Raw genomic sequence first — 57,671 nt, forward strand, 5'->3', positions numbered from 1 at the left:
GGTTCCTGTACATCAGCCGCGATGTGGATGGTGAATTGCTGAACCTTCTGGATGAAACCCAGCAGACCGCGAACCTCTATCAACAGCTTGAGAAAGAGCGCGGTCGGGTGTTGTTCGAATTCGGCCTTTTGTACATCGGGTTTGCATTGATCCTGATCCTGGCGGCCATGTGGCTGGGCATGTGGTTTGCGGAACGTTTGTCCGGTCCTGTCGGTCGCCTGACCGTGGCCGCGCGCCGGGTCGGTGGCGGTGATCTTGACGTGCAGGTGCCCGAAGAGAACGGCGGTGACGAGATTTCCCAACTTGGCCAGTATTTCAACAGGATGACGCGGGAACTGAAACAACAGCGCAAGACCTTGCTGGAAAACACCGACCAGATTGAGCGCCGTCGGAGGCTGTTCGATTCGGTTCTCTCCTCAGTCACCTCCGGTGTCGTTGGGTTGGATGCCGAAGGACGGGTCGCCTTTGTGAACCGGTCCGGGGAACGTCTGCTGGATTGGCACGGGGACCGGCAATCGCTGGCGCTCGCCGTGGCCGTGCCGGAATTCGGCCCGCTGTTCGAAACCCTGACCAAGGATGGCGCGGAAACCGCGCAGGATGAGATCAAGGTGACGCGGCATGGCCGGTTGGAAAACCTGCTGGTGCGGATGTCGCAGCGCCGGTCCGATGATGGCAACCTCGAAGGCTATGTGGTGGCTTTTGACGACGTTACCGATCTTGTCAGCGCCCAGAGGATGGCCGCCTGGGGCGATGTGGCCCGGCGGATTGCCCATGAGATCAAGAACCCGCTGACCCCGATCCAGCTGAGTGCGGAGCGGATCAAGCGTAAGTTCGCGCCCAAGCTGGGCGAGGAAAACAGCGATCAACTGCAAGCCATGACCGATGTGATCGTGCGCCAGACCAACGATCTGCGCCGGATTGTCGATGAGTTTTCAAAATTCGCGCGCATGCCGGAACCTGAACGCCATGAAGAAGATCTGGTCAAGCTGGTGCAGGACGCGGTGGTGCTGCAGCGCACCGGCCAGCCGGATGTGACGATTACGGCGGATCTGCCCAATACCGTGTGCTGTGCAGATCTGGATGCGACCATGATCGGGCAGGCGTTGACCAACCTGATCAAAAATGCCGGTGAAGCGATTGAAAGCCTGAAGAAAAAAGGCGCGCCCGAGGATCTGGATCCGCAAATTCGCGTGGTGCTGCGCCGGGCCGATAAAGGGGGATATGAGGTGACGATTGCCGATAATGGCATCGGCTTGCCAGAGGACCGCGCGCGGTTGTTTGAACCCTATGTAACCACCCGGAACGAAGGCACCGGGCTGGGATTGCCGATTGTGAAGAAGATTATCGAAGAACACGGCGGCACCCTGACGCTTGAGGATGCGCCGGTGTTCGAAGGACAGAACCATTTTGGAGCCATGGCGGTGATCCGCCTGCCAGACGCCGTACGTACGGCTGAGGCTAACAGAAATACAGTGAAGGTAGGTCTGACATGAGTGACATTCTGATCGTTGACGATGAGCGCGACATTCGCGAATTGATTTCCGATATCCTGGAAGATGAGGGGTTTGCCACGCGCAAGGCGGCGAACTCCGAGGAATGCATGGCCGAGATCGGGCAGGAGCCTCCGGCGCTGCTGATCCTCGATATCTGGCTCAAGGACAGCCAGATGGACGGCATCGACATCCTGAAAACCGTGAAGCGGGACAATCCCGAGGTACCGGTGGTGATCATCTCAGGCCACGGGAATATCGAGATTGCGGTCGCGGCGATCAAACAGGGCGCCTATGACTTCATCGAAAAGCCCTTCAATATCGATCAGCTGATGGTGGTGATCCGGCGGGCGATGGAGACTTCGCGCTTGCGCCGTGAGAACACCGATCTGCGCCGCAAGGAAACCGGAGCTGCCGAGATGATCGGAAATTCCGCAGCCTTCCGGGCGCTGGTGGCGCAGCTCGACAAGGTCACCAAATCCAATGGCCGTGTGATGCTGACGGGACCTGCCGGCGTGGGCAAGGATATCGCCGCGCGCTATATCCACTCCAATTCGGCCCGTGCCTCGGCTCCCTTCGTGACGGTGAACTGCGCCAGCATCGAGCCGGAGCGGATGGAAGAGGTGCTGTTTGGCCGTGAAACCACGGACCGCGGGGTTGAGCCGGGATTGCTGGAACAGGCGCATGGAGGCGTGGTGTTCTTTGACGAGGTCGCGGACATGCCGCTCGGGACCCAGTCAAAGATCCTGCGGGTGCTGGTTGATCAGCAGTTCCAGCGGGTTGGTGGATCCGAGAACGTGCGGGTCGATCTGCGGGTGATATCTTCCACAAACAAGGCCTTGGAGGCAGAAATTGAAGCGGATCGTTTCCGGCAGGAGCTCTATCATCGGCTGAACGTGGTGCCGATTGCGGTGCCGACGCTCGCAGATCGGCGCGAGGATATTCCTGTTCTGGCCGAACACTTCATCCGCAGCTTTAATGAGGCGCAAGGCCTGCCACTGCGTGAACTGACGGATGAGGCGGTTGCACTGATGCAGACCATGATGTGGCCCGGAAACGTCCGCCAGCTGAAAAACCTGGTGGAGCGGATCCTGATCCTTGGCGATGGCAATGGCCCGATCGAGGCGCGCGACCTGCCGCGTGAAGAGGAAAAGGTCGAAGACGAGGGCCGCGTCGTCCTGTCCGGGGCCTTGGCGACGCTGCCGCTCCGTGAGGCTCGCGAGGCCTTTGAACGCGAATACCTGCTGACCCAGATCAACCGGTTCGGTGGCAATATCAGCCGCACGGCTTCGTTTGTGGGCATGGAACGCTCGGCCTTGCACCGCAAGCTGAAATCGCTTGGCGTTGTCACCTCGAACAAGGCTGGCGCGCGCGTTGCTCATGTGGAGCAGGAAGAAGATATGGTCTGACCGCCGCGTGCGGATAACGGGGCGCGTAGGCACGGTCTGCGCGCCTGCTACCATTGTGTTTGCGAAACCTAGAGAGAACCCGGTGTCCGGGGCGGCAGTGTAGCCGACTACGGCGTCAGGACATGCAGGGTGTTGTCAGGGCCTTTCCAGACGCAGGCATCGCCAGTCAGCGGCGGCAGGCGGCTCGATTGTCCGGCCAGACGCTGCCCGACTTCGGCGGTGGTGCAGCGCCTCAGGGGTACCTCTTGATACCCTTTCTTGGCCATACAGCTTTGCTCTAACCGCCTGCGCAAACCTTGGTTCACATCAACCGTATAGATGCCACCATCAACCCGGTATCCGGGGCGGCTCCAGCAGTTGCCGTCCCTGCAATATTGCCCGCCGGGATAATAGACGGGCGGGCGCTGACGAATTTCATTGGCCACGGGCGCCTTTTCCAGCGCGCTGACCTGACAGGAAAGCGTGTCTGCCTGAAGCCTCTGCACATCGGCGCCTTCGCGGTAATAGACCGGCACTGGGCCACATCCGGCAAGGACGGCGCCCAAAACGGGCACGGCGAACAGGGAACAGAAGCGGCGGTAAGCACGGGTCATGGTGTCAGAATGCCCCGCGATGACGGTCAGTACAATTGATTTGACCCCTCTGGCGGCTTCTGTCATTCAAAACTGGCAAGATCGCGCCCAAGGGAAAAGATCATGAAGGTTATCATCTGTGGCGCCGGCCAGGTTGGCTGGCAGATCGCGCGGCATCTGTCCGGCGAGCACAACGATGTGACAGTTGTCGACAACAACCCGGATCTGGTGCGCCGCGCGACAGATACTCTGGATGTTCAGGGGATTGCGGGCTTTGCCTCATACCCGGATGTTCTGGAGCGGGCAGGGGCGCGGGATGCGGATATGATCATCGCCGCAACCCACTCGGATGAGGTCAACATGGTGACCTGTCAGGTTGCCCATTCGGTATTCTCGATCCAGCGCAAGATTGCCCGGCTGCGGGCGCGCAGCTACCTGAATGCGATCTACTCCGACCTGTACCGGCGGGACCATCTGCCCATCGATGTGGTGATCAGCCCCGAACGCGAGGTCGCCGCCGCCGCTATTCAGCGGCTTCTGGCACCGGCCGCGTTTGACACGGAAACCTTTATGGGCGGGAAGGCGCAGCTCCTCGGCATTCAGATCGACGAGGATTGCCCGGTGGTCAACACGCCGCTGCGGCAGCTGACGGATCTGTTTTCCACCCTGCGGGCTATCGTTGTGGGTGTGCGGCGCGATGGCAGCCTGTTTGCACCGGAACCGGGCGATCAGCTGTTCGTCGGCGACAGCGCCTATGTGTTTTGCCACACGGACGACGTGAGCAGAACCATCGAAGTCTTTGGCAAGAAAGAAAAACGCCAGGATCGGGTGGTGATCGTGGGCGGCGGTAATGTGGGCCTTGAAGTGGCAAAGGCGCTTGAGAACCGTACCGGACGGATCCGCGCTAAGATCATTGAGAAAAGCCGCAAATGCGCCGAGCGGGCGGCCGAAACACTCGAGAGGACCATCGTTCTGAACGGTGACGGGCTGGACCGTACTCTGATGATTGAAGGCGGTATTGATCGCGCCGATGCCATGCTTGCTGTCACCGACGATGATAAGACCAACATGCTGGCGGCCGTGCGCGCCAAATCCGAAGGCTGCCCTTTCGTGGTGGCCCTGATCAATGATCCGACCTTGCTGCCGCTGATGGCGCCTCTCGGGATCGACGCCTTTATCAACCCGCGCTCCACCACGGTGAGTTCGATTCTGCAACACATCCGCTATGGCCGCGTTCGGCAGGTCTATTCCATTGGCGATGCCGAAGCCGAGGTGATCGAGGCTGAGGTTCTGGGAACCTCTCCGATGGCGGGGCAAGCAGTCCGCGACATTCCCTTCCCCGAAGGCGTACTGATCGGCGCCGTGCGCAAGGGAGGCGAGGTCCTGCGACCCAGCGGCGAAATGCGCATCGAAGAGGGGGATGTCATCGCGATCTTTGCGATGGCCGCCGATGTTCCAGAGGTCGAGCGCCTGATGCAGGTTTCGATCGACTACTTCTAGCATGGCGGCACGCAATCATACCGCGGGCGGGCTGTTGCGTCTGCCCTTGTTCCTGCTGATCTGGGGTGTGGCTTGCCTGGCCATGTGGGTGCCGGCCACCCATGCGGTGATCCTGAACGACCACCCGACATCGCAAAGTTTCTTTTTCTCCGGCCTCTTGGGGCTTTTTGTGATCGCTGTGATTGCCTTGTCGCTGGGCAATAAGGTGCCCCGCTATGGCATGCCGGGGCAGCTGCTGTCGCTGCTGGCAACCTTTGCAGTATTGCCGCTGTTCCTCGCGCTTCCCGTGCAGGATGCGTTGAAAAACACAAGCTTCCTCAACGCATATTTCGACATGGTCAGCGCCGTCACCACAACGGGCGCCGATATCTTTGCCGATCCGGGGCGGCTGCCGCCCAGCGTGCATCTGTGGCGGGCGATTGTTGGCTGGCTTGGCGGCCTTTTGATGTGGATCGCCGCATCGGCGGTTCTGGCACCGATGTTCCTGGGCGGCTTCGAAGTCACCGCCAAGGGGGAACCGGGCGGCGGTGGCGCGACACCTGTTCTGATGCAAAAGGCGGATCCACGGCGCCAATTGATCACGGTCGCGCGCACCCTGACGCCGGTCTATTTCGCCCTGACGTTGGTTCTCTGGACGCTTTTGATGATGACTGGCAGCAAATCGTTGGCCGGGCTGACCCATGCGATGTCGGTGATGGCGACTTCGGGGATTTCATCGGTCGGGGGCACCGAGGCGGCAAACAGCGGCATGGCCGGGGAAATGGTCATGTTCCTGTTCATGTTCTTTGCCCTGTCGCGGCTGACATTTTCCTCCGATACGGTCAGCACCGGCGACGGGCGGCTGGATCGTGACCCGGAGTTCCGTTCCGGCCTGCTGATTGTGCTGGGGGTTCCGACGCTTTTGTTCCTGCGCCACTGGCTGGCAACGTTTGAGGTCAACAGCGCCGAGGATGGCATGCAGGCGCTGCGCGCCTTCTGGGGGGCGCTGTTCACGGTGATGTCCTTCCTGTCCACCACCGGATTTGAAAGCGCCGACTGGGAGGCCGCCGGGCAATGGTCGGGGTTGGAAACCCCGGGGATGATTCTTCTGGGCTTGTCGTTGATTGGCGGCGGGGTGGCCACCACAGCGGGCGGCGTCAAATTGCTGCGGGTCTATGCGCTTTATCTCAACGGGCTTGGCGAAATGGAACGGCTGGTGCATCCGTCATCGGTCAGCGGTGAGGGGGCTGGCAATCGGCGGCTGCAAAAGAACGGCGCCTTTGTGGCCTGGATCTTTTTCATGCTCTTTGCCTTGTCTCTGGCGCTGATCAGCACGGTGCTTGCCGCCCTTGGTACGGATTTTGAAACCTCGCTGATCCTGGCGGTATCGGCTCTGTCGACCACTGGCCCGTTGACCGAAGTCGCGGCGAGCGAGCCGATCATGCTGTGGCAGCTGGTGCCCTCGGCCAAACTGGTGCTGTGCTTTGCGATGGTGCTCGGGCGGCTCGAAACTCTGGCGATCATCGCGCTTTTGTCGCCTAATCTCTGGCGCAGTTAAGAAAACCTCGTTACGCTGCTCTGGCATTTGATGTTTTTCGGGTGGAAACCCAATCGGTCTCCGTCCATAGTTGGTTGTAACGAGGCGCGTTGGTCCGCAGCGCGTAGCAAGAAAAAAGGCGAGATAATAATAATGGCTTCGGACAGACAGAATCTTCAGGATGCCTTCCTGAATCACGTTCGCAAAACCAAGGTTCCCGTTACAATTTTTCTGATCAACGGGGTCAAATTGCAGGGGGTTATTACCTGGTTTGATAATTTCTGTGTCCTGCTGCGCCGCGACGGACAGTCGCAGTTGGTCTACAAACACGCAATTTCCACGATCATGCCCGCACAGCCGATCAGCCTTTATGAAGGTGAAGACGCCTCTTGATGGAGCATGACCGGAAGCGCACCCGGGCCTGGGTGCTGCATCCCGAGATCAAGTCGGATCAACACCGGCGCGATCCTGAACCCGCCCTTGCAGAGGCTGTGGCGCTGGCGCAGGCGCTGCCCGATCTCGACGTTGTCGGATCGGATGTGGTGCGTTTGCCCAAGGCTCATGCGGGGATGTTGTTCGGCTCGGGTAAGATCGAAGAACTGGCACAGAAGCTGAAATCCGAAGAGGTGGAACTGGTCCTCATTGACGGACCGGTGTCCCCTGTACAGCAGCGAAATCTGGAAAAGGCCTGGAAGGTCAAGATCCTCGACCGGACCGGGCTGATCCTCGAGATCTTCTCGGATCGGGCGCGCACCCGAGAGGGTGTGCTGCAGGTGGAGATGGCCGCGCTCAGCTATCAGCGGACCCGGCTGGTGCGGGCCTGGACCCACCTGGAACGGCAGCGGGGCGGATTGGGTTTCGTTGGTGGTCCCGGTGAAACCCAGATCGAGGCGGACCGTCGTGCAATTGACGATCAGCTGGTGCGCCTACGCCGCCAGCTCGACAAGGTGGTGAAAACCCGCACGCTGCATCGCGCCGCGCGGGCCAAGGTGCCTTATCCGATTGTCGCGCTGGTCGGCTATACCAACGCCGGTAAATCGACCCTGTTCAATCGCCTGACCGGGGCTGAGGTGATGGCGGAGGATATGCTGTTCGCCACTCTGGATCCGACCATGCGCCGGGTGCTGTTGCCTGATGGTCCGGAGGTGATCCTGTCGGACACGGTGGGCTTTATCTCGGATCTGCCGACCGAGTTGGTCGCGGCCTTCCGTGCGACGCTGGAAGAGGTGCTGGCCGCCGATGTGATCTTGCACGTGCGCGACATCAGCCACGATGAAACCGAGCATCAGGCCCGCGATGTGGCCGCGATCCTGACGTCGCTTGGGGTGGATGAAAACCGCACCCAGATCGAGGTCTGGAACAAGCTCGACAATCTCAGCGAGGAAGAAGCCGACGCCCGCCGTCAGCGCGCCGCCCGCGAGGAAGGGATCCACGCGATTTCAGCCCTGACCGGCGAAGGCATCGACGGGCTCTTGGCGGATATCGCGGAAAAATTGCAAGGCACAAAGCATCAAGAGGTGCTCAGCCTTGATTTTTCGCAAGGCAAACAACGGGCCTGGCTGTTTGCGCAGGATGTTGTCGTCTCCGAAGAGCAGACCGAGAGCGGTTTTGATATCACCGTGCTTTGGACTGCGAAACAACGGGCGCAGTACGACGGGCTATGATCCGTCGTGCTGTACGTCCTTGAAACTCCGAAGTAGCTGCTAGTGAGAATCCGGCGGCGTTGCACCGCTGCGCGGTCGTGATTGCAGTGTGAGCGTGGCTGCAGCGACGATCGGTCCGATCAGCTCAAACCCCACCGTGGTTCCAATTGCCAGCGCCATGATCGACGGGGCGAATTCGGGGAACCGCTCGGCTGCGACCAGCGCCATGCCGATTGCCACCCCGGCTTGCGGCAGCATTGCGGCGCCGTAATAGGGCCGTTCGGTCGCCGGGGCGTGGGCTAGCATACCGCCGATCCAACCCCCAAAGATGCGCCCCAACACCCGGAGAACCGAATAGCCAAGGCCCGCCATACCCAGCGTCGCCAGCGCCTCGGGGTCCAGCGTTGCACCGGCGAGTACGAAAAAGATGATCATGAAGGGCCATTCGAAATTGTGGATCTCGTGAAAGGCCCGAGTGTGGTGGCGGGCAAGATTTACGATCACTGCGCCGGTCGTCATGCCTGCAATCAGATAGGACAGCTCCAGCATCAGCGACAGTCCGGCGGTCAGGAAGATCAGGCCAAGCGCCTCGATCCGCAGCGGCTCCCCATCTGACAGCCGTCCGGTCAGCAGCGCACCAGGAATGCCGATGGCGATCCCCAGTCCTATCGATCCGACAACCTCCTGCGTGGCGATGATCAGCGTATCAACACCGTCACCAATACCGCTGATGAGATCAATCATCAGCAATGCGAGGCTGAAGGCGAACAGCCCCCAAGCATCATCAATGGCGACCAAGCCTTTGAGAGTTTGGGTAAATCCGGTATCCAGCCCGGATTGATCGATCACGTCATAGGTGGCTGCGGGATCGGTCGCCGTGGCCAGCGCGCCCAGCAGGATGGCCAGCGTCAGTGGCAGGCCCATGGCCCAAAGCCCGGTTGTGACGGCGACCTGACTGACGATAACGATGGACAGTGACACGACGACAACCACGCGGCCATGCTGGCGCAGGTTGGACATGGACAAGGCGCTACCCAAGAGAACCGCAACCGCGCTGAGCGCCACCACAGCAATCACCGGGTACAGTTCCGTGATGCTGTCCGGCAGCAAACCAAACCCGGAATGACCGATCAGCAAGCCGCAGCCCAGAAGCAGGGTTACACGGGGCAGGCGCAACCGTCGTCCGATCCGGTCGGCCGCCAACCCGGCAAAGAACAGAAGGCCAAAGATGATCAGAGTGACGGCTTGATCTTCCATCCGGGGGCTCTCTGTCTAGTTCCGGGGCAGGATACGGGTCACCCCGATTGCCGCCGCGCGGGCAAGATCCTCGTCCAGAGACATCGGAATATATTCACCCCGGCGCCACAACTGGGCCATGTCGTCATAGTGGCGCGAGAGGAAGTGTCCAGACTGGCCGGTCGAGGTAATAAAGACCGAACTGTCCGGATCGGCGAAATCATAGACGCCGCGGAACCCGGCGGCGTGGACATTCTGAAACGGCATCGGGCCTTCGCCAGAGGTGCGCCCGCGCTGCAGGGTGTTGTCGCCGCCACTGGTGGACTGGCGGATGTTCACAAAGAACCGCAGCACCGGCACCTCGCCCAGAACCTCGTGATCGTGGGTGGCTTGGTGGGCATCGCCCCAACGCAGCGATTCCAGCGCGGTGCCATAGCGTTCCTCGATCCAGATCAGCGCATCGTCCAGCGCCAGCCGTGCCATGTCGGTACAGGTTTCCCGCGGCGCGCTTTGCCGGACATCGCACCAGGCGGCAGCACCATCGATGTCGCGGTAGACCCGTTCGATGAACAGCGGGTCCACGTGTTTGTACTCTTCCGTCAGCGGTCCCAGATCATCGGTGATCAGCCGCGCTTGCAGCGCCCGGAGCCAGGCCGCATAGATCAACGGCTCCGGCAGGTGCTCATTCATTTCGCCGTTCCATTCAGACAGCAGGGTCAGCGCGGTGTGACGCTGGCGTTCGCGGCTGCCTTCGGGGGCGGCCTCGCCCGTGAACCACAGGTCTGCCCCTATCAGCGGCAGCAGGGCCCGGGCAGAGTAGGATACCGTATCAAGCTGCGCCTCAATGAAGCTGTCGCGCGTATGCACTTCGCGGTTCTGCATCAAGCGGCGCCAGCGGTTGATCCGCTGGGTGTCGCCCCAGTCGAAGGAGACATGGTTGGGAAAGGGGCGGTCCAGCAGCTTGTTATTGGTATTGCCCAGGATCCCGCCACGGGGACTGATGAATTCCGGGTTGGCAGCATAGGGAGCGCGGCCTTTCCAAATGTTTTCCCGGCGCCAGCCCTGGCTTGGCAGGCGGCCCTTGCTTTGATGGCGTGCATCGCGCTGGGGAATGGCGCCGATGGTCTTGAGGGCAATCGTTTCCTTATCCGCCAGCGTCAGGTTCTGCGAAGGTGCAATATAATCTTCGGCGACACGGATCGCTTCCCGGGCCGAGGCGCTGCGCATCAAAGCGATGGCGGCGCTGACCGAGGTATCTTCGCCCGACAAAGCCGTCCAGCCAAGGCTGACCACGTGACCCGGCGGGGTGATGGTGGCCAGAGAGAACATGGACCCCGGAAGAACCGGCCCGTTTTCGGTCCAGCGCAGGGTCAGGGTGACTGGCGGCGCGTCCTTGATGTTGATGATGGACCGGCGGGTAACGAAAGGCGTGTAACCCGTTGGACTTAAATATTCTTCGGGATTTTCGGCATTGATCTTTTCGATGAAGAGATCCTGATCATCCATGTAGGAAGAGGTGATCCCCCAGCCCAAGTCGTTTGAGCGTCCGGTGAGCACGGCAGGCAGCCCTGGTATGGTTCCGCCAATCACGCCGCCGGTCGCCAACTCCATCCGCGCCAGATACCAGATCCCGGGCGCGCTGAGGCCCAGATGTGGATCATTGGCCAGTAGGGTGCCGCCCGTAGCGGATCGACTGGGATCGGCAGCCCAGGCATTGGATGCCCCGCCAAGGCCGCGCGGCGCGAGCGGAAACAGGCGACTTTCCGGTTCGGGCGAAGAGGCGGCGATGCGCGGTACATCTGGGAACAGGCTCGCATATTCCGGCAGCGCGGCCGTGCCGGATCCCGGCGCATCGGGCAGGATATCAAACAGGCGTTCCGGATCGGCGAGCGCCAGAGAGGTGCGTGCACGCAGGATTTCCTCGCGCATATGGCCTGACAGTTTCAGCGCCATCAGTTTCATGATCGCGATACTGTCGGCAGGCTGCCATGGGGCCAGCGGCATATTAAACAGGAACATCTCCGGCGCGCCGCGTCCCAGCGCCTCTTCGTTGATCTCCTGCAGGCGGGCATTCACACCAGCGGAATAGGCGGTCAACGCGGCCATGGCTTCGGGTGTCTGAACCGCGACCGATTGTTGTGCCAGCCGGTAAAGATCAAGCCGCCGCACGAAAGTATCGACCTCAATGGTGCGGGTACCAAAGATCTCGGACAGACGTCCCTGCGCGGTGCGCCGCATTACAGCCATCTGCCACAAGCGGTCCTGCGCATGGGCATAGCCGAGGCCGAAAAACACGTCCTCGTCACTGGCACCGATGCTGCTGAAGATATGCGGCACATTGGCGTTGTCGCGGACTATCTCGACCGGGGCCGTGGGGCCGGGCAGGGCAATCGTCTTGTCATAATCGGGCAGAGACTGGGAGGCGAAATAGTAGGCCAGGACAACCGCAGCGAGCGACAGCAGAATCAAGGTGGCGGTCAGTCGCATCAGCCAGCGGAACAGGAGTGCCATATAAAGGTTATTCCCTTTGTTTTCTGTGTACAGCGGCCTGGCACGATTGCACCCCGCGCCGCCAGTGCTAGGGTAGCGTCAACATATGCCAAGAAAGCACAGGGGAAAAGCACATGGCAAAAGCTGCATTTCTGGGGTTGGGAGTTATGGGCTATCCGATGGCCGGACACCTGCAATCGGCGGGTCACGAGGTGACGGTCTATAACCGCACCGCCGCCAAGGCCGAGGCCTGGGTCAAGGAGCACGGCGGTGCCAGCGCGCCAACTCCGCGCGAGGCGGCTGCGGGCGCGGAATTCGTGATGTCCTGCGTTGGCAACGATGATGACCTGCGCTCGGTCTGCCTGGGGCCGGATGGCGCGTTTGCCGGGATGGCCAAGGGCGGCGTTTTTGTCGATCACACCACGGTCTCTGCCAGCGTCACGCGGGAGCTTTTCGAGGCGGCTGCCGAGCTGGGCATTTCCTTTGTAGATGCGCCGATTTCTGGCGGTCAGGCGGGCGCCGAGAATGGGGTTCTATCGGTGATGTGCGGTGGTGAAGCGGAGGCCTATGCCCGCGCGGAGCCCATCATCGACGCCTATGCCCGTATCTGCCGCCGGATTGGCGACAGCGGCGCCGGCCAGATGACCAAGATGTGCAACCAGATCGCAATCGCCGGGTTGGTGCAGGGGCTCGCGGAATCGCTGCATTTTGCAGAAAAGGCGGGGCTGGATGGCCGCGCCGTGGTCGAGGTAATCAGCCAGGGGGCGGCAGGCAGCTGGCAGATGGCAAACCGTTATGAGACCATGCTGGACGATCATTTCGAACATGGCTTTGCGGTGGACTGGATGCGCAAGGATCTGGGGATCTGTCTGGATGCCGCAGACGAAACCGGAGCCAGCCTGCCGGTGACCGCGCTGGTCGATCAGTTCTACAAGGACGTGCAGAAGATGGGCGGCGGGCGCTGGGATACCTCGTCCCTGTTCAAACGCCTGAAGTCAGCTGGTTAAGAGGAGCCCGTAACCACTTGAAATAAAAGGCGCGCCCGGAATGTGGCGCGCCTTTTTTATCTGCGGCTTCAGCGGAGAAATCAGCTGAGCCGTGTCCGATCAGGGAATGATGCGGGTGTATTTGGTGCCTTCCAGGGTGGCGCCAACACGCAGACCGGCCTGCGCGAAAACGGCCGCCAGGATCGGAGAGGTCAGGGTATTGGTGTCCGCCGCGACAGAGTTGCCATCGTCTTTGATCACATATTCAAGATCAGCGCCGGCTGCCCAACCCGAAGAGCGTCGGAACCCGGCCAGGGCATCGTCGGTCATGAAGAACAGCACATGGGCGTATTGCTGGGCGCCGATCTGCAACCCGGCGTTGCCCTTGACCGTGGAATAGTAATCGACCGTTACGCCATTGATGCGCAGCGCGCCGCGCCCATAGGCGCCGCCAATCAGGAAACCAGCCTCGGTAACCAACGGCATCACCAGCATGCCGGTCGATTTCTCGGCCAGCGTGATGGTGTTGGGGTATCGGCTGTACATCTGGTTGAGGGTGGCATCGACGCGGGCGTCGATAGTGGCGGCATTGTTGTTGCCAACGCCATTGCCACAGGCCGCAACCGCTCCGGTCCCGGCAAGAATGCCAAGAGTGAAGCCGCGGCGCGTCAAGCGGGGGGAAATATGTCTGCTCATGTGAAGTGTTGCCTGTCACGTTGTGGATAAAGGCCGGTTGTTCGGCTCTGGGCAGGATCATAGGCGGAAAAAAGCCCGCTGTCATCTACGACAACAGCGCCGCAGCCCGCCTGAGCGGCTTCCCGCAGGGCGTTCGTGTGGGGCTGGCAGTGTCCGTCGCCGGAAGTGATCCCGGACAGCGGTGGATCAGCCGTTCAGGATCCGTGCGGTTTCAGGCGCGAAATAGGTCAGAATACCGTCACAGCCTGCGCGTTTGAACGCGAGAAGGCTTTCCAGCATGACCTGTTCGCCATTGATCCAGCCATTCTGGGCGGCAGCCTGGATCATCGCGTATTCGCCAGAAACCTGATAGGCGAAGGTGGGCGTGCCAAAGGTGGTTTTGACCCGGTGGCAGATGTCCAGGTAGGCAATGCCGGGTTTGACCATGACCATATCTGCGCCTTCCTGCAGGTCGCGTTCGACCAGCCGCAGCGCCTCGTCCGAGTTGCCGGGGTCCATCTGATAGGTCTTCTTGTCGCCTTTGAGTGCGCCAGAGGCACCGACCGCGTCGCGGAACGGGCCGTAAAAGCCAGAGGCGTATTTGGCCGAATAGGACAGGATCGATACGTTGCGGTGGCCGCCCTGTTCCAGGCCGCTGCGCATGGCGGCGATCCGACCGTCCATCATGTCCGACGGACCGATGATGTCCGCACCGGCCTCGGCCTGCGCGAGGGTCATCTTCACCAGTGCCTCGACAGTTTCATCGTTGAGGATCTCACCATCGACGACAAAACCATCGTGACCGTTGATGTTATAGGGATCGAGCGCCACGTCGGTCATCACTGCGATCTCCGGCGCGACCGCCTTGATCGCGCGGATAGCACGGTTGCACAGGTTGTCGGGGTTCCAGGCCTCAGCGCAGTCTTCGGTCTTGAGCGCCGGATCGGTATAGGGAAAGAGGCAGATCGCCGGAATGCCAAGGGCCTGCGCCTCGACTGCCGCTTCGGCGATCTTGTCGACCGAACGGCGCACCACGCCGGGCATGGAGACCACCGGCTCCACGATTCCTTCACCATCGCGCACGAAAACCGGCCAGATCAGATCATCCGTGGTCAGGGTGTTCTCGCGGACCAACCCGCGGATCGCAGGGCTAACACGGGTACGGCGCAGGCGGGCGGCGGGAAAGGGGGCGACGGTCGGCTTCATCGTGGTCTCTCATCTCTCTGTGGCACGCCTGTGGGTCGCATGGAACCGCGCCGTCATGCAAGTGGCACAATCGCCGCGCTTGTGCGCCCCTTGTCTGCGGGGCTTGTGCCGGGGGCTTTGGCGGTGGATATAAGGCGGCGAATGCGAACAGACGGAAGAGGGCACGGGATTGGATCTGTTTCAGACACTGACCGAAATGATCGACCTGCGGTCCTTTTCCAACCTTTGGTACTGGATTGCCCTTGCGGTGATGTGGTCCACGGCCAGTCACTGGATCCTGGGGGTGCCCTTTGACATGGTGCACCGGGCGCGCAAGAACGGCGGCCAGAGCGCCGAGGATCTGGAGGATCTGGTGCGGATCAACGTAAACCGCATGCTCTATGTGGTTCAAATGGCGGGACTTTGGATCCTTGCGATCGCTTGCTTCGTGCTGTCGTCCCTGGCAACCTTGGGCTTTGGTCTTGGCGTGGAATTCGCACAGGCAGTGTTCCTGCTGCTGTTCCCGATGGCTGCGGTGGGGCTGGTCAATCTGGCGACGGCGCGGTCGATCCGGATGAATGAGCCGCAGGGCGATGCGCTCTACCGCAGACTTGCCACCTGCCGCTTTGCGATCCAGATCATCGGCATGATCTCCATTTTTGTCACGGCGATGTGGGGCATGTACCAGAATCTGCGGTTGGGCGTCTTTGGCTGAGCATCACCAGGGACCCAGAGCTGAAGAAACACAATGAAGAGGGAGACGCGCAGCATGGCGCAGCCTGCGATAACCATGGGCGGCGCGCCGGAAGGGTTCGATGCCCGGCTGGTGCTGAAAGAGGTCGAGACGTCCGGCGGTCCGGTTCTTCATGTGGCCCGCGATGACAAGCGGATGGAGGCGATGCGCGCCGCGCTGGCCTTTTTTGCACCGGACATGCCGGTCTTTGTCTTTCCCGGCTGGGATTGTCTGCCCTATGACCGCGTCTCGCCCAACGCCGATATCTCCGCCGCGCGGATGGCGACGCTGGCGGCGCTGGTCCACCAGATGCCTTCGCAGTTCATCCTGCTGACCACGCTCAACGCCGCCAGTCAGCGGGTGCCTGCGCGCGAGGTCCTGCGCGAAGCAGCCTTCAGCGCCCGGGTCGACCACCGGATCGATGAAACGGCGCTGCGTCAGTTCCTGGTCCGCATGGGGTTCACGCATAGTCCAACAGTGATGGAGCCGGGCGACTACGCAATCCGGGGCGGGATCATCGATATCTTCCCGCCGGGCGACACCGGGCCGGTGCGGCTGGATCTGTTTGGTGACGTGCTGGATGGCGCGCGCCGGTTTGATCCGGTGACCCAGCGGACCACGGAAAAACTGGACCTCATCGAACTGGCGCCGGTCTCCGAAGTGATCCTGGACGACGCCGCCGTGACCCGGTTCCGGCAGAACTACCGCATCGAATTCGGCGCTGCGGGCACTGACGATCCGCTGTACGAGGCGGTCAGCGCGGGCCGAAAGCATCAAGGGATCGAACACTGGCTACCGTTCTTCCATGAGAAGCTGGAAACCCTGTTTGACTACCTGCCGCAGGCCTCGGTCACGCTGGACGATCAGGTTACCGCATCCCGGCTGGCGCGCTGGGACAGTATCGTGGACCAGTATGAGACCCGCAAACTGGCGATGGCCCAAAAGGGGCGGATGGACACGGTATACAAACCAACGCCGCCGGGGCTGCTGTATCTTGACGACAGCGCCTGGGAGGACGCAACCAGTGCACATCGTACCATCCAGCTGCATCCACTGGCGCAGGCCTCTGGCCCCGGTGTGGTGGATGCAGGCGGGCGGATCGGGCGGGATTTCGCGCCCGAGCGTCAATTGGAAAACGTCAGTCTTTTTGGTGCCTTGGCGGCCCATATTCAGGAGCGGATGCAAAAGGGTCCGGTCGTGGTTGCCTCATACTCCGAAGGTGCGCGGGAACGTCTGACCGGGTTGATCGAAGACGAAGGTCTGGCCGAGGCGATCCCGGTCATGGACGGCACCCGGATTGGAAAATCCGGGCTGCATCTGGCGGTCTGGGCGCTGGAACACGGGTTCGAAGCGCCGGACATGACGGTGATCTCCGAGCAGGACGTGCTGGGCGACAGGCTGATCCGCTCGCCCAAGAAACGCCGCAAGGCCGAGAATTTCCTGACCGAGGCGCAATCGCTGTCGCCGGGGGATCTAGTGGTGCATGTCGACCACGGCATCGGTCGCTATCAGGGGATGGAGGTTATCACCGCCGCCGGGGCGGCCCATGAATGCCTGCTGCTGGAATATGCCGAAGCGGCCAAGCTGTACCTGCCGGTCGAGAATATCGAACTCCTCAGCAAATACGGCCACGATGAAGGGCTTCTGGACCGGCTGGGCGGCGGTGCTTGGCAGGCGAAGAAGGCCAAGCTGAAAGAGCGCATTCGGGAGATGGCCGACCGGCTGATCCGGATTGCGGCCGAACGGGCGCTGCGCAAGGCACCGATCATGGATCCGCCGCCGCACGCTTGGGAGGAATTCTCGGCACGTTTTCCCTATCAGGAAACCGACGATCAGCTGCGCGCCATCGAGGACGTGATGGCGGATATGACCTCGGGCCAGCCGATGGACCGGTTGATTTGCGGCGATGTCGGCTTTGGCAAGACCGAGGTCGCGATGCGCGCGGCCTTTGTCGCGGCGATGTCCGGCGTGCAGGTGGCTGTCATCGCGCCGACAACCCTGCTGGCGCGTCAGCACGCGGCCTCGTTCGCAGAACGGTTCCGGGGTTTCCCGTTGGAAGTCAGGCAGTTGTCGCGCTTTGTTACGGCAAAGGACGCTGCCAAAACGCGCGAAGGTATGGCCAAGGGAACGGTCGATATCGTGATTGGCACCCACGCATTGTTGGCCAAGGGGATCAAGTTTCAAAACCTTGGCCTGCTGATCATCGACGAAGAGCAGCATTTCGGTGTCGGCCACAAGGAACGCCTGAAGCAGCTGCGCAGCGACATTCACGTGCTGACCCTGACCGCAACGCCGATCCCGCGGACCCTGCAGCTGAGCCTGACGGGCGTGCGGGATCTATCGATTATCGGCACGCCGCCGGTGGACCGGCTTGCGATCCGCACCTATGTCAGCGAATTCGACGCTGTCACCATCCGCGAAGGGTTGCTGCGGGAACATTATCGCGGCGGACAAAGCTTTTACGTGGTACCGCGGATTTCAGACCTCGCCGAGGTCGAGGAATTCCTCAAGGAGCAACTGCCCGAGCTGACCTATGTGGTTGCGCATGGTCAGATGGCGGCCGGTGAGCTTGATGACCGGATGAATGCCTTCTACGACGGCAAATTCGACATCCTTCTGGCGACAACCATCGTGGAATCGGGCCTCGACATTCCGACGGCAAACACCATGGTGGTGCACCGGGCCGATATGTTCGGTCTGGCGCAGCTTTATCAGATCCGGGGCCGGGTGGGCCGTTCGAAAACCCGTGCCTATGCTTACCTTACCACCAAGCCGCGCGTGCGCCTGACCGCGACGGCTGAAAAACGGCTCAAGGTGCTCGGTTCGCTCGACACTCTGGGCGCCGGATTTACCCTTGCCAGTCAGGACCTTGATATCCGCGGCGCTGGGAACCTGCTGGGCGAGGAACAATCGGGCCAGATGCGCGATGTGGGCTATGAGCTGTACCAATCCATGCTGGAAGAGGCGATTGCCAAGATCAAGGCGGGCGAACTGGAAGGCCTGTCGGAGGGCGACGATCAATGGGCGCCGCAGATCAATCTGGGCGTGCCGGTGCTGATCCCTGAGGACTACGTGCCCGACCTCGATGTGCGCCTTGGCCTGTATCGCCGCCTCTCGGGCCTCACGACCAAGGTCGAGCTGGAAGGGTTCGCGGCAGAACTGATCGACCGGTTTGGTAAACTGCCGAAAGAGGTCAACACCTTGATGCTGGTGGTGCGGATCAAAGCGATGTGCAAACGCGCAGGCATCGCCAAGCTGGACGCCGGTCCCAAGGGCGCAACTCTGCAGTTCCACAATGACAAATTTGCCTCCCCGCAGGGGCTGGTCGAATTCATCGAGGATCAGAAAGGCCTGGCCAAGGTCAAGGACAACAAAATCGTCGTGCGTCGCGACTGGAAGAAGGACAGCGACAAGATCAAGGGCGCCTTTGCCATCGCCCGCGACCTGGCCGAAAAGGTGGTCGCGGAGAAGAGAAAAGCCAAGGCAAAGCAGGGCTAGGCCTTCAGCGCGCAGGGATGGTGCGGGTCAGGCGCAACAGTCCTGCGGCGCCATCGCCACCTGCGCGCAGCCGCAGGAGGCCATGATCCCGTCCGAACGCGCCTGCGCCAGATCCAGCTTCTGGCGAATGTGGTGGATTTCCACGGTTTCCCCACGCGCCGCGAGGCAGTCGTGCAACCCTTTGAGGCTCCAGACGTTGTCGGGATGGATCGACGCCCGCGACAGGGTGTCATCCAGCCCCAGATCGGCGCGATAGACGGCCTCGGCCTCGGTCACATTGCCTTGCTCTAGCAGCAGTGCCCCCAGCGCGTGGCGGGTCGGCTGCATCCAGCCCCAGGGTTCGTCGTAAGGCAGGTTATCATCCAGATCGACCGAGCGGCGTAGATGGCCATAGGCGATATCAAAGTTGCCCTTGCGATACTCAATCTCGCCGCGCAGCATTTCCCGCGCGATTTCAAGAAGATCGACAACGCGGTTGTTGTGCATCAGACGGGTTTCCGGCACCCGGTCCTTGGCCGCAAGGAACAGCGCTTCCTCGGCCTCAGCCTCAGCCACGCGGCCCGTCGCAGCATAGCCAAGGGCACGGGCATAATGGGTAGTGGCTGTCAGAGTACGGAACAACTCCTGGTCCTCTGGCAGTTCCAGCGCGATCGCCTCGCCCCAACGGCCGAACCGGATCAGGATATGAGGATGCATGGCCATGTAGCTTTCGAAGTAATCCGCCATTGGCGGGCTTTCGATCCGTAGCATTTCAATCGGCGTCGTGTCCCACAGCCCCTGATTTGCACGTAGGGCTGGCTCGATTTGTCCAAGGAAAAGAGCACCATAGATCACGAAGTGATAATCGTGCTGCCGATAGCCGGTGTAGATATTATAGGCGCCTTCGCGTTCGTAGTATTTCAGGTCTGCTTCGATCGCCTTCTGGTTCCAATAGACCACATCCTGATAATTGCCGCAGAGCACGTCGATATGGGTGGGCATATGCACCAGATGCCCGGCATCGGGCACCAGATCGCGCAGCACATCACCCGCCTTCAGCGCCTTTTCCGGGGTCGGCGACATTTCCATCAGGTGCACATAAAGATGGAGCAGGCCGGGATGGGTCATGGCTCCGGGCAGGCTATCAAAGGCGTCTTCCAGAACCTGTTGCGCTTCTTTCGTCGCGGCGCCTTCTGCCGGAAGGCCGGTTTTCAGATCCCACATGTTCCAGGGTGTGAGGTTCAAGAGGCTTTCGACATAGACGCAGCGCAGGTCCAGATTGTCGGGCACCTTGGCAAAGGCCGCACGCATGCTGTCGGCAAAATCATTGTCCCAGGCGTGCATGTCATCGACGGGCGTGCGCTGCGGATAGCGGGCGGTCAGCGCTGCGATCAAGGCTTGCTCGACCGGGGTGCAGCCCTCTGCGTGGGCCAGGGCATATTGCGTAGCATCATAGGCGGTCGCCAGCGCCTCGGCCCGGGTGGCGGGGTCGTGCAGCTCCCATGGCATGTTGTAGTTGGGGCCGGATGCATAGGCGAGACCCCAATGCGCCATGGCGCAACCCGGATCCTCGGCCAGCGCGCGGCGAAAACAGGTGGCTGCCTCCTGATGGTTATAGCCATAGGTCCAGATCAGACCGCGATCAAACCACAGCTGCGCCTTGGCGCTGCCGGTGGTCACGGGACAGGAATAGGTCCCGAGTTCATAATAGAAATCCATGAAAACACCCCTTCAAGCTTATGAAGAGGTTAGGGTTTTCAGGCTTGCCGGGCAAGCGGCGTGTCCCCGGCGCGACGCGGCAGCAGGCAGTTGCGCAATCTGCTGGCAGGCGGCGGTGCGGGGTTAAACCGCAGGCAGGCGTGCTTCTACTCGCGCCATATGCAGCATGACGAGAAACCCGAGGAAAGCCATGATCAGAATGCCTGCGGTCAGCGGCAGCAGCGATCCGTCGAACAACAGCCCGACCGGTGCGGCGATGGCTGCGGCAACTACTGTGGAGATTGCGCCCATGACCGAGGCCGCCATGCCCGCGATATGGCCCATCGGCTCCATCCCCATGGCGTTGAGATTGCCAAGGGTAACGCCGGCCATGAAGAACACGCTGGTCTGCCAGGTCACAAACAGCCCAAAGGCAACGGAGTTGTCCAGTGGCATGCTTTCCAAGACCAGCATGGCCGATGCCAGACCGATCTGGGAGGCCAGCGCCCAGGTCACCATGCGGCGCATCCCCAGACGCACCACCAGTACAGCATTCAGGAGGCTGCCCGTCCCGGCCACCAGCGCAACGCCGAAGAACCAGTAAGGGAAGCTTTCGGCGCGGTCAAAGACCACATCATAGGCCGGTTGAACCAGGGTGATCATGGTGAACAGCATGCCAAGGCACAGGCATTGGGCGATGATCGACAGGCGGACGGTGGGGTGGGTCACCATCTCCTTCAGTGCTGCAGCCATCAGCGCCGGGCGTACCGGGCGGCGGTCTTGCCGCTCCAGCGTTTCGGGCAGGCGCACGCCCATCCAAAGTGCGATGATGAGAGCAAAGGCCGCAAAGGCAGCAAAGATGCCGCGCCAGCTGGAAAAGGCAATGATGACGGAGCCCAGCATCGGCGCAACCGCAGGAACGAGGGTGAAGATCATCATGGCGATGGAAACAACCCGCGCCATCTCACGGCCCGAATAGAGATCCCGCACCACGGCCATGGCGACAACGCGCGGTCCGGCTGCGCCTAGCCCCATGGTAACCCGCGCCAAAAGCGCCAGTTCCAGGGATTGCGCGGCCCAGGCCGCGGCCGCCGAGATGATGTAGAGAATGACGCCGCCAAAAATGACGGGCTTGCGGCCAAAGGCGTCAGAGATCGGGCCGGTAAAGAAGGTGCCGATACCCATGCCCAGAACAAAAGAGGTGATGATCAGCTGCGCCCGATTTATGTTGTCGGGGCTGAGCGTTGCGCCAATTTCCGGCAGGGCCGGCAGCATGGCGTCGATGGAAAAGGCGATGGTGGCAAACATCATCGCGATCAAGGCGATAAATTCACCTTTCGACATCGGGTTTGAAACGGATTTTGACATAGATAACCTCATGCGGTGCTTCAGAAGGAACCGGAAATCGGATCCAATCCGGGCGCCGCTGAGAGGCCGCTACCATGATTTTCTAAAAGGGGCCAGCCGCTCGCCTGCACAGGACTCTGTGCATTGATGCGACGGTCTGGCCGGGTTGTGGAACCGTTACTGCCGGGCAGGCGACGGCGGCTCGGGGCACTCGTCTTCGTTGGCTGCGGCTACAGGGTCGTCCCGGTGGTGACGGCCGAAATGGGCAATTAGCCACTCGCTGTGCTCTTCGCGCTTTTGAATCTGGTAAAGCGCGAATTCCCGGATGGCCAAGGCGAAAACTCCAAGACCACTGAAAATAAGAATAATAGTTCCGATTTTTCCGGCCGCGGTTACGGGAACAAAGTTCCCGTAACCGACAGTGGAAATGGTCACGACGGTGAAAAACAGACTGTCCAGCCAGCTCCATCCCTCGGCGTAATGAAAAAACACTGTACTGAACACGATGATGCCGATGAGGGTGGCAAAGATACTGGACCGTTTAATCTGCATTACTCATCCTTTGGTCCGGCTTCCAGCTGGGACATGATATCGGCGATCACCTCTTTCCACAGCTCGGGCGGCTGTGCGCCCGGCACCGCGTGCTGGTTGGCGACCACGAAGGTCGGGACCGAGTTCACGCCCATCTTGCGGGAATGCGCATCGCGGGACTGGATCGCCTCGATGTCGTTCTCGGTTTCCAGCAGTTTCAGCATGACATCGCGTTCCATGCCAATCTCTTCGGCAATGTCAGCCAGGATTTCGGGATCACCAATATCGAGGCCTTTGACGAAATAGGCTTCGAACAGGGCATCCACGGCCGCGGTCTGTTTGCCTTCGGTGCCGGCCCAATGGATCAGCCGATGCGCGTTGAGCGTATTAGGCGTGCGTTTCATGCCTTCGAAATCGATCGACAGTCCGGCCTGTTCAGCATGTTCCACGATGGGGGCATAGGCCCGCACCGCGCCTTCCTTGCCGCCAAACTTCGCCTCAAGATAGGCGCGCCGGTCCATACCTTCGCGGGGCATGTCGGGATTCAGCTGGAAGGGGTGCCATTCGATCACAAAAGGATGGTTCGGGATCTCGGCCAAGGCTTTGTCCAGATGCGTCTTACCGATATAGCACCAGGGGCAGATCGGGTCCGAAAGAATGTCGAGCTTGACCGAAGGAAGGCTGGTCATGGGTTATCCTTTGAAATAGGCCGGCAGGGCGCGCCTCAGTAGTTTTCCGTTTGCGCCAGTCGGCAGGGCCTCAAGATACACATAGGCGCGCGGTTGTTTGTAACGCGCCAGGCGGTCCGTGGCAAAATCCCGAAGGTCGGCTTCGGGGATCTCTTGCGGGCCGGTGTAGAAGGCCACGATAATATGTGTGTCTTCCTTGACTTCAACCGAGGTTACCCCGACCTGCACAATCCCGTGATGAGCCGCGAGCGTGGTTTCCACCTCAATCGGGGAAACGCGGAAACCGCCAGCGTTCATCATGTCATCGGCGCGCCCCAGATAGGTGATCTGACCGTCGGCCGCCATGGCGCCCTGATCGCCGGTCAGGAACCAGTCTCCCTGCATGCGCGCCTCGGTTTCATCGGGGGCGTTGAGATAGCCCAGCATCAGACCGGGGTCCGACCGGTGCACGGCGATGGTACCTTCGGCGCCGCGCGGTACTGGCCCGTCTGGACCAAGGATCGCCACCCGGCGTCCTTCCTGCGGCTGGCCAAGCGCATCGCCGTGCGCCGGGTGTGCCGGGCTGGAAGAAATGAAGGTCGAACATTCGGACATGCCGTAGGCCTCAAAAAGGGCCCGGCCGGTTCGATCGCTCCAAAGCTCGGAGAGGTGGCGCGAGAGCTTTTCACCAGCACAAAGGCCATGGCGCAGATCTGGCAGGTCAAGAGTACAATTTGAGTTGAGGATTTTTCGATAAACGCCGGGTGCAGCAGCAAAAATGCTGGCGTGATGGTCGCACAGCAGCGCCGGGATTGCCTCGGGCGGTGTGTCGGGATCAGGGATCAGCGCGGTTGCACCAATGCTCCACGGATCCATCAATCCGGTGCCCAAGGTGAAGGTCCAGTTGAAGGCGCCGGCGTGCAGCAGGCGGTCGTGTTCTGAAAGGTCGTACCAGTCCCGCACCATCATCTGCCGCGCCCAGATGGCGCGGTGGGCATGGGCGACGGCGCGGGGTGATCCGCTGGTGCCTGAGGTATAGACCACATAGGCCAGACGGTCGGGATCCCCTATGTCATACTCGCAGGGCGGAAGGTCGCGCATCGCGGTCAGTTCTGGCAGGATGATTTCGCGCGGGTGATCGGCGCAGGCGACCGACGGGTCGCGCAGAACTGCGGCCACGTCGAGTTCCGCAATCATCTTGGCGGTTTCCGGTGCGGTCAGCTGCGAGGAGGTCGGGACGGGTACCAGACCAGCCGCAATCGCGCCAAGATAGGCCAGCGGGAAATCGACCGTATTGCCAAGGCGCATCATCACAATGTCGCCAGGGCGCAGGCCCGCCGCCAACAGCCCCGTGCCGGTCCCGCGCACCGCGGCCTCCAGCTGGGCATAGGTCCATTTCTGGCTTTGATCGCCGCCAAGGACCTCCAACGCTTGTTTTTGAGGGTGGTCGGCTGCGAAACGCAGTACATGGGCGGCCATGTTGAACGGCGCCGGGCAGGGGGCAAAGGGCCCATTGTCGAAAACTGATATCATGGATCTTCGCTAGCGTGACACGTGCCGCGTTGCAAGCTGCCGTGCTGCGGCCTATAGAAACAGCATGACTGGCCGCGACCCCAAAACCCTGATCACCATTGCCCGCTCTGGCGGCGAAGACACGCAGGCAGAACCGCTGGACCTTGGCGCCCGCGTGCGGGAATTGCGCAAGGCGCGGGACTGGACGCTGGAACACGCGGCCAATCAAGCGGGGCTGGCCCGTTCGACCCTTTCGAAGATCGAAAACGGCCAGATGTCACCGACCTATGACGCCCTGAAAAAGCTGGCCGTCGGGCTGGAAATTTCAGTACCGCAGCTGTTCACCCCGCCGCAGCGCGATCAGGTGAACGGGCGGATGACGGTGACAAAATTCGGTGAAGGATCGCATCAGGCGACGGCCACCTATGAGCATGAACTGCTCGCCGATGGTTTGACCCGCAAGCAGATGCTGCCGTACCGGGCCCGGGTCCGGGCGCGCTCGATGGATGAGTTTGACGGCTGGGTACGGCACGACGGCGAGGAATTCCTCTATGTGCTGACCGGGGTGATCATGCTTTATACCGAGTTTTACGAGCCGGTTGAAATGCGCCGGGGCGACAGCGCCTATTACGATGGTGCCATGGGGCACAACGTGATCTCGCTCAGCCCGGATGATGCGACCATTCTTTGGGTCACGTCCCTGGTCTGAAGGCCGCAGTGAAGTACTGCTGGCAACGCCTTGAATTTTTATGATTTTATTTCTGTGGGGGATGGCGCCCAGGAGCTTTCGCGCATCACCGTATGACCCGCGCTACGGGCATTTCAGTCCACAGCGGTCACAGCGGCTGTAGTCCGCACCCCAATGCGATGACCAAAGGAACACGGCGTTCAGATCGCATCCCGTTCCAGCTCTTCATGCAGCCTTTCCCAAAACAGGAAGTCGTCGGCCTCTTCCTGCGCCTCGGTGAGCGTCAGGTGATGCGACTGGGCCAGGTAAGCAACGAACCCGTCCTTGTCGCCGATCGGACAGGGAGCATACCGGCGTTGAAGATACGGAAACCGCTGTTTGGCGCGGGGAAAGCGGACCGCCCAGCTGGCCGAAGCAGAGAAACATGACATTTCGAGTACCCCGTGAAAACAACAACAATACGGTATTATGGTAGCAAATATGTCAAAAAAGAAAACAATTGGATCATGAAGATCTTCACGATCACGCGAAACCGCTGTGATCAACGCCTAGTGGTTGCGGCGCCGTGCCCAATTACTCTGGTTGATACCACCAAACGTCGGGGAAGAAGCCGGTGCGATCACCATATATTGGAAGGCTCTCGGGATGGGCCAGTTGCCGCTTATGGGCAATGCGCCCTTTGTCGTATTGCCAGATCGGGATCACATAGCGCCCCGCCGTCAGCACACGGTCCAGTGCCCGTACCGCAGCGGTGAAGTCATCCGTGCTCTTTGAGGTCAGGAGCCGGTCAATCATCGCTTCGGTGGCGGGGCTGTCGATGCCCATCAGGTTGCGGCTGCCCGGTTGGTTGACCCCGGCGCGCCCCCAATAGAGTTTCTGTTCGTTGCCGGGGCTGAGCGAAAGATCGCGGCGGAACCGGGTCAGGTCGAAATCGAACTCGGACTGGCGCGCCACATATTGCGCATTATCAACAAGCTCTGGCGTGATAGTGATGCCCAGACGATCCAGTGCGCGGGCGTAGATTTCGACGATGGTTTTCATCTCTGCATCGCCTTGGCGCAAGAGGACCGACAGCGTCAGCACCTGCCCGTCAGGATTCTTCAGCACGCCGTCCTGCACGGTCCATCCTGCCTCGGCCAGCAGGGCGACTGCACGGCGCAGATTCCTGCGGTTGCGTTTGGTGCCATCGCTGGTGGGCAGGGCATAGCCTTCCAACGTGCCGGGCAGCAGGCTGTCGGCATAGGGCTGGAGCAGTGCGCGCACCTCATCAGGCGCGGGACCTTCCCGCATGCCAAGGGTGGAGTTGGAGAAATAAGAGGTGATCCGCGGCTGGATACCGCCGGTGACGGTGCCGTTGATATATTCGAAATTGAAGGCAAGGATCAGCGCCTCTCGCACGCGCCAGTCACCCAGCGGTGCGCGGCGTGTGTTCATCGCCAGTCCGGTCATGCCGGATGGGCGCTGATGCGGGATCTCGCTTTTGACCACGTCGCCATTGCTGACGGCGGGAAAGTCATAGGCGCTTTTCCATTTGTCGGCGTTGAATTCGCGATAGGCGCTCAGCTCTCCGGCCTTGAAGGCCTCGAACAGCACCGTCTGATCGCCAAAGAAATCTATGCGGAGCTCGTCAAAGTTATGCATGCCCCGGCGCAGCGGTAGATCCGCGCCCCAGTAGTCGGGATTGCGGGAAAGGGTTACAAACCGGCCCGGCTCGAAATCGGACACCACATAGGCGCCAGTGCCGATGGGCGCCTCGCTGAGGCCCGAGGCCGCGAAATCCTTGCCTTCCCACTGCGCCTTTTTAAGGATCGGACGCATACCGGCGATCAGTGCCAGCTCCCGGTCTTCGGTATTGAAGGTAATCTTCAGGCTGCGTGGACCGGTCTGTTCAATCCCGGCGACCTTGGACCAGAACCCGCGATAGCGCAGGTGACCTTCGGTGCCGAGCGTTTCATAGGACCAAAGCACATCCTCGACCGTGACAGGGCTGCCATCGGAAAACCGCGCCTCGGGGCGCAGCGTGAATTCGACCCAGGAGCGGTCCTCGGGCACGTTGATCGATTCGGCCAGCAAGCCATAAAGGGTAAAGGGTTCATCCCAGGAGCGGCCCATCAGGCTTTCGTATCCCCAGAAGCGGAGCTGCCAGGGCGGGGTGCCTTTCTGGGCAAATGGGTTCAGCGTATCAAAGCCGCCGGTGTTGCCGACAACCAGCCTGCCGCCCTTTGGGGCCTCGGGGTTGGCATAGGGAACCGCGGTGAAGCCAGGGTCCAGCGCCGGTTCGCCATACATTGCAATACCATGGGCTGATTCTGCGGCTGCAAAACTGGCGTTGAGACAAAGCCCGATTCCCATCACAAGCGATCTGGCGGCGGAGAAATATTCTGACCTCACTTTGGCAACAATCCCATTCTGCCCTTATTTACTTGAGCCTTCACGGTAGAGGCGCGTCTTTGTCTTTTCAAACTTTTAGCTTGGATGAAAGCACGAAATTGCGTATAAAGGGGTCACTGCTCGATAGGTTTCTTGCCTGTATGAAACCTGCCTCAATAACTTAACGCCCGCTTCGTGCGGGCGTTTTTTTTGGTGAAATCGTGTGGTTTTCGATGGCAAATTGCTTGGGAGAGTACGGCGGAAGCGCTGTGTATTTCGGCCGTCCTTGATGAACAAGTCAGTAGTCCTACGCGTTTTCTTTGCCCCAGTCACGTGGCAGAATGCCGCGCAACTCAACTCAGCTCAAAGGACACCTGAGATATGACACTGAAGGGCAAAACGGCGGTGATTACCGGATCAAATTCGGGCATCGGCCTTGGCGTTGCGCGCGAGATGGCGCGCGCCGGTGCGGATGTGGTTCTGAACTCGTTCACCGACAGGGACGAAGACCACGCGCTGGCCGAAGAGATCGCCAAGGAGTTCTCGGTCAATGCCCGCTACATTCAGGCGGATATGTCCAAAGGCGAAGACTGCCGCGGCCTGATCGACAAGGCGGGTAGCTGCGATATTCTGATCAACAATGCCGGGATCCAGCACGTCGCCCCGATTGATGAGTTCCCGCTGGACAAATGGGATGCGATCATCGCGATCAACCTCAACTCGGCCTTTCACACCACCGCAGCGGCGCTGCCCAAGATGCGCGCAGCGGGCTGGGGCCGGGTGGTCAATATCGCCTCTGCCCATGGTCTGACCGCCTCGCCCTATAAATCGGCCTATGTGGCGGCCAAGCACGGCGTGGTCGGTATGACCAAGACCGTGGCGCTGGAAACCGCTGAAGAGCCGATCACCGCCAATGCGATCTGCCCGGGGTACGTGCTGACACCGCTGGTCGAGGCGCAGATCCCGGACACCATGGAGAAATACAACATGGGCCGCGAAGAGGTGATCAAGAAGGTCATGCTTGAGCGTCAGCCCTCGCGCGAATTCGCCACGGTTGAGCAACTTGGCGGTACGGCTGTCTTCCTTTGCTCGGATGCGGCTGCGCAGATCACTGGGACCACGATCAGCGTCGATGGTGGCTGGACCGCTCTGTAAGCGGTATGGGAAAAGGAATGGAGTGGCAGCGAGATAGCTGCCGCTCTTAATGCCGGCATTGCAGGCTAAAGCACGAAAAAGCCTAAGTCGTCAGCCTTTGGCCCCGTCGGCGGGCGGCTGCGTCGGATCCTTGGGGTTCGGGTAGACCAGTCCGGCGGAAATCACCAGTTTCGCTGCATCCTCGACCGACATGTCGAGAACGGTCACATCCTCCTCTGGCACAAACAACAGGAACCCGGAGGTCGGGTTGGGTGTTGTCGGGATGAAGACGCTCATCAACCCGCCGGATGTTTCGGCCCGCTGGGCAATTTCACCCTTTGCCTTGGTCGAGACAAAAGCTATCGCCCAAACTCCCTTGCGCGGATACTGGATCAGACAGGCGGTATCAAAGCTGCTTTCCGACTGAGCGAATACGGTTTCCGAGATCTGCTTGATTCCGGAATAAACCGAGCGGATCACAGGCATCCGGTCCACCAGGTTCTCCGCAAACCCGATCAGCGAACGGCCGATGATGCCTTTTGCAATCCAGCCGACGATGATGGTGAACAACAGGAAGATAATCAGCCCGACGCCGCGCAGGTTGATGCCGATATATTGCTCGGGCCGCATGGTATGCGGCACCAGGGGCAGAACCACTCCGTCAATCCAGCCCATCACGGTCCAGAGCAGCCAGAGTGTCAGCCCCACCGGCGCGATCACGACGATCCCGGTCAGAAAGGAAGAGCGCAGTCGCGCGAACAGGCCGGGACGGCGGTGGGGTTCTTGATCAAATGGAGTGGTCATGGGCGCATTCACGATGACAGATGCGGGGAACCTAGGCACTGTTCAGCAGAACGGCAATGGCCGCGCTGCCGAATTACCATATCAGCCCGCGATTGCGTTCAATTCCTGAGCAATAGCCGCGGCAAGACGGGCGTTGTTGCGCACAAGCGCGATATTGGCCACCAGCGAGCGTCCTTCGGTCAGATCAAAGATGCGCTGCAGCAGGAAGGGTGTCACTCCTTTGCCGGAGATACCCTGTGCATCGGCCTCGGATTGGGCCTGTGCGATGATCGGAGCCAGTTCCTCGGCCGGGATCTGTGCCTCGGTCGGGATCGGGTTCGCTACCAACTGCCCGCCGTTGAGCCCCATGGCCTGGCGCATGGCATGGGCGCTGGCGATCTCCTTGGCTGTGTTCATACGGAGCGGGGCATTGAGATCGGATTGCCCCGACCAGAAGGCGGGGAAGCTGTCTTGACCATAAGAAATCACCGGAACCCCTTGGGTTTCCAGAACTTCCAGCGTTTTCGGGATGTCCAGAATCGCCTTGGCGCCAGCCGCAACGACAGTCACCGGGGTTTGCGCCAGCTCCATCAGGTCGGCGGAGATGTCAAAACTGGTTTCGGCGCCCTTGTGCACACCACCGATGCCGCCGGTGGCAAAGACGGAAATCCCCGCCAGCCGGGCAGCGATCATGGTGGCGGCCACGGTGGTCGCGCCGGTGCCGCCACTGGCGATGCAGGCAGCGATATCTGCGCGCGACACCTTGGCGACGTCTTTCGCCTGGCCCAGCGCCTGCAACTCATCCGCTTCTAGGCCTACGTACAGCTTGCCGTTCATCACCGCCATGGTGGCCGGAACCGCGCCCGCATCGCGAATGTCCTGTTCGACCTGCGCGGCGGTTTCCACGTTTTGCGGATAAGGCATGCCGTGGGTGATGATGGTGCTTTCAAGCGCGACGATGGCGCGACCGGCAGCCCGGGCCTCGGTCACTTCTTTGGAATATTGGATGGGGATCACAGCGGAGGCTCTCCTGAAACATATGTGGCTGCGGCGGCCAAGGCCGATGTCAGCGCCTTTTCGGGCGGCTCGCCGCGGGTCTCGGCGGCGATATGCGCCGCCATGAAAGTGTCGCCAGCGCCGGTGACGCGGGCCACGGTGACCTGCGGCGGCTCAAGCGTAAAGGTATTGTGTGCGTCCGCCTTGGTGGCCGACCGGCTGCCGTCGGTGACAAGAACCCGCGCGGCGCCGCGCTCCAGCAGGGCGGTTGCGGCGGTTTCGCTATCGGCAAAGGTGGCCTGGCAGAGCAAACCGGCCTCTTCGAGGTTGACGTAAAGCGTTCCGCGGCTGCGCATGAGGAAAGGCCGTAGCCGCTCTGCCTTGCCTGGGGAGGCAGGCGCCACCCGCAGGTCGGCATTGGCAAAGGCGGGGCTGGCGGCGATGTCGTCAAGCAGGGACAGGGTCAGGTTGCCATCCAGCGCAACCGGCCCGGCATAGGGCGCGGTTTCCGAGCCGAGGGTGCCGTCCAGCAGCGGGCGCAGGATTTTCGCCCCTGCGGCCTCAAGCGAATGAGCATCGGCAATCGCCGCAATCAACCCGTTGGCGCCTTCGACCGCCATATACTGGTCGGTCGGTAGATCTTCGGAGCGGTAGACGTGCTGCGTATCAAGCCCGAGGTGACCACAGGCGGCGATCAGCTCATCCCCTTCGGCATCCTGACCAATCGCGCTCAGCAGCGCGGGTTTCAGGCCAAAGCGGGCCAGTGTCATGGCGATGTTCATGGCAACGCCGCCGGGCAGGCGGGTGATCCGTCCCGGCATGTCAGATCCGCGTTGCATGTCAGAGGAGCAGCGGCCAATCACGTCCCACAGCACCGATCCGATGCAGAGAATCTGGGCAGGAGCAGGTTGGGCCATAGGGGTATCGGAACGGGGCGATGTCATGGCTCTCTCTTGCCGCCTTTCACGCGCCCCCGCAAGCGGCTTTGCAACCTATGGCACCGCAAAGGTCAGCGCAGCCCAAAGCGTTTCCCATACCGCGCCGGTTTCCGGATCGGACGGGCGCAGCACAACAGCGTCCAGAAGATAGGTATGGCCAGGCTTCACCGGGATCTCGGCGCGTCCCCCTGCATCAGTCTGGGTCAAGGTGATGGTCACGCTGTCATCGGGCGCGCGTTCGAAGATTTCGACCTGTGCGGCTGCGCGCGGTTTTTGCTGGTAGAACAGCTGAACCGGTAGCGTGTCACCCTTGAACGTATAGGGGTTTTCCAGTGCAACAAACTCTGTCTCCATGCCACTTTCCCGGTCCGACCCGGCGCCGCTGCCGACGGAAATCAGGGATTTCGCGTGCCTGCTGTAGCGTTCGGTGAATCCCTCCATGGGCAGGCCGCGCCCCTCGTGCCGGGCCCGGATATTGGCAAATCCCTTATGCTCGGCGAAGGCGTCAAATTTTTCCCAAGTCTCATAGATCAGCGTTTCCGGCATGGTTTCATGGACCAGAGTCAGCAACCCGTCCCGTTCGGCGGTCACTGTCATGGCCGGTAAATCGCCCATGCGCCCCTCGTAAGGGGTGGCGGTGTCACCGGTGATGACCTCGGAGCGTTTGGTGCGCGTTTTGAAATAGGGCAGCCGAAAGCCCTTGAACTCTTGCCCGTTCAGCAATTGTGCTGGGAGTTCCTCTCCGGATTCAACTTGATAATTCTGCGGTTCGATCCAAAACTCATGGGACAGGGCCGGATCCGCCAGCCTGAACGAGAATGCAAAAACGAGTAAACAGGCCAGGTGATTTTTCATGACGAATTCTTTGTTGCTGCGTGGGATGAAGGTGGCATGCCTCTGCCTGCTGTCAAGTCTCGGCTTTTGGGGCGCCGAGCGCGCACTCGCCCATGAGGTGACACCGGCCATTGGTGATTTCACAATTGAGGACAACACGTTACATCTGTCTCTTCGTTTGAATGCAGAGGCATTTGTCGCCGGTATTGATCTGGATACGCACCAAGACACCGAAGCGGCCGATCAGGCGGGCGATTACGATCTGTTGCGCGCCATGCCGCCCGAGGAACTGGCGCCGATGCTGCGGCTGTTTTCCGAGGACTGGCTGAAAACCCTTGATGTCGAGGCAGGTCGCCCGGTGCCGCTGGTGGTGGAAGATGTACGCGTCGCACCGGTTGGTGACGTCGAACTGCCGCGCGAGAGTGTGCTGTCCCTTTCGGGGGAGCTACCGCCGCTTGCCTCGGCGCTGACGATCCGCTGGCCAGAAGGGGCAGGCGCAGTGGTTCTGCGTCAGAACGGGGTGGAAGAACCTTTTACCGGCTATATTCAGGGCGGTGAGAGCACCGGACCCATCGCGATCGGGGGCGGATCGGCCTTGTCCCCGGCAAAGGCTTTTACCAGCTATATCCCGGTAGGTTTTGACCACATCCTCCCAAAAGGTTTGGATCACATCCTGTTTGTCCTGGGCCTTTTCTTCCTCAGCACGCGTCTCAAGCCGCTGCTGTGGCAGGTCAGCGCCTTTACCGTCGCCCACACCATCACGCTGGCTTGCGGTGCGCTGGGGCTGGTGACTGTGAACCCGGCGGTGGTGGAGCCGCTGATTGCGGCCTCGATCGTCTTTGTTGCGGTGGAGAACATCTTTGCCCGGCGGTTGCACAGCTGGCGCACGGTGGTGATCTTTGGCTTTGGCTTGTTGCACGGGCTGGGCTTTGCCAGCGTACTGGGGGAATTTGGCCTGCCGCAGGCGCAATTCATTCCGGCGCTGATCGGGTTCAATGTCGGGGTTGAACTGGGGCAGCTGACGGTGATCGCGCTTGCCTATCTGCTGGTCGGTTACTGGTTCGGCGGCCATCCGAAGTACCGCGGCCGCGTCGCCATTCCAGCCTCCGTCACGATTGCGCTGATCGGCAGCTATTGGTTCGTGGAACGCGTCTGGCTCTGATCGTGTTTCCATCGCCCCGCAGCTGTAACATCGGGGCGATGGCGTGCTGTCTGTGAGGACTGCGGCTCAGCCCATTGCCTTGATCAATGTCTGAAGCGCGGCGACGGGATCTTCGCTGCGCCAGATTTCCTCGCCGATGCCAAAGAAATCCGTGTAAGGAGAAAGGCTTCCGACCAGCTCTTCAGTCAAACCACCTTCGGCCACGACCGGCACTTCTACCACTTCGGACCACCACTGGAACAGCTCCTGCTCAGCCACCGCGCCATCACCCAGGCCGGATGTGCCGACGGGGCCAAAGCTGATGTAATCGGCGCCGGCTTCGCCTGCAGTCAGCCCGTCGTGGCGCGAAGCGCCGCAAAAACTGCCGACAATGGCATCGGCGCCAAGCGCCTTGCGGGCGCTGCGCACGGATTTGGAGGCATCGGTCAGGTGCACGCCATCAAGGCCCAGCCGCTCGGCCAAGATCTGATGATCGGAAATCACGATGGCCACATCCCGCGCCAGGCAGACCTCACGCAGGGCGTCACCGGCCCGGCTCAGCGTGTCTTCATCGCGGCTTGCCAGATCCAGGCGCACGCAGGCGATCTCGGTGCTGTCGAGCACCTTGGCCAGCTGGTCGGGAAACCGGCCCAGTTCGAAACTGGGGGGCGAAATCAGATAGATCTGGGGCTTTTCCACTGTATCCGCGGCGGTATCCATCAAGGGCGCTCCTGTTGCTTGCTGGCTGGTGTTTAACGCATCTGCCACAGGACGCAAGGATCCTGCGCCGCCCTGCGACGCCGGGACCAGCAGTGGATGCCCTTGCCGTTCGCAGCCCCTGCGATTACAGCAGGGGAAAATGCCCTTTGGGCGCTATGGAGACAGACATGCCCAGCGATATGCCACAGCCCGCCTTTGTTCTGGTGCGCCCCCAGATGGGCGAAAACATTGGCGCTGCCGCCCGTGCGATGTGGAACTTCGGGCTGGACCGGATGCGCATCGTGGCGCCGCGCGATGGCTGGCCGAACCCGAAATCGGTGGCCATGGCCTCGGGCGCGGGGCGGCTGCTGGACGAAGCACTCCTGGCACCCGATGTGCCTGGTGCGCTGGAGGACTGTTCCTTTGTCTTTGCCACCACTGCGCGTCCGCGTGAGCTGACCAAACCGGTGTACAGCCCCGAAGCCGCAATGAAGCTGGCGATTGAGAAAATCCGTGGCGGCGAGAAGGTCGCGGTGATGTTCGGCCCGGAACGCGCTGGCCTTGAGAATGACGATATCGCCCGTGCCAATGCTATCATCACGGTGCCGGTCAATCCGGAGTTTGCTTCACTCAACCTTGGTCAATGCGTGCTGCTGGCTGCCTATGAATGGCGCCGTCAGGCGGCGGAGGTCGAGCATGAGGTTTTCGAGATCGGCAAATCCGACTGGGCAACCGGCGTTGAGGTTGAGGCACTGGTGACCCATTACGAGGATCGGCTGGAAGAAGCCGGCTATTTCTTCCCGCCGGAAAAGGCGCCGGGGATGAAAGTAGTCTTCCGCAACCTGTTCAGCCGCATGCGCCTCACCCGGGCGGATGTGCAGATGCTGCATGGGGTGATGCGGCAGATGGTCCGCTGGAAGAAAATGTCGGACGATAGCTGAGCGTTAGCACTGGACGATCCGGACCGCCAACCCTAGCTTCACCGCGAAACCGAAGAGGGACGAGCATGAGCAGCAAGCGCAGTATCTTCCAAGAGGTCAGTGAACCCGAGGCCAAGCCGCAGACCGCCGCAACCGGCATGATCGACCGGGGCCGGGGCGGCGCCCGCAAGGCGATCCGGGCCTGGCTCTTTGTGCTGTTTGCGCTGGTGGTGGCGATGATCGTGGTCGGCGGGTTGACCCGTCTGACCGATTCCGGCCTATCGATCACCGAATGGCGCCCCGTCACCGGGGCCATTCCTCCGATGAACGAGGCGGAATGGCAGCAGGAGTTCGACAAATACAAGCAGATCGACCAGTGGCAGATCCATAACCAGTGGATGGAGCTTGCTGACTTCAAATCGATCTACTGGTGGGAATGGGGCCATCGCCAACTGGGCCGGGTCATCGGGCTGGTCTGGGCGGTTGGCTTTTTTGGTTTTCTGCTGGCCCGCAAGATCCCGACCGGCTGGACCGGGCGGCTGATCCTGCCGGGGGCTTTGGGCGGGGCTCAGGGTGCAATCGGCTGGTGGATGGTCTCTTCTGGCGTGACCCAGGGCGAGGGCATGACCTCGGTTGCCTCCTATCGGCTGGCGACGCACCTTGGTCTGGCCTTTGTCATCCTTGGGCTGATCGCCTGGTATGGCTTCCTTCTGGGGCGGCAGGAACGGGACCTGATGCAGGCGCGCCGGGCCAAGGAAGCAAAGATCTTCGGCCTCTCGACCGGGCTCTTGCACTTTGCGTTCCTGCAAATCCTGCTGGGCGCGCTGGTGGCAGGCATTGACGCTGGGCGATCCTACACCGATTGGCCGCTGATGGGCGGACAGGTGATCCCGCCCAATCCGTTGATGATCGAGCCGATGTGGAAGAACTTCTTTGAAAACCCGGGCTTGGTGCAGTTTGTTCACCGGATCTGTGGCTATCTTCTGTTTGCCTTTGGGGTGGTTGTCTGGCTGCGCGGCCGTGCCAGTGCCCATGGCGCGACCCGGTTCGCCTTCAACGCCGTCTTTGCAGGTTTGATCGTACAGATTGCCCTTGGTGTGATCACCGTTCTTTACGCTGCGCCCTGGCAGGCAGCGATCCTACACCAGCTGATGGCTGTGGTTCTGTGGGTCCTGATCCTGCGCGCCCGCTTCCTGACAGGCTATCCGATTGCAACTTCCATCAAGGACCACTGAGAATATGACCGCATTTGAACAGCTGATGGCCTATGAGCGTGACACGCAGGCGTTGGGGCAGATCGCCGGCCGTCTGGGCTGGGATCAGGAAACCATGATGCCGCGCGGGGCCACCGGGCAGCGCGGCGCGGAGATGGCCGCGATCGAATCCGTGCTGCACGCCCGCCGCAGCGCGCCGCAGGTGGCGGAATGGCTGGAGCAGGCCAAAGCCCCGGACGAGGTCGGCGCTGCGCATCTGCGCGAAATCCGCCGCAGCTACGACCGTACCATCAAGGTGCCCGCGGATCTGGCCAAGAAACTGGCGCAGGTCACCTCAGAAGCGCAGGGAAAATGGGCCGAGGCCCGCGCCAATGAGGACGTGGCCGCTTTCCTGCCGGTGCTGGAGGAAGTGGTGGCGCTGAAGCGTGAGGAAGGTCAGGCGCTGGCAGCAGGCGGCGATCTCTATGATGCGCTGGTGGCGGATTACGAACACGGCACAACGTCTTCAGAAATCGCAAAAATCTTTGATGCGATGCGTCCAGGTCTGGTGGACCTGCGCGCCCGGGTTCTCGACAAGCCAGCGCCGAAGGGCCTGTCGGGGCGGTTTGATGAGAAAACCCAGATGCAACTAGCCCGCACGTTGGCGCGCACCTTTGGTTATGACATGGCACATGGGCGGGTCGACAAGGCGGTGCACCCGTTCAGCTCTGGCTCAGGGCTGGATGTGCGGATTACCACCCGGACCAGCGAAACAGATCCGTTCAACTGCTTCTATTCGACCATTCACGAGGTTGGCCACGGGGCCTATGAGCAGAACATCTGCCGCGATTACCTGTTGACGCCGCTGGGGCGCGGTGTGTCGATGGGCGTGCACGAAAGCCAGAGCCGGATTTATGAGAACCAGATCGGCCGCAGCCGCGCCTTTACTGGATGGTTGTTCGAACAGATGCGGGACAGCTTTGGCGACATTGGCGTGTCCGATGCCGATGCCTTCTACGCGGCGGTCAACAAGGTTCATAACGGTTATATCCGGACCGAAGCAGATGAGCTGCAATATAACCTGCACATCATGCTCCGTTTCGATCTGGAACGGGCATTGATGCAAGGCGATCTGGAGGTTGCGGACCTAGAGGCGGCCTGGAATGATCGGTTTGAGGCCGATTTTGGCTATGCCGTCGACAAGCCTTCAAACGGCTGTCTGCAGGACGTGCATTGGTCGGTTGGTCTCTTCGGGTATTTCCCGACCTATTCGCTGGGCAATGTCTACGCCGGCTGCCTGCACGAGGCGCTGCGCCGGGATGTGCCAAAGCTGGATACGGATCTGGCGCAAGGCGATACTTCGGCCGCAACCGGCTGGTTGGGCGAGAAGTTGCAGCAGCACGGTGGCTTGCGCAGCCCGCGGGATACCATCGCCCATGCGGCGGAAATGGAGCCGGACCACGCGCCGCTCATGAACTATCTCGAACAGAAATTCGGCGCGCTCTACGATCTGTAAGCCGCCTGGCGGGAACAACAGAAAAGGCCGGGCACTATGCCCGGCCTTTTTGCATAAACTACAGCGGAATCAGACCAGAGCCATGCGCTCCGCCCGTTCCGGATCCGGAAATGGCCGGTAGAGCCCAAAGTCGGAATTTGCGATCAACGCAGAGACATTCGCGTAGAGCTTTTCAATCTCTTCGTCTTTTTCACCCAACACACGAAAGGCCTGGTCCAGCTGGGTCATGTTCTCGAATTCGATCTCAAGCAGGAAATCGCGGCAGGAATCGCTGGCAAGGTTCAGCTTGCGACGCAGCAGGCGCCAGCCGTTGATCACCTTGCGTTCTTGCAGGTAGGACATCCATTGATCGACGGCGCTGGAAAACGCCAGCGCTTTGGCTTCGTGATGAAGGTCGATGTAGCAGTGGTACATGTTCATCGGGTGGCTCCTCCCACGCAAATGTTTCCCATCAGCATGGCAGAAATTGTTTACCCATCGGTAAAAACGAAACGCCGCCCCGGGCCGGGACGGCGTCTTTTGTTGCTTTGGTTTGGGGAGTGGGCGTCAGGCTTCGCCGCCCTCAACCTCAACCTCAGCCTCATCATCGTCACCGCTGTCGGCAATCCAGGCGACCGAAACCACCTCTTCACCCTTGCCAGTGTTGAAGACACGGACACCGCCGGCCGAGCGGGACCGGAAGGAAATTCCATCCACCGGCACCCGGATCGATTGACCTTTAGAGGTCGCCAGCATGATCTGGTCTTCAACCTCGACCGGGAAGGACGCCACGAGTTCGCCGCCGCGCATCGCCTTGTCCATGGCGGTGACGCCCATGCCGCCACGGCCCCGAACCGGGTAATCGTGGCTGGAGCTCAGCTTACCCTGTCCGCCCTTGGTAATGGTGAGGATCAGGTTTTCGGCCGCTGACATTTCTGCATAAAGCTCGGTCGAGAAGTTGGGATCTGCCACGCTATCCTCATCCGAGGGTTCCGCATCGTCTGCGATCCCGGCCATGGCCCGGCGCATCTTAAGATACGCCGTCCGCTGTTCGGGCGTGTATTTCGAGTGGCGGATCACCGACATCGATACGACCTCGTCGCCTTCATTCAGCTTGATCCCGCGTACACCAACGGAATTGCGGCTGTTGAACACCCGGACCTCGGTCGAGGGGAAGCGGATCGCGCGGCCGGTGTTGGTGACCAGCATGATGTCGTCATCCTCGGAGCAGATCCGAGCATTTATCAGTTTGGTGTCCGAGTGATCGTCCTCGAACTTCATCGCAATCTTACCGTTGCGCATGACATTTGTGAAATCCGACAAACGGTTACGCCGCACAGTTCCAGCAGATGTCGCGAACATGATCTGCAGATCGTCCCATTCGTCCTCGTCCCGATCGACCGGCATGATGGCCGCGATGGAGACGCCTGTCGGGATCGGCAGGATGTTGACGATCGCCTTGCCTTTCGAAGTGCGTCCGCCCTGCGGCAAGCGCCAGGTCTTCAGCTTGTAGACCATGCCATCCGTGGTGAAGAACAACAGCTGTGTATGGGTATTCGCAACAAAGAGGGTGGTGACAACATCCTCTTCCTTGGTCTGCATCCCCGACAACCCCTTGCCGCCGCGTTTCTGAGCGCGGAAATCGACCAGCGGGGTGCGTTTGATGTAGCCGCCAGAGGTCACGGTGACCACCATGTCCTCGCGCTCGATCAGGTCCTCATCGTCCATATCACCGGACCAATCAACGATTTCGGTGCGGCGCGGCACGGCGAAATTCTCACGAACCTCGCGCAGCTCGTCAGCGATGATGCCCATGATCCGGTCACGGGAGCCCAGAATCTCAAGGTATTCCTTGATCTTGGAGGCCAGTTCTTCCAACTCGTCGGTGACTTCCTTGACGCCGATCTGGGTCAGGCGCTGCAGGCGCAGTTCCAGAATGGCGCGGGCCTGAGTTTCTGACAGGTTGTAGGTCCCGTCTTCGTTCGCGGTATGGGTCGGGTCATCGATCAGCGCGATATATTCCAGGATCGGCTGCGCCGGCCAGCGGCGGGTCATCAGCTTTTCACGCGCTTCGGCCGCATCCGCGGATTGGCGGATCGTCGTGACGATCTCGTCGATATTGGTAACGGCAACCGCCAGACCACAAAGGATATGGCTGCGTTCCCGCGCTTTGCGCAGCAGATAAGCGGTCCGGCGTGCGACCACATCTTCGCGGAAATCGATAAAGGAGGTCAGGAACCGGCGTAGGGTCAGCTGCTCGGGTCGGCCACCGTTGAGCGCCAGCATGTTGCAGCCGAAATGCGTCTGCATCGGCGTGAACCGATAAAGTTGGTTGAGCACCACTTCGGCAGTGGCGTCACGCTTCAGTTCGACCACCACGCGCACACCGTTGCGGTCGGATTCATCCTGAACGTGGGAAACGCCTTCGATCTTCTTGTCGCGCACCTGTTCAGCGATCTTTTCGATCATCGAGGCCTTGTTCACCTGATAGGGAATTTCGTCCACGATGATGGCGTAGCGATCCTTGCGGATCTCCTCGACCCGGGTCTTGGCGCGGATGATGACGCTTCCGCGCCCCTCAAGATAGGCCTTGCGCGCGCCGGAGCGGCCCAGCAACACGCCGCCAGTCGGGAAGTCGGGGCCGGGCACATATTCGATCAGCTGTTCGCTGGTCAGATCCGGCTCCTCGATCAGGGCCAGGGTTGCGTCAACAACTTCGCCCAGATTGTGCGGCGGGATGTTGGTCGCCATACCAACCGCGATGCCGCCGGCGCCGTTGACCAGCATGTTGGGGAAACGCGCGGGCAGAACCGTCGGTTCCTGGTCCTTGCCATCGTAGTTGTCCTGGAAATCGACGGTATCCTTGTCGATATCCGCCAGCATAAAGGCCGAAGGCTTGTCCATGCGCACTTCGGTGTAACGCATCGCGGCGGGGTTATCGCCGTCCATCGAGCCAAAGTTGCCCTGACCATCCAAAAGCGGCAGCGACATCGAAAAGTCCTGCGCCATGCGCACCAAGGCGTCATAGATCGCGCTGTCGCCGTGCGGGTGGTATTTACCCATCACGTCGCCGACCGGACGGGCCGATTTGCGATAGGATTTATCGTGGGTATTGCCGGTCTCATGCATCGCATAAAGAATCCGGCGGTGAACGGGTTTCAGCCCGTCACGCAGGTCGGGAATGGCCCGGCTGACGATGACCGACATGGCATAGTCCAGATAGGACGTGCGCATCTCGGATTCGATTGAGACCGTCGGCCCCTCGTATACCGGCCCTTGGGGCGGTGTTTCGTCCATGTTTTCAGGAGTATCCGGCGTATCGCTCACGTTTGCTGCCCGTTCTGTATTATGGGTCTCTATTGTGTCAGGACACCCTATCAGACACCCCATATGGGGCGCAAGCTGACTGATGGGCAGACCGGCACGCCGCCCGACCGCGCGCGGAGCAGGCAGCGTGGTTTCGAAACTGTTAACCAATCCGTGGCTAGGATTTCACGGGGGGCTTCGTTGCAGGAGACCACATATGGAGATCAGCGAAACGGAACTGATGCTCAAGGGCTATGGGCTGACCACGGCCGAATTCATTTATCACATGCCGGACCATCCTCATGTTCTGAATACATTTCTGTGGCAGGAGTACGATCTGGCGCCAGACCACGACCGGATGTTTCAGTTCATCGAATTCTGGCAGCGCGAGATCGAGGGACCGCTGCATTCGGTCCGCTTTACACACCGCAAGATGATTGGCGCCGGGGAATGGCGGCACGTGAAGGGCGAATTCAAGATCCACTAAACAGCAGGTGCCGGGCCATGAATGGAGGTCAGGCCGAACAGCTGGCCCCGCCCAATACACAGAATTTGGCGCAGTGAGGATGGTTTAACGCCACGGGCTTCTCTGCCTCGGCCAAGGTGGTGCCGAGCTCGAATTCCGGCGCATAGGGGAGCAGGGTGCAGGCCAGAACCGCCGGTTTTTCGGCACCCTTGCGTTTGACCACCATACGAGAAGAGGCGCACATCACATCCTCTGGCGCCTTGTTTAGGATGCCCCAGCAAGCGGTTGTAATTTCAGGTACTTCCACCGCCTCGTCCATCTCAGGGAACAGCACCGTCTGACCGGGGTTGGCGGAATCGATATCAAACCCCTGCGCGGCAAACAGATCGGCAAAACCTTGCCGCGCTTCCGCCTCGCTTTCGGCAAAGGTGATGCGGCCGGCAACCGCCATCTGGAACCCGTTGTCCCGCAGCCAGGCCATACCTTCCAGCGTTTTGGCATAGCTGCCTTCGCCACGCTCGGTGTCGTGAATATCTGCGGAGTGGTGGTCCAGCGAGATGCGCAGCGTCATCTTGCCCGGGTGTTTTTCTTTCAGCACCAGCAGATCCTGCCGCACGGTCTTGCGCATCATTGGCCGCATGGCGTTGGTGAGGATCAGGACTTCATAACCCCGCTCCAGCGCGGCATCGGCCATGGCGCACATCTCGGGGTTCATGAAGGGCTCGCCGCCGGTAAAGGCGATTTCACGTACCCGCCAGTTCCGCTCTTCAAGTTGATCCAGATAGTCCTCGACCTCGGCTGCGGTGAGGTAGACAAGGGCATCATTGCGGGGCGAGCTGAGGATATAGCAGTTCGCGCATTCAATATTGCAAAGCGTTCCGGTGTTGAACCATAGGGTTTCCGGGTTCGACAAGGCCACGGACGCCCGGGTGCTGCCGTCGGCTGTCACCAGGCTGTCTTGAAATTTACCTAGGTTTGCGTTGGGGTTAGGCAGATCTTTCACGGGGATGTCCTCATGGGCCGTTCCTTTCCGACAAGGCTACCCTATACTGCCCCCAAAGTGAAAGCCGCCGGAGGCCGCCTGACAGGGATGTGAAGTGATTTCGCCTCTGCCTTGGGCATCCGGTCACAGCGAAATGGAATGAACAATGGCTCCACGCGTGATACCGGTCGATCCCTTCGATCTGGTGATCTTTGGCGGTACTGGCGATCTGGCGCAGCGCAAAATCCTGCCGGCGCTTTACCGGCGGTTTTGTGGTGGCCATTTCCCCGAGGAAGTCCGCATCATCGGCGCCGCCCGGGCCGATATCAGAACCGAAGACTACCGGCAGATGGTGGCGGAAGGGATTAAGGCAACGCTGAATGAACACGGGCCGGGTGCTGCGGGAATCCCGGAGTTTCTGCGCCGCGTCACTTATGTGTCGCTGGACGCCCGCGAGGATCGCGGTTGGGAGCCGCTGGCCGCGCAACTGGCCGAAGTTGAGCCACGGCCGATCAGAGTCTTCTACTTCTCGGTGGGGCCGGGCCTGTTCGGACCGCTGGCCGAACGTCTGCACCGGCACGGATTGTCGGATGAAGACAGCCGGATCGTGGTAGAAAAACCCTTTGGACACGATTTGCAGTCTGCCAAGGCGCTGAACGCGACACTGGCTGCGCATTTCACCGAGAACCAGATTTACCGGATCGATCATTATCTGGGCAAGGAAACGGTGCAGAACCTGATGGCGATCCGGTTCGGCAATATGCTGTTCGAACCCCTGTGGAACAGTCAATACGTCGATCATATCCAGATCACCGTGGCGGAAACCGTCGGGGTCGCCGGGCGCGAGGAGTATTACGACCGCGCCGGCGCAATGCGCGACATGATGCAGAACCACCTGATGCAGCTTTTGTGCCTGATCGCGATGGAGCCGCCGGCAAAATTTGACCCCGACGCGGTGCGCGATGAAAAGGTAAAGGTGATCCGGGCGCTGGATCCGGTGGAGCCTTACCACATCGTCCGGGGGCAGTATAACGCGGCTGCCGGGGGTGAAGGACCCGACCTAACCTACCGGGAAACCGTCGGAAACCCGCGCTCCAGCACCGAAAGCTATATCGCGCTCAAGACCCATATCAGCAATTGGCGATGGGCGGGCACACCGTTTTACCTTCGCACAGGGAAACGGCTGGTGGCACGTTCTTCGGTGATCAACGTGCTGTTCAAGGACGCGCCGCACTCGATATTCGGCGAGGAGGCCGGCCGTCACGCCAACCATCTGAAGATCCGCCTGCAACCCAACGAAGGCATCACGCTGAGCGTGACCATCAAGGAGCCGGGTCCGGGCGGCATGCGTCTGGTTGACGTTCCGCTGGATATGAGTTTTGCAACGGCCCTCGGGGCGGATGGCAAAAATCCCCCGGACGCATACGAGCGTCTGATCACCGATATGATCCGGGGTAACCAGACGTTGTTCATGCGCGGGGACGAGGTGACCGCCGCCTGGGCTTGGACCGATCCGATCATCGCGGGCTGGCAGGCGCGCGGGGATGTACCAAAACCCTATGATATGGGCAGCACCGGGCCCGGCGATGCGGACTTGCTGATGCGCCGTGATGGACGTGAATGGAGAGGAATAAATCCATGAAATTCAATGAATATCCAGATCAGGAAATGCTGGCGATAGAGGTTGCGCAGCGCATTGCCGGGGATCTGGAAACACATCTTCTACATCACGACACCGCCTCGCTTGCGGTGGCAGGCGGCAGCACGCCCGCGCCTATCTTTGATGATCTCTGCGCAGCTTCAATCGATTGGGAACGGGTCCGGGTGATGGCGACGGATGAACGCTGGGTGCCCTCCGACAGTGACCGCTCCAATGCGCGAATGATCCGCGAGCGGCTGATGACAGGCCCCGCCGCCGCCGCGCGTTTTCTGCCGTTCTACGTGCCCGACCGCGCCCCCGAAGATGTATTGGCCGAGGTCGAATCCCTGGTTTCCCCGGAATTGCCGATTTCAGTGGCGCTTCTGGGGATGGGCGAAGACATGCACACGGCCTCCTTGTTTCCGGGGGTGAAGGGGCTTGAGGCGGCGCTGGCCGGCTCGGCGCCGACTTTGGCAGTGATGCGCCCGGACAGCCAACCTGAAGGCCGCATCAGTCTGACAGCGCCGGTGTTAAACGGAGCGATGGCGAAACATCTGGTGATCTTTGGTGAGGCCAAACGCAAGGCGCTGGATCGGGCGATATCGCTGCCGCCCGAAGAAGCCCCGGTTCAGGCCATTTTGTCAGGCACTCAAGTGCATTGGGCACCTTAAGTCTCGGCCTTATTGGCTGAGGTCGGTGGCGCCATCGAGGTCCAGAAATTGCTGTTTCAAACTGTCCGGAATCGGCTGTCCTGCGCTGCCATCGGCGGTGCGCAGAACCATCACGGCTTCCAGCCGGGTGCGCAGGTCGCCAGACCAGATCTGCTGCTCCATCACATATGACGTGTTGCGGAAGGACAGCACCCGGGCGGTGGAGATGTAGCTTTCGCCAAGCAGCATTTCCTTGAGGTAGTGCACATTGGAATTGCGCATCACCGTGCGCGGGATCGGCCCGCCGGAGAAATGCCTGGCGCAATGTGTATCGAAATAGGTGACGCGGGTGGATTCGAACCAGCCCAGGTAGGCCTTGTTGTTCACGTGGTTCAAAAGGTCGAGTTCGGAAAAGCGAACCTTATCGGCAATGGCAACGGGGCAGGGGTGGTCGATCCCCTGAGCCAACTGAGTCTCTGCATCGAGCGGGGTAAGGTAAAGGAGTGTCATCCCGTTGGACTAAGGCGCGGTATTTGAAGTTTCAACAAAAACCCTCCGGCACATCGTCTTGACCGCGACATCCGCGAAAACATCAGTCCAAGCGTCGCGAGGCTGTTGCATTCAAAATAGGAAGGGAGATTTGGAGCGGGTGAAGGGAATCGAACCCTCGTCACTTGCTTGGGAAGCAAATGCTCTACCATTGAGCTACACCCGCAGTGGGATTTGGGTAGCACCGCGCCGTGAGCGCTTCAAGTTGATTTCTGCGATGGGTGGTGCATTTTGTCCTCTGTGGCCAACCGGTTCATGCCGTAGTATCGCTGGAGCGGATCTGGTGGACTGGAAGGCGCCAAAGGTTCTTCGGGCCGGTCCACAGCGTTCCTAGCGCCGAATGCGCGAGTGGCAAACAAAAGAATCCAGAGGCAATTTTGGCATTGCAGCGTCATGGAACGGCAGGTATACGGCTCCACATCAGGCACCTGTAGCTCAGCTGGATAGAGCGCTGCCCTCCGAAGGCAGAGGCCATAGGTTCGAATCCTATCAGGTGCGCCACTTCTCCCCTAACTAATCTCCCGAACCAGTGTCCGGACCAATTCGGATTTGGGCTGTATTGTAAATTCGACGCCAATTCCAAGTGTGGCAGAAGCAAAAATCCGGCGCACCCATCGGGGCACACCGGACATTAGTGGTTCGTTTTGGTGTAATGCAGAACGCCTGAATGACGACATGCGGACCGGGCTTCTATAGAACGCCTAGTCGGGTTTCCGCATCAGCCGCGCCAGTCACGGACGACGCCGCAGTCCATGTGAACAAAGTTGGAGCGATAATAGGTGCCAACACCGCCGGCACGGCAAGCCTTGGCCGCTTTCGCCATCTGCGTAACCGAGCGAGACGCAAGGCGCAGGTCTGCGGCCTGTCCGCGCATGTGAAGAGAGTTCTTGGCAACGCCACGCGAACGGCCGCGCAGCATGGCGTTGGTCTTCGGGCTGCGATATCCCGAAAGCATCATATACGGTTCGTTTACTTCCAGCAGGTTATGAGAGGCGGCCATGATATCGATTGTGCGCAGGTCGATCTCTTTTACGTCGTCGGTGCGCCAGTCGCGCATGAAGTGATTGATCTCGCGCACTGCGTCTTTGATGTACTTGCCTTCGATCCAGTAGACCATGTCCAGCCGTTCACCGGTACGGCCCGAGTACATACGGATGCGGCGGATATCGCCGCCACCACGCAAAAAGCCTGCTGCATTGGAAAATGTTGGGGCTGCGGTTACTGCTGTTGCCGCAAATGCACCCAGAAGGGCCCGACGGGTGAGCCCCGAGTTCGATGTTTCTGCCATGTTTACCGCACCATCCCGAACGATTTGTGTGTCCTGCCGATGCCCGATGTTACGGGCCTGCCGTATTTCCCGGCACGTGACTTCTATGACACAGGGGGAATCACGATCCAAGTTTCGATTGGTCTCATCCCTGTTTTCTTCGGATTTTCGGCAATTTTTTGCGCAAAAGGGGACGTTGCGTTAAGATTTCCCCATCAAAAAGCACCAAAATCACTGGTCACAAGTTCGAGAACCGCCGAAAATAGGCTCTCAACTATTGGTTTACGATGTGTAAATGGGGGCTGCGTCTTGCTTCTTTTTACTAAAGATTCATGTAGTAGAGGGAAGATTTAATGGCATCGTCATCAGGGGGTCGCGCGTCAATGAAAACAGCACTTTATAGCAGCGTTCTGCCGCAGGTTCGGTCCGGCGTTTTCGCTCTGGCCCTATTTGGTGCCACAGTCGCCTTTGCGCCGAGTGGTGCCTCGGCGCAGGTCACGGCCTTCAAGCAATCGGTTGCTGAGTTCGCAGCGAACGAAAACGCAGTTGCCAAATTCTACCGCGAATCCGCTTACACCCCGATTTGGACGGCGCCGGGCGAAGAATCGATGCAGCGCCGGGCCGCGCTGCTGCGTGCGCTGGAAGAGGCCTCGGCCCACGGATTGCCGGACCAGTCTGCCCTGGCGGCGTCGCTGATGGAGCAGATGCGCAATGCACGGTCGGCCCGTGATCTGGGGCAGATCGAAGCGGCGCTGAGCACGGCTTACGTGAATTATGCCACTGATCTGCAGACCGGCCTTCTTGATCCCGGCTCGATCGACGACGGGATCGTTCGCAAGAAACATACCACCGATCCGGTGACCTATCTGGAAGGCATCCGGGACAATCAGCCGATGGCCTATATGCGCTCGCTGGTGCCCGCCTCGCCGCAATACCGCGCCTTACTGCGGGAAAAATTCCGTCTTGAGCAGCTGGTCGCCAAAGGCGGCTGGGGCACCACGGTTCCGAAGGGCAAGCTTGAGCCGGGTGACACCGGACCTGCTGTGATCGCGCTGCGCGACCGGCTGGTAGCCATGGGATATCTGACCCGCAGCGCCACCGCCGCGTTTGACATGGATGTGGAACAGGCGGTGCAGAAGTTCCAGTCGGACCACGGGCTAGAGGTCGACGGCGTTGCCGGGGACGGCACCATTGCCGAGCTCAACAAACCGGTTACCGAACGGCTGAAATCCGTGGTGGTGGCGATGGAGCGGGAGCGCTGGCTGTCACCCGAACGCGGTGAGCGTCATATCCTGGTGAACCAGACCGATTTCACGGCCAAGATTGTCGACCGTGGCGACGTGACCTTTGAAACCCGGTCCGTGATCGGCAAGAACCAGCACGACCGCAGGTCGCCGGAATTCTCGGATGTCATGGAACACATGATCATCAATCCGAGCTGGCACGTGCCGCGCTCGATCATCACCAAGGAATACCTGCCGAAACTGCGCAACAACCCGAATGCAGTCCGTCACATTCTGATTACCGACCGTCAGGGCCGTGTCGTCGACCGCAACTCAGCGGACTTCTCTCAGTACACCAGAAGCAACTTTCCATACTCGATGCGCCAGCCGCCGAGCCGCAGCAATGCGCTGGGGCTGGTGAAGTTCATGTTCCCGAACAAATACAACATCTACCTGCACGACACGCCGCAAAAGAGCCTGTTCAGCCGCGAAGTCCGGGCCTTCTCCCACGGCTGTATCCGCCTGGCGCAGCCCTTTGAGTTTGCTTATGCGCTGCTGGCGCGGCAGACCGAAGATCCCAAGGCATTCTTTCAGCGGATCCTAAGCTCCGGAAAAGAAACCAAAGTGGAGCTGGAACAGAAGGTGCCTGTTCACATTATCTACCGGACGGCTTATGTCTCGGGCAAAGGACGGGCCGAGTTCCGGCGGGATGTCTATGGACGCGACGCCAAGGTATGGGACGCCTTGCAGCGGGCAGGGGTCGCCTTGCCGGGCGTGCAGGGCTAATCTCCGGGGCCCGTCTTCAACAGACGTGAGGAAGGGCCCCATATGTATACTGTCCGTCAGATTGCTGATGCATTAGGTGCTGCCTGCGAAGGCGATGTTTCTATCGAAGTGGCGCGCACGGCCGAACCGCAAGACGCAGGTCCGGGCGATCTGGCGCTTGCAACCTCCCCGAAATATGCCGAGGCGCTGGCCGAGGGCGCAGCTCAAGTTGCCATGCTCTGGGAAGGCGCCGACTGGCAGTCCATGGGCCTGAAGGCGGCTATTTTCGCAGCCCGGCCGCGTATGGCCATGGCCGGTCTCACCAGTATGATGGATCCGGGCCAGGGCTTTGGCTCCGGCATTCACCCCTCTGCCGTCATTGATCCCAGCGCGGAGCTGGGAGAGGGCGTCAGCGTCGGCCCCTTCTGTGTGATTGGTGCGAGGGCGAAAATCGGAGACAATTCCATCATCGGTCCGCAGTGCCATATCGGCGTGGATGTCACGATGGGGACCGGAGCACAGCTGCGCGAGATGGTCTCCATCGGCGCCCGCGTGACCATTGGGGAGCGGTTCCGGGCCCAGCCCGGCGCGCGCATCGGTGGCGATGGGTTTTCCTATGTAACACCTGAGGTGTCAGGCGCGGAAACCGTGCGCAAGACGCTGGGTGATCAGGGCGATGCCAAACCCCAAAGCTGGCTGCGCATTCACTCCCTTGGCTCGGTCACCATCGGCGACGATGTAGAAGTGGGCGCCAATTGCACCGTCGACAACGGCACCATCCGCGACACGGTGATCGGCGACGGCACAAAGCTCGACAACCTTGTACACGTTGGCCACAACACCCGGGTTGGGCGTGATTGCCTCCTGTGCGGACAGACCGGCACCTCCGGCTCGGTTGATATCGGCAACAACGTGGTTCTTGGTGGGCAATGCGGCGTGGTCGATAATATCTTTATCGGCGACGGAGTGATCGCCGGCGGCGGGACAAAGATCCTTTCGAACGTGCCCGCAGGCCGTGTGATGATGGGCTATCCCGCTGTCAAAATGGAGACACATACCGAGGTCTATAAGGCACAACGCAGGCTGCCCCGACTGATGCGCGATATCGAAGCGCTGAAAAAGGCAGTTTTAAAATAACGGTACAGAGACTACATCTGCGCCAGCCTTAACGATCAGGGACCCGGTATGAGCATCAAGGACAAGGTAATCGAAATCATCGCAGAGCAGGCAGTGCTGGAACCGTCTGATGTGACACTCGACAGCACGCTTGAGGATCTGGGCATCGATAGTCTCGGCCTCGTTGAAAGCATCTTTGCTATCGAGGAAGAGTTCGACATCACCATTCCGTTCAATGCCAATGAACCGGAAAAAAGTGATTTCGACATCACCAATGTCGCGGCGATCATCACGGGCATCGAAAAGCTGACCGCTGCTAAGCAGTGATGCCCCCTCTGGGATCAAGGATGATCTGAATGAGACGCGTAGTAATCACCGGCGCCGGCACCATCAACGCACTTGGCCATTCGGTGCCCGCGACCATGGAGGCGATGCGCGAGGGGCGCTGCGGCATCGGTGCGCTTGAGTTTCGCGATGTTGAGCGCCTGTCGATCCAGATTGGCGGGCAGGTCCGGGGGTTCGAGGCCGAGGGCCGTTTTAACCGGCAACAGATGAGCCTTTATGACCGCTTCACCCAGTTCACTCTGACCGCCGCCAAAGAGGCGATTGCGCAGTCCGGAATCGAATTCCACGGCGATCTGTCGGCGAAATCCGGAGTGGTTCTGGGCACCGCCGGCGGCGGCGTGTCCACCTGGGATGATAATTACCGCTCGGTCTATGAGGACGGTAAGAACCGCGTCCATCCCTTCGTGGTGCCGAAGCTGATGAACAACGCAGCCGCCAGCCATGTGTCAATGGAATTCAACCTCAAAGGGCCAAGTTTCACCGTTTCCACCGCCTGCGCCTCTTCCAATCATGCGATGGCGCAGGCCTTCCAGATGGTGCGCAGCGGCATGGCGCCTGCGATGGTCACAGGCGGATCGGAATCGATGCTGTGCTTTGGTGGGGTCAAGGCCTGGGAAGGGTTGCGGGTCATGTCCCGCGATGCCTGCCGCCCGTTCAGCGCCAACCGCAACGGCATGGTGCAGGGCGAAGGCGCCGGCGTGTTTGTCTTTGAAGACTACGAACACGCCCGCGCCCGCGGTGCGGAGATCCTCTGCGAGGTGGTGGGCTACGCCATGTCCTCGGACGCGGCGGATATCGTCATGCCGAGCAAACAGGGTGCGGCCCGCGCAATCTCTGGCGCCCTGCAGGATGCCGGAGTGGCGCCTGAAAGCGTTGGCTATATCAATGCCCATGGGACCGGCACTGCAGCGAATGACAAAACCGAATGCGCCGCGGTGGCAGATGTGTTTGGTCCGCACGCGGACCGGTTGATGATCTCCTCGACAAAATCCATGCATGGTCACCTGATCGGCGGCACCGGTGCGGTGGAACTTCTGGCCTGTATCATGGCCGTGCGCGATGGGGTGATTGCCCCCACCATCGGCTATGAGGAACCAGACCCGGAATGCGCTCTGGATGTGGTGCCCAATGAGGCGCGTGAGGCAAAGGTAGATGTGGCGCTGAGCAACGCCTTTGCCTTTGGCGGGCTGAACGCGGTTCTGGCGCTGAAAAAGATCTGAACGGAGCGCTGCCCGGGCTTGCCGAAAAAAAGAAAAGCCACCGTCAGCAGTCGCTGCGGTGGCTTTTATCGTTGTCTGATCACGCCCGCCTGGTGGCGGGAGCGTGAGTTCTCATCTTATTGGGAGACCACGTCGACGACATTGTAGCCGGCGGTGAACCCTTTCAGCGACATTTTCAGTTCGATCAGCTGATCCGGCGCAGGGGCAGGGCGCAGGGACAGGGTGGCTTCGGTGCCCTTCTTGAATGCATCGATGTCGCCTTGGGTAAAGCCGATCTGCGCCACGCAGCCCAGTGGGTTGCAGAAGGAATAGTTGTAGCGCTTGCTCGGGGCGCCATCGACCGAAATGGTCAGGGCCGCAGGTAGCAGCGTTTCCAGCGGCACGATTACGGTTGCCCCAGCAACAGCCTGTCCGCCGGCCTGATCGATGCGGAACAGAGAAACCTCGGCCATCGGGTTGCCATCAGGCGCAGTCAGGATCTGCAACAGCGAACAGGGGTCGGTTTCTGTTTCGGTCTTGATGCAAGCCAGATCCCAGTCGCCGTGGGTTTCTTTTGCATAGCGATCCCCAATCGCCGGAGTGCCGTCATCGACGGGCTGCCCCAGGTCCAGCATTTGATCCGCAGAGGGAGCAGCCGCCTCGCCACCCGAATTCTGCGTTTCCTGCGCATGCAAAGGCGCAGTTGTTGCGATCATCGCGGCCAGGGCGATCGGTGTCAGGGACTTGATCATGAGTGCCTCTTTTATGTCAGGACGTCCGATACGGGATCTAGCACGATGCACATGTGGTGTCAGGTCATTATCGGCCTATCGGCGGGGAAATGCACGGCAGGGTGATCAGAGCGAAGATTTTGGAATCAAAGAAAAAAGGGAACCTAACGGGTTCCCTTTTGTTTTTTTCTCCCCGTCGGACTGGCCGACTTAGTTATTGGTAGGGACGTTACGAAAGCCCCGGCCTGTGGTCAACATGGAATGACAAAAAAATTACAGCAAGGCACCCCTGAAAGGGGTTTGACCGATTTACGAACTTTTAACCATGATTTTGAGGGTGTCCATCACCTGTCGGTGCACAAAAAAAGGCCGTGCTCGGTGGCACGGCCAGTCTGACAGGGAGGAAATGACCGCCCTCACATCCGTATTTGCGTGGGCGGGCAGTTCTAAGTATTCAGTATAAAGGTTAATTATCTGTGTGGGCGTTCGGATGACGATCAGCGGGACCGGATCATCGGGGTTCGCAGCCACCGCATCCTCGAACGCAGGCGAGTAGGAAACAGGCATGAGCGACAAGATCTTCCTGGGCGGCGGCGGCGAGGGTTATGGCATCCCGCAGGAGATGGCCCTGAAATACGCCAACCGACACGGGCTGATCGCGGGCGCCACTGGCACTGGCAAGACCGTGACGCTGCAGATCCTGGCCGAGAGTTTTTCCAACGCAGGCGTTCCCGTCATCCTTGCCGATGTCAAAGGCGACCTTTCGGGCCTCGCCAAAAGCGGAACGGTGAGCCACAAGCTGCACGAGGCCTTTACCAGCCGGGCGCAGACCATCGGATTTGACACCTATCACTATCACGCCTGCCCGGTGACCTTCTGGGACCTTTACGGCCAGCAGGGTCACGCGGTCCGCACCACCGTGGCCGAAATGGGGCCGTTGCTACTGTCGAGGCTTTTGGAGCTCAGCGAAGCACAGGAAGGCATACTGAACATCGCCTTCCGCCTGGCGGATGAGGAAGGTCTTCCGCTGCTGGATCTGAAGGACCTTCAGGCGCTGCTGGTCTGGACGGGGGAGAACCGGGCCGATCTGTCCTTGCGCTATGGCAATGTTTCGACCGCCTCGATCGGGGCCATTCAGCGGCGATTGCTGGTGCTGGAAAATCAGGGCGGCGGGCAGTTCTTTGGCGAACCGGCGCTGGAACTGTCGGATCTGATGCGCTGCGATGCAGAGGGGCGCGGTATGATCAACATTCTGGCCGCGGACAAGCTGATGGCCGCACCAGGGCTTTATGCCACTTTCCTGTTGTGGCTGCTGAGCGAATTGTTTGAAGAGCTGCCCGAGGTGGGCGATCCCGACAAACCCCGGCTGGTGTTCTTCTTTGATGAGGCGCACCTGCTGTTCGACGATGCCCCCAAGGCGCTGATCGACAAGGTAGAGCAGGTGGCGCGCCTTATCCGGTCCAAGGGCGTGGGGATCTATTTCATTACCCAGAACCCGGCGGATGTGCCCGAGGATATCCTTGGTCAGCTCGGCAACCGGATCCAGCACGCCCTGCGCGCCTTTACCGCGCGCGATCGCAAGAACCTGAAACTGGCGGCTGAAACCTACCGCGAGAACCCGCGCTTTTCGACCGAGGACGCAATTCGCGAGGTTGGCGTCGGGGAGGCGGTAACATCCATGCTGCAAAAGAAGGGCGTGCCCGGCGTGGTGGAACGTACCCTGATCCGGCCGCCCTCGTCCCAACTGGGACCAATAACGAATGAGGAGCGCAAGGCGGCTCTGCAAGTGTCGGGAATGGCCGGGAAATACGACCAGACGCTGGATCGGCATTCGGCCTATGAAATCCTGGCACAGCGGGCAGCAGAGGCCGCCACCGAAGCCGAGGTGGCCGAGGTGCAGGCTGAAGCGGCGCCAGAGCCGATGGCGCGCGAGTTCAACGCCGCGCGGCGCTATTCGGGCAGCCGCGTCAGCCGGTCAACTTCGCGTAGCTTTGGCAGGCCAAAGGATACCTTTGGTTCGGCCCTCTCCGAAGCAGTGATCAAAGAGTTGAAAGGCACCACCGGACGCCGCATCGTGCGCGGGATCCTGGGCGGGTTGTTCAAAGGGCGCTGACCCGGCTAGCTCCTTTACCAATAGAAAGCGCCGCCCCGGATCTTCGGGGCGGCGCTTTTTGTTTTCAGGCTTATTTCTCAGGTATCAATCCGCGTGGACTGAACCTCAGCACCAGTAGCAGGATCAGCCCCATGGTGAAGAGCCGCATGTGCGATGCGCTTTCCATCAGGTGGTCCTTCAGCCAGCTACCATCCGCCATACCGGCGGTGACCAGCTTGATCAGCTCGATACCCATCGGCTCAACCTTGATCCAGAAGAACCAGATCAGCATACCACCCAGCACGGCGCCAAAGTTGTTGCCGGAGCCGCCAACGATCACCATTACCCAGATCAGGAAGGTAAAGCGCAGCGGGTTATAGGTGCCTGGCGTAAGCTGACTGTCGAGCGTCGTCATCATCGCGCCGGCGATGCCGCAGATGGCCGAGCCAAGTACAAAGATCTGCAAGTGTCGGCGGGTGACGTCCTTGCCCATCGCTTCGGCTGCGACCTCATTGTCACGGATCGCCCGCATCATTCGGCCCCACGGGCTTTTGAGCGCCATCTGCGCCATCCACAATAGCACCAGCAGCACCACGGCAAAGAGTACGGAATACCCCAGCTTCACGAAGATCGTGGACCCTTCGACGGCATCCATTCCCCAGCTTGCCGCCCGTTCTACAAAGGCGGGATCGTTCTGCAGATCCACTTCATAAGGCACCGGACGGGGCAGGCCGACGACGTTCTTGACGCCGCGCGACAGCCAGTCTTCGTTCTTCAGGACCGCGATGATGATTTCCGCAATGCCAAGCGTGGCAATCGCCAGATAGTCAGAGCGCAGACCCAGGGCCGTCTTACCAATCAGCCAGGCCGCCCCGGCGGCCAGCAGGCCACCGGCAGGCCAGGCCAGCAGCACCGGCAGGCCAAGACCACCGATATTGCCTTCCAGCGCGGGGTTGATCGCCTCGACCGCCTCGACCGAGGGGTCAAACAGCGCGCGGTAGACGAAGAATCCGACGGTCAGCACTGCCAGCAGGGTCAGGGTGCGGGCGATGCCCGGCGCCATGAACCGGTAGACGGCAACCGCGCCGACGACTGTCAGCGCGCCCATCACCAGCGCCATCAGGATACCCATGCCACCAGCGGTGAAGGCACCCGGTGTGGGCGCGGTAGAGACCAGCACCACAGCCAGACCACCAAGCGCGGTAAAGCCCATGATGCCGACGTTGAAGAGACCGGCAAAACCCCATTGCAGGTTCACGCCCAGCGCCATGATGGCCGAGATCAGCCCCATGTTGAGGATCACAAGGGCAGAGTTCCACGAGCCGGAGAAGACGTTGAGGAAGGTGGTAGAGCCTTCCAGCAGGATCAGAACGCCGACAAAGACGAACAGCAGCGTGTGTTTCACTGTATCGCTCATACCGATTTTCCTTTGAAGATGCCCGTGGGTTTGAACAACAGGACGATGATCAGGATCGCGAAGGAAACCGCGAATTTGTAATCCGTGCTGAGAAGCTGCATCAGCCCGTCAGGCGCCATGCTTTCCGGCAGCACGTAGGTTGCGACCTTTTTCCAGGCATAGGTGATCGTCACCTCGGAAAAGGCGATGATGAAGCCGCCTGCGATGGCCCCGATCGGGCTGCCCAGACCACCGACGATGGCAGAGGCAAAGATCGGCAGCAGTAGCTGGAAATAGGTGAAGGGTTTGAATGACTTATCAAGGCCATAAAGAACCCCGGCAATGGTCGCGAGCGTGGCCACGATGAGCCAAGTGTACATCACCACCCGCTCCGGGTTGATGCCCGACAGCAGCGCCAGATCCTCGTTATCGGAATAGGCGCGCATGCTTTTGCCGGTTCGTGTCTTGTTGAGGAACCAGAACAGCAGCGCCACGACGATCACGGCGGTGATCACGGTGATGCCTTGGCTGGTCTTGATGGCGAGTCCCTCGTCTAGACCGGTCATCTTCTTAAAGGCACGTGCCTTGATGATGAAACGCTCCCCATCGGCGAACCGCTGGTCGCCGGGGCCGATGATGAAGCGGACGATGCCGTTCATCATGAACATGACACCAAGCGAGACCATGACGAAGACAACCGGTTTCGCCTTCTGCTCGCGGTAGAAGCGATAGACGGTACGGTCAGTGACCAGCATCAGGCCCATGGTCAGCACGATACCAAAGGGCAGCGCCAACAGGGCGGTGGGCAGCGGGCCAAAACTGATGCCCATCGACTGGAACCACCAGGTGAACAGGATCGTCACCATGGTGCCGAATGCCATAGTATCACCATGGGCAAAGTTCGAGAACCGCAGGACGGAGTAAACCAGCGTCACCCCCAGCGCGCCGATGGCGAGCTGGCTGCCATAGGCGATGGCGGGTACGCCAACGAAGTTTGTGAATGCCACAAGGGCGTTGAGAAGTTCCATGCCTCAGCCCCCCAGGAAAGATTTGCGCACTTCGGGGTCGGCCAGTAGTTCCTGACCGGTGCCCGTATAGGCGTTGCGGCCTTGGACGAGGACATAACCTTTGTCCGCGATCTCAAGGGCTTGTTTGGCGTTCTGTTCCACCATCAGGATCGGCAACCCGGTGCGGGCAACCTCGATGATGCGGTCGAACAGCTCGTCCATAACGATGGGCGACACGCCAGCAGTGGGCTCGTCCAGCATCAGAACCTTGGGCTGAGTCATCAGCGCGCGGCCCACGGCCACCTGCTGACGCTGACCGCCCGACAGTTCGCCCGCAGGCTGGTTGCGCTTTTCCTTCAGGATCGGGAAGAGGTGATAGACCTGCTCCATCGTGTCCGAGAAATCATCGGTGCGGATGAAGGCGCCCATCTCCAGGTTTTCCTCAACCGTCATCGAAGTGAAGATATTGCTGGTCTGGGGCACAAAGCCCATCCCCTTGACCACGCGGTCCTGCGGCGAGAGCTGGGTGATATCCTCACCATCCAGACGCACCGCGCCAGAACGCACGTTCAGCATGCCGAACACGGCCTTCATCGCGGTGGATTTGCCGGCGCCATTGGGGCCAACGATCACGGCGATCTCGCCCGGGTTCACGGCGATGGTGCAGTCATGCAGGATGTCCGGTCCCTTGCCGTATCCGCCGGTCATGCTATCGCCGATCAGGAAGGGGCTGTCGCCCTCAACCTTGGTGGTGGGGCCGCTCTTGCGGTGGGCAGGCTGCATCGTGCCCGCGCCATGGGTGTTGGTGATCGTGGAATCCTTGTTGCCACGATCGTCCTGATACGGGTTGCCGCTCATGCGTCTGCCCCTATTTTGTCTTTGTTTTTCAGACCGGTGCCCAGGTAAGCTTCGATCACCTGTTCGTTGGCCTTGATCTCGTCCAGGGTGCCTTCGGCGAGCTTCTTACCCTCGGCCATGCAGATCACCGGGTCGCAAAGGCGGCCAATGAACTCCATATCGTGTTCGATCACGACGAAGGTGTAGCCGCGTTCCTCATTCAGGCGCTTGATCGCATCGGC

Annotated in this window: 50 protein-coding genes and 2 tRNA genes (2 of these 52 running past the window's edge); 24 read left to right on the forward strand and 28 right to left on the reverse strand. The window is 60.5% G+C overall.

Going from position 1 to position 57,671, the window contains the following annotated elements:
• Positions 1-1,493: the 3' portion of a sensor histidine kinase NtrY-like gene (locus SM765_RS02865; protein WP_274837018.1), read on the forward strand. The gene continues 790 nt to the left of window position 1, outside the view; only the last 1,493 of its 2,283 coding nucleotides appear in the window; the start codon falls outside the window, past its left edge; its stop codon occupies positions 1,491-1,493.
• Positions 1,490-2,899 (forward strand): nitrogen assimilation response regulator NtrX, encoded by a 1,410-nt coding sequence (gene ntrX / locus SM765_RS02870; protein WP_274837020.1) that lies wholly within the window; start codon positions 1,490-1,492, stop codon positions 2,897-2,899. Before SM765_RS02865 ends, ntrX begins: the two co-directional genes overlap by 4 nt.
• A 107-nt stretch (positions 2,900-3,006) precedes the next feature.
• Here the strand turns inward: ntrX and SM765_RS02875 are convergent, their stop codons facing one another.
• Positions 3,007-3,492 (reverse strand): hypothetical protein, encoded by a 486-nt coding sequence (locus SM765_RS02875; RefSeq protein ID WP_274838989.1) that lies wholly within the window; start codon positions 3,490-3,492, stop codon positions 3,007-3,009.
• A gap of 102 nt (positions 3,493-3,594) precedes the next feature.
• Between SM765_RS02875 and trkA the strand changes: the two genes are divergently transcribed.
• The 4 genes from trkA to hflX all read left to right on the forward strand — a co-directional run bounded on the left by trkA (position 3,595) and on the right by hflX (position 8,151).
• Positions 3,595-4,971, forward strand: a complete 1,377-nt coding sequence (gene trkA / locus SM765_RS02880) for a Trk system potassium transporter TrkA (RefSeq protein WP_274837024.1) — start codon at positions 3,595-3,597, stop codon at positions 4,969-4,971.
• A gap of 1 nt (position 4,972) precedes the next feature.
• A complete protein-coding gene (locus SM765_RS02885; protein ID WP_274837026.1) occupies positions 4,973-6,508 on the forward strand; it encodes a TrkH family potassium uptake protein in 1,536 nt (511 codons plus the stop codon).
• Positions 6,509-6,640: 132 nt separating this feature from the next.
• Entirely contained in the window at positions 6,641-6,880 is a 240-nt protein-coding gene (hfq, locus tag SM765_RS02890) for an RNA chaperone Hfq (protein ID WP_008204623.1), read from the forward strand.
• Complete coding sequence (gene hflX, locus SM765_RS02895) at positions 6,880-8,151, forward strand: GTPase HflX (protein ID WP_274832217.1); 1,272 nt, start codon at positions 6,880-6,882, stop codon at positions 8,149-8,151. The genes hfq and hflX overlap by 1 nt, the downstream gene beginning before the upstream one ends.
• A gap of 39 nt (positions 8,152-8,190) precedes the next feature.
• Here hflX and SM765_RS02900 read toward each other — a convergent pair whose 3' ends face one another.
• On the reverse strand, positions 8,191-9,387 hold the full coding sequence (locus SM765_RS02900) for a cation:proton antiporter (RefSeq protein WP_274832218.1): 1,197 nt from the start codon (positions 9,385-9,387) through the stop codon (positions 8,191-8,193).
• Between the two features lie 15 nt (positions 9,388-9,402).
• Positions 9,403-11,877 carry a penicillin acylase family protein gene (locus SM765_RS02905; protein WP_368981406.1) on the reverse strand — a complete coding sequence of 825 codons (2,475 nt, stop codon included), beginning with the start codon at positions 11,875-11,877 and terminating at the stop codon, positions 9,403-9,405.
• Positions 11,878-11,960: 83 nt separating this feature from the next.
• Here SM765_RS02905 and SM765_RS02910 point away from each other — a divergent pair, with 83 nt between their 5' ends.
• Positions 11,961-12,863 (forward strand): NAD(P)-dependent oxidoreductase, encoded by a 903-nt coding sequence (locus SM765_RS02910; RefSeq protein WP_274832266.1) that lies wholly within the window; start codon positions 11,961-11,963, stop codon positions 12,861-12,863.
• A gap of 99 nt (positions 12,864-12,962) precedes the next feature.
• Here the strand turns inward: SM765_RS02910 and SM765_RS02915 are convergent, their stop codons facing one another.
• Both SM765_RS02915 and hemB read right to left on the reverse strand, forming a co-directional pair.
• Positions 12,963-13,538 (reverse strand): lipid-binding SYLF domain-containing protein, encoded by a 576-nt coding sequence (locus tag SM765_RS02915; RefSeq protein WP_065270233.1) that lies wholly within the window; start codon positions 13,536-13,538, stop codon positions 12,963-12,965.
• Positions 13,539-13,724: 186 nt separating this feature from the next.
• On the reverse strand, positions 13,725-14,723 hold the full coding sequence (hemB, locus tag SM765_RS02920) for a porphobilinogen synthase (protein WP_065270234.1): 999 nt from the start codon (positions 14,721-14,723) through the stop codon (positions 13,725-13,727).
• Between the two features lie 169 nt (positions 14,724-14,892).
• Here hemB and SM765_RS02925 point away from each other — a divergent pair, with 169 nt between their 5' ends.
• Both SM765_RS02925 and mfd read left to right on the forward strand, forming a co-directional pair.
• Entirely contained in the window at positions 14,893-15,417 is a 525-nt protein-coding gene (locus SM765_RS02925) for a component of SufBCD complex (protein ID WP_274834088.1), read from the forward strand.
• 54 nt (positions 15,418-15,471) lie between these two features.
• A complete protein-coding gene (gene mfd / locus SM765_RS02930; RefSeq protein ID WP_274837029.1) occupies positions 15,472-18,933 on the forward strand; it encodes a transcription-repair coupling factor in 3,462 nt (1,153 codons plus the stop codon).
• A 27-nt stretch (positions 18,934-18,960) separates the two neighbouring features.
• On the opposite strand, the gene SM765_RS02935 is transcribed toward mfd, so the two are convergent.
• The 5 genes from SM765_RS02935 to SM765_RS02955 all read right to left on the reverse strand — a co-directional run bounded on the left by SM765_RS02935 (position 18,961) and on the right by SM765_RS02955 (position 24,689).
• Positions 18,961-20,631 carry a hypothetical protein gene (locus tag SM765_RS02935; RefSeq protein ID WP_368981407.1) on the reverse strand — a complete coding sequence of 557 codons (1,671 nt, stop codon included), beginning with the start codon at positions 20,629-20,631 and terminating at the stop codon, positions 18,961-18,963.
• Positions 20,632-20,754: 123 nt separating this feature from the next.
• The gene (locus SM765_RS02940; protein ID WP_274828086.1) at positions 20,755-21,978 is read right to left on the reverse strand and encodes an MFS transporter; all 1,224 of its coding nucleotides are present in this window, start codon (positions 21,976-21,978) and stop codon (positions 20,755-20,757) included.
• 156 nt (positions 21,979-22,134) lie between these two features.
• The gene (locus tag SM765_RS02945) at positions 22,135-22,509 is read right to left on the reverse strand and encodes a potassium channel family protein (protein ID WP_274837031.1); all 375 of its coding nucleotides are present in this window, start codon (positions 22,507-22,509) and stop codon (positions 22,135-22,137) included.
• Complete coding sequence (locus SM765_RS02950; protein WP_274837032.1) at positions 22,509-23,177, reverse strand: DsbA family oxidoreductase; 669 nt, start codon at positions 23,175-23,177, stop codon at positions 22,509-22,511. Before SM765_RS02950 ends, SM765_RS02945 begins: the two co-directional genes overlap by 1 nt.
• 3 nt (positions 23,178-23,180) lie before the next feature.
• Positions 23,181-24,689 carry a class I adenylate-forming enzyme family protein gene (locus tag SM765_RS02955; protein WP_274837034.1) on the reverse strand — a complete coding sequence of 503 codons (1,509 nt, stop codon included), beginning with the start codon at positions 24,687-24,689 and terminating at the stop codon, positions 23,181-23,183.
• 64 nt (positions 24,690-24,753) lie between these two features.
• Here SM765_RS02955 and SM765_RS02960 point away from each other — a divergent pair, with 64 nt between their 5' ends.
• Positions 24,754-25,377 (forward strand): helix-turn-helix domain-containing protein, encoded by a 624-nt coding sequence (locus tag SM765_RS02960; protein ID WP_274837035.1) that lies wholly within the window; start codon positions 24,754-24,756, stop codon positions 25,375-25,377.
• Between the two features lie 179 nt (positions 25,378-25,556).
• Here SM765_RS02960 and SM765_RS02965 read toward each other — a convergent pair whose 3' ends face one another.
• Positions 25,557-25,787, reverse strand: a complete 231-nt coding sequence (locus tag SM765_RS02965) for a hypothetical protein (RefSeq protein WP_274828089.1) — start codon at positions 25,785-25,787, stop codon at positions 25,557-25,559.
• 142 nt (positions 25,788-25,929) lie between these two features.
• A complete protein-coding gene (locus SM765_RS02970; protein ID WP_425537287.1) occupies positions 25,930-27,645 on the reverse strand; it encodes an extracellular solute-binding protein in 1,716 nt (571 codons plus the stop codon).
• Between the two features lie 462 nt (positions 27,646-28,107).
• On the opposite strand from SM765_RS02970, the gene SM765_RS02975 reads away from it, so the two are divergent.
• A complete protein-coding gene (locus SM765_RS02975; RefSeq protein WP_065270245.1) occupies positions 28,108-28,881 on the forward strand; it encodes a 3-hydroxybutyrate dehydrogenase in 774 nt (257 codons plus the stop codon).
• Between the two features lie 90 nt (positions 28,882-28,971).
• On the opposite strand, the gene SM765_RS02980 is transcribed toward SM765_RS02975, so the two are convergent.
• The 4 genes from SM765_RS02980 to SM765_RS02995 all read right to left on the reverse strand — a co-directional run bounded on the left by SM765_RS02980 (position 28,972) and on the right by SM765_RS02995 (position 32,432).
• Positions 28,972-29,664, reverse strand: coding sequence for a DUF502 domain-containing protein (locus SM765_RS02980; RefSeq protein WP_065270246.1), 693 nt, complete (start codon positions 29,662-29,664; stop codon positions 28,972-28,974).
• An 81-nt stretch (positions 29,665-29,745) separates the two neighbouring features.
• On the reverse strand, positions 29,746-30,660 hold the full coding sequence (locus tag SM765_RS02985) for a pseudouridine-5'-phosphate glycosidase (RefSeq protein ID WP_274837038.1): 915 nt from the start codon (positions 30,658-30,660) through the stop codon (positions 29,746-29,748).
• The gene (locus SM765_RS02990; RefSeq protein WP_274837039.1) at positions 30,657-31,583 is read right to left on the reverse strand and encodes a PfkB family carbohydrate kinase; all 927 of its coding nucleotides are present in this window, start codon (positions 31,581-31,583) and stop codon (positions 30,657-30,659) included. Before SM765_RS02990 ends, SM765_RS02985 begins: the two co-directional genes overlap by 4 nt.
• Before the next feature lie 48 nt (positions 31,584-31,631).
• The gene (locus SM765_RS02995; RefSeq protein ID WP_274834107.1) at positions 31,632-32,432 is read right to left on the reverse strand and encodes a DUF4198 domain-containing protein; all 801 of its coding nucleotides are present in this window, start codon (positions 32,430-32,432) and stop codon (positions 31,632-31,634) included.
• On the opposite strand from SM765_RS02995, the gene SM765_RS03000 reads away from it, so the two are divergent.
• The gene (locus SM765_RS03000; protein WP_368981408.1) at positions 32,431-33,573 is read left to right on the forward strand and encodes a HupE/UreJ family protein; all 1,143 of its coding nucleotides are present in this window, start codon (positions 32,431-32,433) and stop codon (positions 33,571-33,573) included. The two genes, SM765_RS02995 and SM765_RS03000, sit on opposite strands and share 2 nt — an antisense overlap.
• A gap of 66 nt (positions 33,574-33,639) precedes the next feature.
• Here the strand turns inward: SM765_RS03000 and SM765_RS03005 are convergent, their stop codons facing one another.
• Positions 33,640-34,272, reverse strand: a complete 633-nt coding sequence (locus SM765_RS03005; protein ID WP_274837043.1) for a thiamine phosphate synthase — start codon at positions 34,270-34,272, stop codon at positions 33,640-33,642.
• Positions 34,273-34,439: 167 nt separating this feature from the next.
• On the opposite strand from SM765_RS03005, the gene SM765_RS03010 reads away from it, so the two are divergent.
• From SM765_RS03010 to SM765_RS03020, 3 genes are all read left to right on the forward strand, one after another.
• On the forward strand, positions 34,440-35,192 hold the full coding sequence (locus tag SM765_RS03010) for an RNA methyltransferase (RefSeq protein WP_065273454.1): 753 nt from the start codon (positions 34,440-34,442) through the stop codon (positions 35,190-35,192).
• Positions 35,193-35,257: 65 nt separating this feature from the next.
• A complete protein-coding gene (ctaA, locus tag SM765_RS03015; protein WP_274837045.1) occupies positions 35,258-36,406 on the forward strand; it encodes a heme A synthase in 1,149 nt (382 codons plus the stop codon).
• A 4-nt stretch (positions 36,407-36,410) separates the two neighbouring features.
• Complete coding sequence (locus SM765_RS03020; RefSeq protein ID WP_368981409.1) at positions 36,411-37,880, forward strand: carboxypeptidase M32; 1,470 nt, start codon at positions 36,411-36,413, stop codon at positions 37,878-37,880.
• Positions 37,881-37,949: 69 nt separating this feature from the next.
• Here SM765_RS03020 and SM765_RS03025 read toward each other — a convergent pair whose 3' ends face one another.
• Entirely contained in the window at positions 37,950-38,300 is a 351-nt protein-coding gene (locus SM765_RS03025) for a DUF6614 family protein (protein ID WP_065270254.1), read from the reverse strand.
• A gap of 126 nt (positions 38,301-38,426) precedes the next feature.
• Positions 38,427-41,186, reverse strand: coding sequence for a DNA gyrase subunit A (gyrA, locus tag SM765_RS03030; protein ID WP_425537286.1), 2,760 nt, complete (start codon positions 41,184-41,186; stop codon positions 38,427-38,429).
• 196 nt (positions 41,187-41,382) lie between these two features.
• On the opposite strand from gyrA, the gene SM765_RS03035 reads away from it, so the two are divergent.
• A complete protein-coding gene (locus tag SM765_RS03035) occupies positions 41,383-41,652 on the forward strand; it encodes an usg protein (RefSeq protein ID WP_065270255.1) in 270 nt (89 codons plus the stop codon).
• A 28-nt stretch (positions 41,653-41,680) separates the two neighbouring features.
• On the opposite strand, the gene SM765_RS03040 is transcribed toward SM765_RS03035, so the two are convergent.
• Positions 41,681-42,634 (reverse strand): radical SAM protein, encoded by a 954-nt coding sequence (locus SM765_RS03040; RefSeq protein ID WP_274837048.1) that lies wholly within the window; start codon positions 42,632-42,634, stop codon positions 41,681-41,683.
• A gap of 145 nt (positions 42,635-42,779) precedes the next feature.
• Between SM765_RS03040 and zwf the strand changes: the two genes are divergently transcribed.
• A complete protein-coding gene (gene zwf, locus SM765_RS03045; protein WP_274837050.1) occupies positions 42,780-44,255 on the forward strand; it encodes a glucose-6-phosphate dehydrogenase in 1,476 nt (491 codons plus the stop codon).
• Positions 44,252-44,923 carry a 6-phosphogluconolactonase gene (gene pgl, locus SM765_RS03050; protein ID WP_065270258.1) on the forward strand — a complete coding sequence of 224 codons (672 nt, stop codon included), beginning with the start codon at positions 44,252-44,254 and terminating at the stop codon, positions 44,921-44,923. Before zwf ends, pgl begins: the two co-directional genes overlap by 4 nt.
• A gap of 9 nt (positions 44,924-44,932) precedes the next feature.
• Here pgl and SM765_RS03055 read toward each other — a convergent pair whose 3' ends face one another.
• Both SM765_RS03055 and SM765_RS03060 read right to left on the reverse strand, forming a co-directional pair.
• Positions 44,933-45,412, reverse strand: a complete 480-nt coding sequence (locus tag SM765_RS03055; RefSeq protein ID WP_274837053.1) for an acyl-CoA thioesterase — start codon at positions 45,410-45,412, stop codon at positions 44,933-44,935.
• Positions 45,413-45,543: 131 nt separating this feature from the next.
• Positions 45,544-45,617 (reverse strand) — tRNA-Gly (locus SM765_RS03060).
• 258 nt (positions 45,618-45,875) lie between these two features.
• On the opposite strand from SM765_RS03060, the gene SM765_RS03065 reads away from it, so the two are divergent.
• Positions 45,876-45,952: transfer RNA gene (locus SM765_RS03065), tRNA-Arg, on the forward strand.
• A gap of 217 nt (positions 45,953-46,169) precedes the next feature.
• Here SM765_RS03065 and mepK read toward each other — a convergent pair.
• Complete coding sequence (gene mepK, locus SM765_RS03070) at positions 46,170-46,739, reverse strand: peptidoglycan L,D-endopeptidase MepK (RefSeq protein ID WP_368981410.1); 570 nt, start codon at positions 46,737-46,739, stop codon at positions 46,170-46,172.
• 362 nt (positions 46,740-47,101) lie between these two features.
• Between mepK and SM765_RS03075 the strand changes: the two genes are divergently transcribed.
• Genes SM765_RS03075 through SM765_RS03090 form a run of 4 tightly spaced genes read left to right on the forward strand, consistent with a single transcriptional unit; the run spans position 47,102 to position 51,387 of the window.
• Positions 47,102-48,727, forward strand: coding sequence for a L,D-transpeptidase family protein (locus SM765_RS03075; RefSeq protein ID WP_274834122.1), 1,626 nt, complete (start codon positions 47,102-47,104; stop codon positions 48,725-48,727).
• A 42-nt stretch (positions 48,728-48,769) separates the two neighbouring features.
• Entirely contained in the window at positions 48,770-49,843 is a 1,074-nt protein-coding gene (gene lpxD / locus SM765_RS03080) for a UDP-3-O-(3-hydroxymyristoyl)glucosamine N-acyltransferase (protein ID WP_274828103.1), read from the forward strand.
• A 48-nt stretch (positions 49,844-49,891) separates the two neighbouring features.
• The gene (locus SM765_RS03085) at positions 49,892-50,149 is read left to right on the forward strand and encodes an acyl carrier protein (RefSeq protein ID WP_274837055.1); all 258 of its coding nucleotides are present in this window, start codon (positions 49,892-49,894) and stop codon (positions 50,147-50,149) included.
• A gap of 29 nt (positions 50,150-50,178) precedes the next feature.
• A complete protein-coding gene (locus SM765_RS03090) occupies positions 50,179-51,387 on the forward strand; it encodes a beta-ketoacyl-[acyl-carrier-protein] synthase family protein (RefSeq protein ID WP_274837057.1) in 1,209 nt (402 codons plus the stop codon).
• 116 nt (positions 51,388-51,503) lie between these two features.
• Here the strand turns inward: SM765_RS03090 and SM765_RS03095 are convergent, their stop codons facing one another.
• Positions 51,504-52,118, reverse strand: a complete 615-nt coding sequence (locus SM765_RS03095; protein ID WP_274837058.1) for an invasion associated locus B family protein — start codon at positions 52,116-52,118, stop codon at positions 51,504-51,506.
• 544 nt (positions 52,119-52,662) lie between these two features.
• On the opposite strand from SM765_RS03095, the gene SM765_RS03100 reads away from it, so the two are divergent.
• Positions 52,663-54,210, forward strand: a complete 1,548-nt coding sequence (locus SM765_RS03100) for a helicase HerA-like domain-containing protein (RefSeq protein WP_274837060.1) — start codon at positions 52,663-52,665, stop codon at positions 54,208-54,210.
• A gap of 70 nt (positions 54,211-54,280) precedes the next feature.
• Here SM765_RS03100 and SM765_RS03105 read toward each other — a convergent pair whose 3' ends face one another.
• The 4 genes in view from SM765_RS03105 to SM765_RS03120 are tightly spaced (at most 3 nt apart) and all read right to left on the reverse strand, a layout consistent with a single transcriptional unit that may run on beyond the window.
• Positions 54,281-55,606, reverse strand: a complete 1,326-nt coding sequence (locus tag SM765_RS03105) for a branched-chain amino acid ABC transporter permease (RefSeq protein ID WP_274837061.1) — start codon at positions 55,604-55,606, stop codon at positions 54,281-54,283.
• Positions 55,603-56,613 carry a branched-chain amino acid ABC transporter permease gene (locus tag SM765_RS03110; protein WP_065270268.1) on the reverse strand — a complete coding sequence of 337 codons (1,011 nt, stop codon included), beginning with the start codon at positions 56,611-56,613 and terminating at the stop codon, positions 55,603-55,605. The genes SM765_RS03105 and SM765_RS03110 overlap by 4 nt, the downstream gene beginning before the upstream one ends.
• 3 nt (positions 56,614-56,616) lie before the next feature.
• Positions 56,617-57,450 carry an ABC transporter ATP-binding protein gene (locus tag SM765_RS03115; RefSeq protein WP_274834128.1) on the reverse strand — a complete coding sequence of 278 codons (834 nt, stop codon included), beginning with the start codon at positions 57,448-57,450 and terminating at the stop codon, positions 56,617-56,619.
• A protein-coding gene (locus tag SM765_RS03120; protein WP_065270269.1) for an ABC transporter ATP-binding protein crosses the window boundary here: on the reverse strand, positions 57,447-57,671 show its final stretch. Its footprint extends 564 nt past the window's final position; the window shows 225 of its 789 coding nt (coding positions 565-789); the start codon falls outside the window, past its right edge — the gene reads right to left on this strand; the stop codon is at positions 57,447-57,449. The genes SM765_RS03115 and SM765_RS03120 overlap by 4 nt, the downstream gene beginning before the upstream one ends.

This window comes from Pseudophaeobacter sp. 1A09344, assembly GCF_041008745.1.
Taxonomy (GTDB): Bacteria; Pseudomonadota; Alphaproteobacteria; order Rhodobacterales; family Rhodobacteraceae; genus Phycobacter; species Phycobacter gallaeciensis_A.

Bases quoted from the DNA above. Each gene is read 5' to 3' on its own strand.
- ntrX (WP_274837020.1), top strand. From the start codon at position 1,490: ATGAGTGACATTCTGATCGTTGACGATGAGCGCGACATTCGCGAATTG.
- SM765_RS02875 (WP_274838989.1), bottom strand. From the start codon at position 3,492: ATGACCCGTGCTTACCGCCGCTTCTGTTCCCTGTTCGCCGTGCCCGTT.
- trkA (WP_274837024.1), top strand. From the start codon at position 3,595: ATGAAGGTTATCATCTGTGGCGCCGGCCAGGTTGGCTGGCAGATCGCG.
- SM765_RS02885 (WP_274837026.1), top strand. From the start codon at position 4,973: ATGGCGGCACGCAATCATACCGCGGGCGGGCTGTTGCGTCTGCCCTTG.
- hfq (WP_008204623.1), top strand. From the start codon at position 6,641: ATGGCTTCGGACAGACAGAATCTTCAGGATGCCTTCCTGAATCACGTT.
- hflX (WP_274832217.1), top strand. From the start codon at position 6,880: ATGGAGCATGACCGGAAGCGCACCCGGGCCTGGGTGCTGCATCCCGAG.
- SM765_RS02900 (WP_274832218.1), bottom strand. From the start codon at position 9,387: ATGGAAGATCAAGCCGTCACTCTGATCATCTTTGGCCTTCTGTTCTTT.
- SM765_RS02905 (WP_368981406.1), bottom strand. From the start codon at position 11,877: ATGGCACTCCTGTTCCGCTGGCTGATGCGACTGACCGCCACCTTGATT.
- SM765_RS02915 (WP_065270233.1), bottom strand. From the start codon at position 13,538: ATGAGCAGACATATTTCCCCCCGCTTGACGCGCCGCGGCTTCACTCTT.
- hemB (WP_065270234.1), bottom strand. From the start codon at position 14,723: ATGAAGCCGACCGTCGCCCCCTTTCCCGCCGCCCGCCTGCGCCGTACC.
- mfd (WP_274837029.1), top strand. From the start codon at position 15,472: ATGGCGCAGCCTGCGATAACCATGGGCGGCGCGCCGGAAGGGTTCGAT.
- SM765_RS02935 (WP_368981407.1), bottom strand. From the start codon at position 20,631: ATGGATTTCTATTATGAACTCGGGACCTATTCCTGTCCCGTGACCACC.
- SM765_RS02940 (WP_274828086.1), bottom strand. From the start codon at position 21,978: ATGTCAAAATCCGTTTCAAACCCGATGTCGAAAGGTGAATTTATCGCC.
- SM765_RS02945 (WP_274837031.1), bottom strand. From the start codon at position 22,509: ATGCAGATTAAACGGTCCAGTATCTTTGCCACCCTCATCGGCATCATC.
- SM765_RS02950 (WP_274837032.1), bottom strand. From the start codon at position 23,177: ATGACCAGCCTTCCTTCGGTCAAGCTCGACATTCTTTCGGACCCGATC.
- SM765_RS02955 (WP_274837034.1), bottom strand. From the start codon at position 24,689: ATGATATCAGTTTTCGACAATGGGCCCTTTGCCCCCTGCCCGGCGCCG.
- SM765_RS02960 (WP_274837035.1), top strand. From the start codon at position 24,754: ATGACTGGCCGCGACCCCAAAACCCTGATCACCATTGCCCGCTCTGGC.
- SM765_RS02965 (WP_274828089.1), bottom strand. From the start codon at position 25,787: ATGTCATGTTTCTCTGCTTCGGCCAGCTGGGCGGTCCGCTTTCCCCGC.
- SM765_RS02970 (WP_425537287.1), bottom strand. From the start codon at position 27,645: ATGTATGGCGAACCGGCGCTGGACCCTGGCTTCACCGCGGTTCCCTAT.
- SM765_RS02975 (WP_065270245.1), top strand. From the start codon at position 28,108: ATGACACTGAAGGGCAAAACGGCGGTGATTACCGGATCAAATTCGGGC.
- SM765_RS02980 (WP_065270246.1), bottom strand. From the start codon at position 29,664: ATGACCACTCCATTTGATCAAGAACCCCACCGCCGTCCCGGCCTGTTC.
- SM765_RS02990 (WP_274837039.1), bottom strand. From the start codon at position 31,583: ATGACATCGCCCCGTTCCGATACCCCTATGGCCCAACCTGCTCCTGCC.
- SM765_RS03000 (WP_368981408.1), top strand. From the start codon at position 32,431: ATGACGAATTCTTTGTTGCTGCGTGGGATGAAGGTGGCATGCCTCTGC.
- SM765_RS02995 (WP_274834107.1), bottom strand. From the start codon at position 32,432: ATGAAAAATCACCTGGCCTGTTTACTCGTTTTTGCATTCTCGTTCAGG.
- SM765_RS03005 (WP_274837043.1), bottom strand. From the start codon at position 34,272: ATGGATACCGCCGCGGATACAGTGGAAAAGCCCCAGATCTATCTGATT.
- SM765_RS03010 (WP_065273454.1), top strand. From the start codon at position 34,440: ATGCCCAGCGATATGCCACAGCCCGCCTTTGTTCTGGTGCGCCCCCAG.
- ctaA (WP_274837045.1), top strand. From the start codon at position 35,258: ATGAGCAGCAAGCGCAGTATCTTCCAAGAGGTCAGTGAACCCGAGGCC.
- SM765_RS03020 (WP_368981409.1), top strand. From the start codon at position 36,411: ATGACCGCATTTGAACAGCTGATGGCCTATGAGCGTGACACGCAGGCG.
- SM765_RS03025 (WP_065270254.1), bottom strand. From the start codon at position 38,300: ATGAACATGTACCACTGCTACATCGACCTTCATCACGAAGCCAAAGCG.
- SM765_RS03035 (WP_065270255.1), top strand. From the start codon at position 41,383: ATGGAGATCAGCGAAACGGAACTGATGCTCAAGGGCTATGGGCTGACC.
- zwf (WP_274837050.1), top strand. From the start codon at position 42,780: ATGGCTCCACGCGTGATACCGGTCGATCCCTTCGATCTGGTGATCTTT.
- pgl (WP_065270258.1), top strand. From the start codon at position 44,252: ATGAAATTCAATGAATATCCAGATCAGGAAATGCTGGCGATAGAGGTT.
- SM765_RS03055 (WP_274837053.1), bottom strand. From the start codon at position 45,412: ATGACACTCCTTTACCTTACCCCGCTCGATGCAGAGACTCAGTTGGCT.
- mepK (WP_368981410.1), bottom strand. From the start codon at position 46,739: ATGGCAGAAACATCGAACTCGGGGCTCACCCGTCGGGCCCTTCTGGGT.
- SM765_RS03075 (WP_274834122.1), top strand. From the start codon at position 47,102: ATGAAAACAGCACTTTATAGCAGCGTTCTGCCGCAGGTTCGGTCCGGC.
- lpxD (WP_274828103.1), top strand. From the start codon at position 48,770: ATGTATACTGTCCGTCAGATTGCTGATGCATTAGGTGCTGCCTGCGAA.
- SM765_RS03085 (WP_274837055.1), top strand. From the start codon at position 49,892: ATGAGCATCAAGGACAAGGTAATCGAAATCATCGCAGAGCAGGCAGTG.
- SM765_RS03090 (WP_274837057.1), top strand. From the start codon at position 50,179: ATGAGACGCGTAGTAATCACCGGCGCCGGCACCATCAACGCACTTGGC.
- SM765_RS03095 (WP_274837058.1), bottom strand. From the start codon at position 52,118: ATGATCAAGTCCCTGACACCGATCGCCCTGGCCGCGATGATCGCAACA.
- SM765_RS03100 (WP_274837060.1), top strand. From the start codon at position 52,663: ATGAGCGACAAGATCTTCCTGGGCGGCGGCGGCGAGGGTTATGGCATC.
- SM765_RS03105 (WP_274837061.1), bottom strand. From the start codon at position 55,606: ATGAGCGATACAGTGAAACACACGCTGCTGTTCGTCTTTGTCGGCGTT.
- SM765_RS03110 (WP_065270268.1), bottom strand. From the start codon at position 56,613: ATGGAACTTCTCAACGCCCTTGTGGCATTCACAAACTTCGTTGGCGTA.
- SM765_RS03115 (WP_274834128.1), bottom strand. From the start codon at position 57,450: ATGAGCGGCAACCCGTATCAGGACGATCGTGGCAACAAGGATTCCACG.